Below are 57185 nucleotides of genomic sequence, written 5' to 3' on the forward strand. Positions count from 1 at the left end.
CCGCACCGGCGCCCTCGGCTGGGTCGCGCTGGTCGCCCTCCTCGCCCTGGCGGCCGTCGGCGCGCGCCCCTGGTGGCGGCGCACGCCGTCGCGCGACCGGCTCGCGCTGCTGGTCTGCTGGGCGGTCGGCTGGGGGCTCGCGGTGCTGACCTGGCTCGCGCCGGCCCTGGTCGGCTGGGCGTCGGAGCACGTGCCGGGCGCCGGCGTCGTCCGCGACGGTGCGCGCACGCTCGTGCTCTGCGCGCCGCTGCTGGTGGTGCTGGTCGCCGAGGGCGTGCGCGCGCTGGCCGGCCGGGTCCCGCGCGAACGGGTGGCCCGGGCCGCCCTGGCGATCGGCGCGGTCCTGCTGCCCGTCGCGCTGCTGCCCGACCTCGCGCTCGGCGTCGATCACCGGATCGCGCCCGCCGACTACCCCGCCGACTACGACCGCGCACGAGACGTGGTGGCCGAGCACGGACACGGCGACGTGCTGGTGCTGCCGCTGTCGAGCTATCGCGCGCCCACCTGGAACCACCGGCACCTGGTGCTCGACCCGATCGGCCGCTACCTGGCCCGCGACTACGTGGCGAGCGACGTGCTGGTCATCGACGGGGTGCCGCTGTCGGGGGAGGACCCGCGGGTCGGCGACGCCGCGCGGGCCCTGGCCGAGCCGACGCCGGGGGAGCGCGCCGCGGCGCTGGGCCGGATCGGCATCGGCGTCGTGGTCGTCGACCCGGACGCGCCTGGAACGGCGCCACCGGACGTCGCGGGCGATCGGCTCCTCGAGTCCGAGGTGCTGCAGGTCGTCGCGCTCGACGACGTGGACCGCCGCGACGTCCAGACCAGCTGGCAGGTCGCGATGGCCGCCGCGTGGCTCGCCTACACGGGGCTCCTGGCACTGTGGCCGCTGCTCGTCGTCCGCGCGCGGCGGGGCCGGGCCGCGAGGACGGCGCTACCGTCGCCGCGCCGAGTGACCGGCGAGTAGCAATCGCCATACCCCGTCGGGTAGGTTGTGCGCGGACTCAGGGAGGGGCCCGTCAGTGAAGATTTTGACCACGTTCGCCGCCATGGTCGTGGGTGGGGGGATCGCAGCAGGGTCGATGTACGGCCTGCTCGCGTCGCAGACCGCCGCGCCTGCCAACTCGCCGACCAACGTGAACGCGCCCGAGTTCGACTACGGCTCCAACAACTGAGTCGTCGCCGCCCCTGATCAGGGGCGGAGCGCTGGATCCTGTGCGTCCAGCCGGCGCCCCTCGAGGGCGGCCCGCACGACCGTGGCGAACGACTCCTGAGCATGCCCCCACGTGAACGCGTGACTGGTCACCCTGGCGCCCCTGCCGAGCCGCTCCCGGTCCTCGACGTCGTCGAGCAGCGCGCCGACCGCCGCGGTGAAGCCCGCCCGGTCCGACACGAGCACGCCGGAGAAGCCGTCGACCACCGACTCCTGGGTGCCGCCGGCGTCGCGGTAGGCGACCGTCGGCGTCCCGTGCATCCCGGCCTCGCCGACCACGAGCCCCCAGCCCTCCTTGAGCGAGGGCAGGGCCAGCAGCCAGGCGCGCTCGTAGATCTCGTGCTTGCGCTCCTCGTCGACGTGCCCCTCGAAGACCACGGTGTCGCCGGCCTGTCTGGCGCCCGCGTAGTCGCGCAGCCGGGCCTCCCACCAGCCGCCGCCGACCACGTGCAGCCGCAGCCCGGGATGGGTCGCGCGCAGCGTCACGGCAGCGTCGATGGCGTGCTCGACCTGCTTGTGCGGGACCAGCCGTCCCACGACCGCGACCATGGGCGTCGGCGACTTGCCGCCCGCGACGGGCACCACGGGGTCGGTGCCGTTGTGCACCACGGCGACCCGCGGGCCGCGCACCCCGAGCGCGCGGAGCTCGCTGCGGGTGGCCCGCGACACCGCGACGTACTGGCTGCGGCGGTAGAGCAGCGGAGCGAGGCGACGCTCGATGAACCAGCCGACGTGACCGGTCAGCCCGGGGTAGACGACCGGCCACTGCTCGCGGTGCACGTGGTGGACCAGCACCACGACCGGCTTGCGGGTGACCAGGCGGGAGAAGAACGGCAGCCCGTTCTGGACGTCGACCACCACGTCGGGGTCGCCCAGGTCGCCGCGGCGCAGCGCGCGCATGCCCTCGAGGTAGACCGACAGCTTGGTGCCCCGGCGCACGAAGCGGATGCCGTCGACGACCTCCTCGGGCGGGGCCGCGGCGTGGCCGGCGCAGAAGATCGTCACCTGCGCGCCGCGCTCGACGAGCCCCGCGGCCATCGACTCGAGGTAGCGCTCGGCGCCGCCACCCTCCGGGTTGCGGGTGTCGCGCCAGCTGAGGAACACGACCTGCTTGCCTCGCAGCGGGTCGGCCTCGGACACTCGACGAACAATAGGACGCAGGGCCCACCGTGGGACGATCGACGGGTGAGGAGCACCCCGTGGTGACCGACGGCGCGGTCCGCGCGTCGGCCGCCGGCGAGCCCGGCCTGGCCCGGGCGCTGGTGCGCGCCGCACGCCCTCGGCAGTGGGTCAAGAACCTCCTCGTGGTGGCCGCTCCGCTCGCCGCGGGCGAGGTCAGCGACGGCGATGTCGTCGCCTCGACGCTGCTGGCCCTGGTGACCTTCTGCCTCGCGGCGAGCGCGGTCTACCTCGTCAACGACGTCGCCGACCGCGACGCCGACCGGCTGCACCCCACCAAGCGGCTGCGGCCGATCGCCTCGGGCGCACTGCCGGTCCCGGTGGCCCTGGGCGCCGCAGGGGTCCTCGTCGTGGCCGCCGTCGTCGTGGGCTGGCTGACCGACCCGCAGCTCGCGGTGCTGGTGGCGGCGTACGTCGGCCTCCAGGTCGTCTACGCCGTCCGGCTCAAGCACGAGCCCGTCCTCGACATCTCGATCGTGGCGGCGGGCTTCCTCATGCGAGCCGTGGCCGGCGGCATCGCGGCCGACCTGCCGCTCTCGCAGTGGTTCCTGCTGGTGTCGGGGTTCGGGTCGCTGTTCATCGTGGCCGGCAAGCGCTACTCCGAGCTGCACACGCTCGGCAGCGAGGCCGGGACCCGCCGCAGCCTGGTCCGCTACACCGACACCTACCTGCGCTTCGTCTGGAGCACCGCGGCCGGCGCCACCGTCATCTCCTACAGCCTGTGGGCCTTCGAGGAGGCGCCCGGCGACGGCGTCCCGTGGCACACGATCTCGATCGCGCCGTTCCTGATGGGGCTGCTGCGCTACGCCGTCGATGTCGACGCCGGCACCGCCGCCGAGCCCGAGGACATCGTGTTCCGCGACCGCGTCCTCCAGCTCATCGGCGCGGCCTGGCTCGTGACCGTGTGCTTGGGGGTGCTGGCCGCATGACCTCCCTGCTGTCGGGCTGGGGCCGCACCGCCCCCACCGCGGCCACGCTCGTCGAGGCGGGCGCGTCCGACGTCCCGGCCCTCCTGCGGCAGGCCATCGCGCGCGGCGTGATCGCCCGCGGCCTGGGCCGCTCCTACGGCGACGCCGCCCAGAACGCCGGCGGCACCGTGCTGGCGCCGCTGACAGGGCCGACCACGGTGGCGCGGGCCGCCGACGGCACGCCGCTCGTGACCGTGGCGGCGGGCACCAGCCTCCACGACCTGATGGCCACGCTGCTGGCGCAGCGGCTCTTCGTGCCGGTCACGCCCGGCACCCGCTACGTCACCGTCGGCGGCGCCATCGCGGCCGACATCCACGGCAAGAACAACCACCGCGATGGCAGTTTCGGCGACCAGCTCGTGTCGCTCGACCTGGTCACGGCCGACGGGCGGCTGCGCACGGTCGGGCCCGAGAGCGACCCGGCGCTGTTCTGGGCGACCGTCGGCGGGATGGGGCTCACCGGCGTCATCACCGCGGCCACCCTGCGTGCCCTGCCGGTCGAGTCGGCGTACGTCGCGGTGGACACCGAGCGGGTCCCGGGCATCAACGAGCTCGTCGACCGGATGCGGGCCGGCGACGACGCCTACCACTACTCGGTGGCCTGGATCGACACGCTGGCCCGGGGCCGGTCGCTCGGGCGTGCCGTGCTCACCCGCGCCGACCACGCCACGGCCGACCAGCTGAGGGGCCCAGCCGCCCGGGACCCGTGGGCCGCCCCCCGAGGGCCGAGGATCGCGGTGCCGTTCACGCCGCCGGGCCTCGTCACGCGACCGACGGTGCGCGCCTTCAACGAGGTGTGGTTCCGCAAGGCACCCCGGCACCGGGTCGGCGAGCTGCAGTCGATCGCGGCCTACTTCCACCCGCTCGACGCCGTCGACGACTGGAACCGCCTCTACGGCCGGCGGGGAATGGTGCAGTACCAGCTCGTCGTGCCCGACGACGCCGAGTCGGCGGTCACGGAGGCCCTCCGGGTGCTCGCGGACGCCGGCCGGCCGTCGTTCCTCGCGGTCCTCAAGCGCTTCGGCCCCGGCAACCCCGGCCTGCTGTCGTTCCCGATGCGCGGGTGGACGCTCGCCCTCGACCTCCCGGCGAGCCCGGCGCTCGGGCCGATGTTCCGCACCCTCGACGCGCTGGTGCTCGAGGCCGGCGGGCGCCTCTACCTGGCGAAGGACTCGCGGCTCTCGCCCGAGACCTTCGACGCGATGTACGAGCAGGCCGACGACTTCCGCAAGCTGCGGCGCGACCTCGACCCCGCCGGGGTCTTCCAGTCCGACCTCGGACGTCGCCTGCAGCTCTGACCGCACGCCCCGCAGGTCGCCGGCCGCCCCGCCGGCCCGGACCTGCCCCGGACCCCACCCCACCCCAGGATCGAGGAGACCATGCTCAACGCGCTCGGCGAGCCACAGTCGCTGCTGCTGCTCGGCGGCACCAGCGACATCGCCCTGGCCGTCGCGGCGAGGTACGCCGAGAGCGGACCCCTCCGGGTGGTGCTCGCGGCACGCCCCGGTCCGCGACGCACCGAGGCGGTGACCCGGCTCTCCGCGCTCGGCGCGGTCGTCGAGGCGCTCGACTTCGAGGCCACCGACACCGCCAGCCACCCCGCGCTCGTCGAGCAGGCCGCCTCGGGCGGCGACCTCGACGTCGTCCTCGTGGCCTTCGGCGTCCTCGGTGACGAGGAACAAGCCTGGCAGGACCACGATGCCGCCGTCCGGCTCGCCCAGGTCAACTACGTCGGCCCGGTCAGCGTCGGCACCGCGCTCGCCGCACAGGTACGTCGCCAGGGCCACGGCGTCATCGTGTTCCTCTCCTCGGTCGCCGGCGAGCGGGTCCGGCGCTCCAACTTCGCCTACGGCGCGAGCAAGGCCGGCGCGGACGGGTTCTACCTCGGCCTGGGCGAGGCGCTGCGCGAGCACGGCGGCCACGTGCTCGTCGTCCGCCCCGGGTTCGTGCACACGAAGATGACCGAGGGCCGCGACGCGGCACCGCTCTCCGTCGGGCCCGACGAGGTCGCCGAGGCCGTGGTCGCCGGCGTCGCCGATCGCAAGGAGCTCGTCTGGGTGCCGGCCGCGCTGCGCGTCGTGATGTCGGGACTCCGGCACGTGCCGCGCCCGCTCTTCCGGCGCCTGCCGCTCTGATCCCGTCACTGTCCGTCGCCGTCCGTCACCACCGCCATCGTTAGGGTCTCCGCCATGTCCGGTCGCAGTGCTCCACCGCGCTCGGACACGCCCTGGCGGGCCGACCTGCGGCGCTCGCGACAGCTGTTCGCCGACTTCCGGGTCGAGCAGACCGACCCCGCCCGCTTCTACGGTGCTCTGGCCCGCGACTCGGTCGGCCAGCTCTCGGGCTACCTCGACCTCCGGGGCGCGACCATGCTCGACGTCGGGGGCGGCCCTGGCTTCTTCCGCGACGCGTTCGAGGCCGCCGGAGCGACGTACTGGGCCCTCGACGCGGACGTCGGCGAGCTCTCAGGACAGGGCGCCATCGCCGCGGGCACCGTGATCGGTGACGGGATGCGGCTGCCTTTCCGCGACGACGCGGTCGACCTCTGCTACTCCTCCAACGTCCTCGAGCACGTGCCCGACCCGTGGCGGATGGCCGAGGAGATGCTCCGCGTGACGCGGCCCGGCGGCATCGCGTTCATCTCCTACACCTCGTGGTACGGCCCCTGGGGCGGGCACGAGACCGCACCCTGGCACTTCCTCGGCGGCGCGCGGGCACGCCGGCGCTACCTCGCGCGGCACGGGCACGAGCCGAAGAACAGGTACGGCGAGTCGCTGTTCGAGGTCACCGTGAAGCAGGGTCTCGACTGGGCGCGGACCCAGCGCCTCGGCGAGGTCGTCGACGTGATCCCTCGCTACAACCCCCGGTGGGCCTACGGCCTCACCCGGGTGCCGGGCCTGCGCGAGCTCGTGACGTGGAACCTCGTGATCGTGGTGCGCGCCCGGTGAGCGACCAGACCGCCCGCCCGGAGAAGGCCACCGACCCGGTGCGGCCCCGCGCCGTCGCGACCTCGGCGCTGCGCCAGGTCGGCTACGCCGCGATCCTGACGGCCGTCGCGTTCTCCCAGTCGGCGGGCCAGGTGGTCGCGGACACGAAGTTCGACCTCGTCACCGGCCCGGCCCGGTTCCTCCGGACGGGCCTGCGGCTCTGGGACCCGTCCGCCGCGTTCGGCCAGCTCCAGAACCAGGCCTACGGCTACGCCTGGCCGATGGGCCCGTTCTTCCTGCTCGGCGACCTCGTGCAGCTGCCGCCCTGGGTGGTCCAGCGCCTGTGGTGGGCGCTGCTGCTGTGCGCGGCGTTCTTCGGGGTCCTGCGCCTGGCCCGCACCCTCGGCCTCGGCACGCCCGGCACCCAGGTGCTCGCGGCCTTCGCCTTCGTGCTGACACCCCGGATCACGACGCTGCTCGGCGGGGTCTCGGTCGAGCTGTGGCCGATGGCGCTCGCGCCGTGGGTCCTGGTCCCCCTGGTCCGCGCGAGCGAGCGCGGCTCCCTTCGCCGGGCCGCCGCGGTGAGCGCGCTCGTCATCGCCACCTGTGGCGGCGTCAACGCGATCGCGGTCGCCGCCGTGCTGCCCCTCGGGGTGGTCTTCATCCTCACCCGCGGCCGCGGTCCGCGTCGCTGGCGGTTGCTGGGCTGGTGGACGCTGTTCACCGGTCTCGCCACCGCCTGGTGGTGGCTCCCGCTGGTGCTGCTGGGCCGCTACAGCGTGCCGTTCCTCGACTACATCGAGAACGCCACCATCACGACCGTCCCCACCGACCTCACCCGGACGCTCGTGGGGGAGTCCGACTGGGTCGCGTACTTCGCGGGCATCGACTTCCAGGCGGGGCAGAAGCTGGTCACGACGCCGTTCCTCATGCTCGATGCGGCCGCCGTGGTCGCGCTCGGCCTGGTCGGGATCGCGCTGCGCGACAACCCGCACCGCCGGTTCCTGAGCCTCGGCCTGCTGACGGGGGTGGTGCTGGTCGGGTTCGGCTACGCCGGCGACCTGTCCGGGTTCTTCGCCGCCGACCGGACCGCGGCCCTCGACGGCGTCCTCGCGCCGCTGCGCAACCTGCACAAGTTCGACGTGGTGCTGCGCCTCCCGCTGGTGCTGGGCCTCGCGCACGCGATGGCCGCGCTCCCGAGGCTGCTGCGCACCCCGGACTCGCCGGGTGCGTCGCGGGGGGCCGTGTTCGCGGTCCGCGCGATGGCGGTCCTCGTGCTCGCCGGCCTGGCGCTGCCGTGGCTCCAGGACCGGATCGCCCCTCGCCAGGGCGTCGACGAGGTGCCGGCGTACTGGTACCAGGCGGCCGACTACCTCGCCGACCACGACGACGGCTCGGTGGCGCTCGAGCTCCCGGCGACGTCGTTCGGCGTCTACACCTGGGGCAACACCCACGACGACGTGCTGCAAGGCCTCGCCGAGAGCCCCTGGGCCGTGCGCAACGTCATCCCGCTGGCCCAGCCCGGCAACGTCGTCTTCCTCGACGCGGTGACCAGGGCCGTCGAGTCGGGGACGCCGAGCCCGACCCTGGCGCCGTACCTCTCGGCCAACGGCGTCGGCAGGCTCGTGGTCCGCAACGACCTCGACCGCTTCCAGACCGGGGCGCCAGACCCGGCCGTGGTCAGGGCCGTGCTGGAGGCCTCGCCCGGCATCACCCTGGCGCGCTCGTTCGGCCCCACGGTCGGTGCCCCGGCATCGACCAGGAACGCCACCGACGACGGCGACGTCCGCGTCGTCGCGTCCAGCGGGCTCTCGCTCGAGACCGGCTCGATCGACGTCTACGAGGTGGCGACCTCCACGCGCGGCGGCTCCGGCTCGGCGGGTGACGGCCTGGTCACCACCGCGCCGAAGATCGTGGTGGGCGACCCGTCGGCCGGTCTTCGCCGCAACCTGCAGGGGCTGGGCGCCGGCACCGGCGTCGTCGCCGAGGACGCCGAGGGCTACGAGGGCGGCCAGGTGCTCACCGACACCACGCAGCGCCGCGAGTCCAACTTCGCGGTCGTCCGGCGCAACGTGTCCGCGACCATGGGCGCCGCGGCCGGCTACCGGCTGCCCGGCCCCGAGCACACCCGCCGCTTCCTCGACGACGAGGACCGCTGGCAGACCACCGAGGCGTGGGCCGGGCAGGTCGGCGACGTGCTCGCCAGCTCGAGCCAGGCGTACGCCGACGGCCGGGTGCCCCTCGAGATCGGCTCGCACCCCGCGGCGGCCCTCGACGGCGACGACCACACCGCCTGGCGGTCCTCGGCGCAGCTCGACCCCACCGGCCAGTTCTGGCAGGTCAGCTTCGTCGGGGCGCAGCAGGTGCCGTCGGTCACCGTCCGGATGGCGAGCGACTCGGCGGAGGTGCCCGAGCTGGCGCTGCTCACCGGCGCAGGCCCGGCGACGCTCGTCGCCGCGCCGGAGCCAGGGGAGAGCCGGACCTACGCGCTCGGTGGCGAGCCCACGGACTTCCTGCGCATCACGGCGGCGGGCCGCGACCTCGAGTTGCCCGGCTCCTTCGGCCTGGCGGAGGTGCGGGTCGGCGAGGTCGCCGCGCAGCGGCTGCTCCAGCTCCCCGAGCCAGACGACCGCTACCCGGTCGACCTCATCAGCCTCGCCCGCGACCCCGACCTCGCCGCGTGTCTGCCGGTGGGCCGCTCGCTCGCCTGCGACGACGCGCTCGGCGCCCCGGGGGAGGACGGCGACACCCTGGCGCGACGCCTGCGGCTCGCCAACCCCGACACCTACCGCCTGACGGGCACCGTCTCGCTGCGCCGGCACCTCGCGGGCCGGTCGCTGACGCCCGACGGCCCGGCGGCGGCCTCGGGGGTCGACGACGCCACGCAGGACGTCGGCCGGAGCCCGTCGGCCGCCATCGACGGCGACCGCCGCACGACCTGGGTGTCGGCCTCCGACGACGCCCAGATCACGGTCACCCTGCCCGAGCAGCAGACCGTGCACCGGCTGCGGCTGCAGCTCGACCCCGCCGCGCCCGCCTCGCGGCCCACCGAGGTGCTCGTCAGCTCCGGCGACCTCGAGGCGACCGTGAGCCTCGACGCCCAGGGCCGTGGCGACCTGCCGAGCTGGGACGTCCGCACGCTCACGGTCCGCATCACCGAGGTCGAGACGGCGGCCAACCTCATCGGAGGCGACTTCTCGCCCGCGCGGTCGGGGATCAGCGAGCTGACGATCAACGGCCACCGCCTCCTCCGGCTGCCGGGCGCGCCGGTGGCCTACCCGTGCGGCAGCGGCCCGACGATCGCCGTCGGCGACCGGGTGATCGCGACCGCGCTGCGCGCGTCGGTCAGCGACCTGGTGCGCGGCACCGCCGTGCCGTTCGAGCCGTGCACCCGCGGCGAGCTGCCGCTCGAGGCCGGCGTCACCGACGTGATCGCGCTGCCCTCGGGACTGTTCCGCGTCGACACGATCTCCCTGGCCCGCACAGGGGCCGCTTCGGCCAGCGCCGAGCCCTTCCAGGTCCACCGCGACGCCGACGGCCTCCCGCGCTCCGCGAGCCTGCCCGCGCGGTCCGACTGGTCGGTGGTCTCGCTGCCGCAGAACTTCAACGACGGCTGGGAGGCCCGGGCCGGCGACGTCACGCTCGAGCCGCAGCGCGTCGACGGCTGGAAGCAGGGCTGGGTCCTCGGCCCGGGCGGGCCCGCCGAGGTGACCTTCACCTACCAGCCCACGACGCTGTTCACGGGCTCCCTGATGGCCGGCGGTGTCGGGGTGCTGATCTGCCTGCTCTGCGCGCTGCTGCCCGGCCGCCGGCGCCATGAGCTGCCGGCGCTCGCCGAGGGCCGGGTCGGGCTGCTCGACCTCGCGGTCGTGCTCGTCGCGGGCGGCCTCCTGGCCGGGGTGTGGGGCCTCGCCGGGTTCGGGGCAGCCGTCGCCGTCGGCCTGCTGACGCGCCGACGTACGGTCGAGTGGGGCACCGCCGCGGCGCTCGCGATGGTGCTCGCCGGGCTGGGTCTCAGCTGGGACCGGATCAACGAGGCCGACTGGGCCAACGACTGGCGGCAGGGCTGGAGTCTCGCCGCGATCGCCTTCGTGGTCGCCGCGCTGGCCGCCAGGTGGGCCGGGCGCCGGCAGCGACCGCGGCGCAGGGCGGCCGAAGGCCCTCCCGAGACGCAGGCACGCGAGCCCCGACGGGTCAGCGGCTGACCGTGGTGCCCTGCGCCCGGCGGGGCGCCGACTCCATGCGCGCGAAGAAGCCGATGTTCTTCAGCCTCAGCACCCGCTTCTCGAACAGGTAGTACGACGCCGTCGCGAGCGCGATCGTCACGCCGAGCGTGAGCACGGAGACGGTGAGGAACCGGCCGGTGAAGACGTCGAGGTCGAGCGCCCGGAAGACGAGGTTCAGCACCAGCATGTGGATCGCGAAGATCCCGTAGGAGACCTCGCCGAGCCAGGTCGGCACCGGCCCGCTGAGCTGCTCGCGGACCCAGCCCTCCCGCTCCGGGCCGAAGACCAGCGGCAGCAGGTAGAACGCCCCGGCCACCGTGTAGAGCACGACCTTCGAGCCCGCCTCCCACGCGCCCGGGACCAGCAGCAGCCGAGGGCCGGCCAGCGGGGTGCAGGCGATCGCGAAGACGGCGGTCGCGAGGATCCAGCAGCCCGGGAGGTCGCGCGCGAGCCGCTCGACGACGTGCTCGCGCGGCCGCACCGCCAGGCTCGCCGAGAGCGCGGCGAACACCATGCCCACGGCGAACCACGGGAGGAAGCCGGGCAGCCACTGGGCGTAGTGCCCGCGGTAGCCCGGGATCTGTGCGACCACCACCTGCCACACGAGTCCGGCCACCGACAGCGCGGCGAGGCGGACGGACACGGTCACGAGGCGCAACCCGGGGGCGCGGCCGATCACGGCGAGGCAGATGAGCGGCATCAGCAGGTAGAACGCGACCTCGGTGCACAGGCTCCACATGTGGGTCAGCGAGCTCGACAGCAGACCGTCGCGGTAGAGCTGGGTCAGCGTCAGGTCGCCCAGCCAGTCGCGCCAGTCGGCGCCGCGGTTCTCCGGGTCGATGAGGAGGGCCGCCACGACGACCACCCAGTAGAGCGGCAGGATGCGCAGCGCCCGCTTCCAGAGGTAGTGGCGCACCGACGGGGCGGAGGTCCCGAGCGCCCGCGCCAGGAACCACGGCCGGCTCAGGAGGAAGCCCGAGAGGACGAAGAAGATCGTGACGCCGAAGTCGAAGCGCGCCAGCATCGCGCCGGTCCAGCCGTCGTTGATGCGGCCGGTGTTGAACGCCGCGTGCGTGAGCACGACCATGACGGCCCCGATCGCGCGCACCGCCGTGAGGGTCGGGAACGTGCGGTCGCGGAAGGTGGCAGCGTCCGCGGTCGCGGTGGCCGGCGTCGGTCCGGTGGTGGTCACTACTGGTTCTCCAGGTCGATCGGGTCGCGCTTGATCTTGTCGGCCTCGCCCGACTCGCCCTTCGGCACGAGCGGGGCGATGCGGCCGACGGTGACGTCGTCGGTGCACAGCGTGACACCGCTGCCCAGCGCCGAGATCGTCACCGAGTCGAAGTCGAGACCCGCCAGCACGTACATCGCGTGCAGCCCCGGCTGGACCGTGGTGGCGTGGCTCATCCCTCCGGCGGTGATCTTGACCGGGCTCGGCCCCGAGCTCAGGTAGCCGATCCGTACCCACCAGCCGCCGCCCAGCAGGGGGCCGTCCAGCGGGATCGCCACCGGGGACTGCCGGACGGTGTAGCCGCAGCCGGGGTCCGGGCCGGGCTCGTTCGCGCGGACTCCCTCGACCACCGCCTCCCTCAGCTGGCCGCGGTCGTCGAACATGGAGAGGTCGTCGGTCGCGACCTCGGTCCAGTCCGCGTGGGGGTAGCCCACCAGGATGCGGCTCTGCAGGTCCTCGGGGTAGCGGTAGCTGTTGGTGACGAAGTACGGCACGACGGTGTCGACGAGCGCGATGTCCTGCTTCGACGACGTGAGCGCCCCGGTCGCGTTCTGGATCCAGGTCCGTCCCCGGTGGTCGCTGTTCCAGGTGACGACGTAGCGGATCGAGGAGTAGGTCCCGAGCAGGGCGACCACGAGCACGAGTGCGGTGACCCGCCTCGGGCGGTCGAGGAGCTCGCTCGTGCCTCGCGGCTCGACCGTCTCCGTGGCCCCCGCGACAGGCACCGTGGCGAGGAACAGCGTCAGCCCGGTGATCAGGGCCATCTCGCCCTCGTAGCGCGTGGCGAGCCCGATCACGGCGCCGGCCGTGTTGGCGCGGGTGAGCAGGACCAGCACGACGTTGACCGTCAGGAACACCACCGGCAGCCACAGCGCCCGGGCGGCGCGCCGGCGGTGACGCAGGATCTCGGCCACGATCAGCCCGAGGGCGACGGCCGAGGCCACCATGAGCCCGTCGCCGGGGTTGACGATGCTCCACGGCTCGTCGAAGGGCCGGAGCCACCGGAACGGCCCGCCCACGGTGCCGGGCACGTAGACGTGCAGCACCATGTTCTTCGCCAGCTGGAAGCCCGGGTGGCCGGGGTGCTCCTGGCCCTGGTCGAAGTTCCCGCCGATGACCAGGTAGCTCGCGATGTAGAGGAGCCCGGTGCCGACGTAGATGGCCAGGGCCGCCCACCGGCCGCGGATGGCCGAGGCCAGCCGGGTCAGGCCGCGTCCGTGGGCGAAATAGCAGAGCGTGACCAGCGCGACCAGCACGTAGATCAGCGCCGACTTCTCGAAGAACAACAACCCGAAGGCGATCCAGAGGTCGGCGACGACGGCGTGCTGGAGCCGCCCGGTGCGCAGGTAGGTGACGTGTGCGGTGAGCGCGAAGGTGAGGGCGATCTGGAACGGCAGCAGGTTGATCGCCGCCGACCACCAGGTCATGGACTCGGCCGGGAACGAGGTGAAGAGGAAGATCGCGAGGGGCGGGAGGATCCCCGGCCGGGGGCCGCCCGCGAGCGTCAGGAGCAGCCGCAGGAACCCGAGCACGCCGACCGCCTGCATGAGCAGCAGCTCGGTGGCGGGCAGCGGCCAGTTGTAGTGGACGAGCCGGTGGTTGAGGTAACCGAGGTAGTTGCCCCCCGGCATGATGTGGCCGAAGTACGTCGCGGTGGCCGTCACCGGCGTGGCGTCACCGTGGTACATCAGCGAGACGAGGTTGTAGTCGTCGATCTGGTACCACGAGCCGTAGATGGCCCAGGCCCGGAAGGCCAGGTGGACGACGATCATCGCCGCCGCCACGAGCAGCACCCGGCGCGGGTGCCAGCGGCCGGCCTCGCGCCCCGACGGCTCGGCGCGGGTGGCGAGCGCGGTCACGACGCGGCCCGTTCGGGCTCGGGCAGCCCGAGGGTCAGCGACGTCACGCACGCGCCGGCCCCGGCGTCGTACCCGCTGAGCCGGACGGCGTCGAACTCGCCCCGGGCGGTCACGAACGCGCGGTGGGTCCCGGCGGGCAGGGCGAGGTCGTGGACCTCGTCGCCGGCGACGATCCGCACCTGCGTGTCCCTCGTCGCCTCGTAGTCGAGCTCGATCCACCAGCCGTCGCCGAACACCGGCCCGTTGAGCGGCACCTCGGTGGCGTCGCCGTCCAGCGCGTAGCCGCAGCCACCGGTCTCCTCGTTGCTCCGCGTCGGCGGGACGCCGACCCCGACCAGCCTCCCCGCGTCGTCGAACATGAAGAGGTCGTCGACCGCCTCCGTGGGGAAGGACGTGCGGTCGTCGAGGTTGCGGAACACGTGGCTGTAGTAGTTCTCCGGGTGCCGGTAGGCCCACAGCAGCGTCTGCGGGATGCCGGTGTCGACGAGCGGCACCGGCTGCGTCGGCGCGGAGCGGACCTGCTTCTCGACCTCCTCGACGTAGGCCCGTGAGGAGTTGCGGTCCTGCCAGAGGTCGACGTACCTCACGCTGGAGTAGGTCGCAGCCACGCAGATCACCGCCGTCACCGCGGCGACCAGACGCGCGTCGTCGAAGGTCCGGACGGCGCCCTCGCGGTGCGCCACCGTCTCCGTGGCGCCGACCACCGGCAGGAAGGCGAGCCCGACGCCGAGCACGAACATCGCGGCCGACTCGGTCTGGTAGCGGTACTCGCGGGCGATGTCCGGGCCGACGATGTTGGCGCGCGCCGAGGCGAGGAGGACGAGGTTGCAGAAGAGCGTGTACCCCAGGAGGCTCCAGGCGCGCTTGGTGCGGGTGCGCGTCAGGTAGGCGTAGGCGCCGAGGCCGAGCACCAGCACCCACGACACGAGGATCGTGACCTGGGCCGGGTCGGCGAAGGAGCCGACGGCGATGGGCTGCCACTGGAACGGGCCGCCGACCAGGGCCGGCGCGAGGGCGACGCCCAGCAGGTTGTAGGCGAGCGGGCTCCACGGCACGGCGTTGGTGCTGCCGGGGGAGAAGTCGAGGCCCCAGTGGACGTACGCCGCCAGGTAGACCGCCCCGACCGCGGCGTGGGCCAGCACGGCGGGCCGGTAGGTGTCCCAGACGTGCCGGAGGCGGTCGGGCGTCCGCCCGCGGCTGAACCAGCCCAGCGTCACCAGGGCGTAGACCCCGAAGACGAGCAGGGTCTTCTCGTAGAAGAGGAGGCCCAGCACCGTCCAGAGCAGGCAGACGACGAGGGAGCGGACCCTGCGGTGCCGCAGGTGGTCGACGTGCGCGTGCAGCCCGAACACCAGCGCCACCTGCATCGGGAGCTGGTTGATGCCGGCGGCGAACCAGATCCCGGCGGAGAGCGTGAAGACGTAGGCGAGGTAGGCGGCCAGGAGGGCGAGCACCATTGGGCGCCTGCCGAACAGCGAGACCAGCAGGCGCAGCATCCCGAGCCCGGCCAGTGCCTGGAGCGCCAGCAGCACGACCGCCCACGGCGCCCAGGAGTAGACCGCCACCTCGGTCAGCACCCGGACGGTGAGGAAGGCACCCGGCATGAGGTGGCCGCCGTACGACTCGAGGAGGTACGACGCGTCGAGGGGCTCGTTCATCGCGCGCGACATGAACGCCAGGTCGTCGAAGTAGAACCACGAGCCGGAGAGCGCCCAGCCCCGGAACACGAGCTGGAGCACGACCAGTGCGACGCCGTACGGAACGAGGTGCCGGGTCACCCGCTCGGGCCACTCGGACCCGGCGCGCCGGGTCGCGGGTGGGTGGAGCGGCGCGGGAGCGTCGGGCGCCCGCTGCTCCAGCTCGGGCTGCGACACGCCGTGGATTCTCGCACGTGAGCTGGTGCCCCACCGCCGCGCCGGGAGGCCCGAAAGCGGTGAGCGGCGACCAAGGTGACTCTGCGGTAGGTTGTGCCCGGATCTTTCTGGGAGGGGAGAGCAATGAAGGTACTGGCGCGGGTGCTCCTGGGGCTGGGGGGCTTCCTGCTGATCGCGGGGATCCTCGCTGTCAGCTACGCACCGGGGGTCGTCAAGAAGACGCCGCTCGACGTCGACACGACCACCATCTACGAGGGCCAGGCCGCCAAGCTCGACCCGCTGACCGGTGACTTCGAGACCCGGCCGGCGTACGCGATCCGGCACACGATGGCCGACTCCAAGAAGTCGGGCGACGACCACGTGATCATGGTGGAGACGGCCTGCGCGGTGTTCGACACCGGCGGCGCGCAGGAGTGCGTCAACGGCAACGACCCCGACCTGATCACGGCAAGCATCGACACCTTCGCCGAGGACCGCGTCTCCGCCGAGGCGGTCGACGACAAGAACCTCCCGGCCGACGCCGTGGCCCACAAGGGGCTGATCAACAAGTTCCCCTTCGACGTGGCCAAGAAGACCTACTGCTTCTGGGACGGCGACGTGGGCGACTGCGTCGACATCGACTACCAGGGCACCGAGACCCTGTTCGGCCTGAAGACCTACAAGTTCTCCTACACGGTCAAGGACGTCCCGATCCAGATCGGCGAGGGCATCACCGGCACCTACGACAACGTCGTGACGGTCTACGTCGACCCCAAGACGGGCTCGATCGTCAAGAGCGGCCAGGACCAGCAGCAGTTCCTCGACGACGGCACCCCGGTCGCCGACGTCGTGCTGACCCAGACCGACGACTCGGTCAAGGACGCCGTCGACGAGGCCAAGACCGCCGGCACGATGCTGACGATCCTGCTCACCGTCCTGCCGATCGTCGGGTTCGCCGGCGGCATCCTGTGCCTGCTCGGCGGCATCGCACTGGTCATGCGCGAGCGCAACGACGAGAGCGGCACGCGCGTGAAGGAGACGGAGACGGTCTCGCTCTCCAAGTAGCCCCGGCGAGGCCCGTCAGCGGGGTTGCGGCCGGGGCTGCCAGTCCGCGCCGAACAGCGCGGTGCCGGGCGTGAGCCTGCCCCGGGTCTGCGACCACCCGCCCCAGACCCGGTCGTGGCCCTCGGGCCACTCGGGCTCGAGCAGGTCGGTGATCCGGAAGCCGTGCCCCGCGAGGAGCGCGACCCAGTCGCCGAGCGTGCGGTGGTGCTCGACGTAGGCCACCGCGCCGGTCCGGTCCTCCACCTCGACGTACGGCGTGCGGTCCCAGTAGGACTGCGACGCCGTGAGCCCGTCGGGGCCGGGGTCGTCGGGGAACATCCACCGCGTCGGGTGGGTGACCGAGAACGCGAACCGGCCTCCCGGCCGCAGCACCCGTGCCGTCTCGGCCACCGCGTCGCCGATGTCGGCGACGAACTGCAGCGCCCCGAACGAGCAGAACACCACGTCGAAGGTGTCGGCCGCGAAGGGCAGCGCGGTCGCGGTGCCGAGCACGGAGGGCACGGCGATCCCGGTCTCGTCGTCGATGCGCCGCGAGTGCTGGAGCTGCCGCATCGACAGGTCGACGCCGATGCCGCGGCCGCCGTGGTTGCGCACCCACCGCGAGCACTGCCCGGCCCCGGAGCCGACCTCGAGCACGTCCTTGCCGTTGACGTTGCCGAGGATCCCTGCCTCGTCCTCGGTGAGCCCCTCGGGCCCCCACAGGAACCCGGCGTCGCCGAGGTAGCTGCCGTGCGTGGCCTGGTACTCGTCGGCGTAGCGATCCCAGTCGGGCCCGTTGGCCGCCCGCGACTCCCGCTCGCCGACGGCCCGGCGCTCCACCCGCACCGGCCGGTCGTACGGCGTGCCCATGGAGGGATGGTCCCAGACGTGGCCGAACCCCGAGCGCCCGACTCGGCGACCGAGCCGACCCACCGTGGCTGAGGTGCGACGAGCCCTGGCGACGAGCCCCGATGCGTCTGCAGGGAAGGCATCCGCGCATCCACCCGCTGATCGAGCCTGTCAAGATCGCCGCCGCGAAGGCACCCGAGCCGAGCAGGTCCCAGCGCAGGCTGCGGAGGCTTCGAGGCTCAGGCGCAGAACGCCTTCGCACCTCAGCCACCGTCGGGGCGTTGTCGTACGGCGACCTGGGCCGACCCACGGTGGCTGAGGTGCGACGAGCCCAGGCTCAGGCGCGCAGCACGCCTTTGCACCTCAGCCACCGTCGGGGGGGTTGTCGTACGGCGACCTGGGCCGACCCACGGTGGCTGAGGTGCGAGGACCCCTGGCGACGAGCCTCGAAGCCTCCGCAGGGAAGGCACCCGCGCAACCACCCGCTGATCGAGCCTGTCGAGATCACCGCAGCCCACGCTGGGGGCTACCGATCGCTTGGGAGACTGAGACGTGGACTTCTCCTCGTTGACGCCGCTCGAAGGGGGCTGGTCCGGGCAGACGTTCGTCGCCGAGACGGCGGGGGAGCGGAGCGTGGTCCGCATCTACCCTCCCGGCGCACGGCCGGAATCCGCGGCAGAGGTCGACGCGGCAGTGCTGCGGCTGGTCCGCGGGCTGCTGCCCGTGCCGGAGGTGCTGGAGGTCAGGCCGGGCCGGCCCGAGCTCGACCGGCCGGGGCTGCTCGTCACCTCGTTCCTCCCCGGCGTCCGTGGCGACGAGCTGCTGCCGACCCTCGACGACGCCGGCCTGGCTGCGGTCGGGGCCACGCTGGGCGCGTGCGCCGCGGACCTCGGCGGGATGCCGATGCTGCGGACCGGCCCGTTCGTCGACGCGCAGCTCGCGATCGGCGACTTCGGCGTGGACGGCCTCGCGGAGTACGTCGAGCTCCGGCTCCCCGAGCTGGCGCACCTCTCGCCGGACGAGATCGACGGGCTGCGCGAGGTCGCGGTGACGGCACAGGTCCTGCTCGACTCGGTCACCCGGTCCTGCCTGGTGCACAGCGACCTCAACCCGAAGAACGTGCTCATCGACCCCGGGACGCTGGAGCTCACCGGCGTCCTCGACTGGGAGTACGCGCACGCCGGGCACCCGTTCACCGACCTCGGCAACCTCCTGCGCTTCGACCGCGCCCCAGCGTTCGAGCGCGCCGTGCTCGCGGCGTACGAGGAGCGTCGCGGCACGCCGCCGCAGGAGGCCCTGCCCCTGGCCCGCGCCGCCGACCTCTGGGCGCTCGTCGACCTGGCCACCCGGCGTGCGGCGAACCCGGTCGCGGCCCGGGCGGACGGGTTGCTGCGCGCGATCGCCCGGCAACGGGACACCTCGGCCCCGGAGCCCGCACGGACCGACCGAACCGATCGACCGACGGTGGCGTCAGACAGCACATGAAGACCCTCCTCGTCTGCGCTCTCCTGACGGCCCTCCCGCTCGTGCCCGGCTCCGCCGCCGAGGCCGCGCCCAGCTGCCAGGGGGAGGCGGCCACGCTCGTGGGCAGGCCGGGGAGCACGGTGCACGGCACGATGGGCGCCGACGTCGTCGTCACCAACGGCGCCTCGCGGGTCGTCACGCTGGACGGCGACGACCTGGTCTGCGTCACCGGCGCCACCCGAGACGGCAAGCGGATGAGGATGGACACCGGGCCGGGCAACGACCGGGTGGCGGTGACCGGCCGCAACGCGGTCAAGGTGTTCCTGGGCGACGGTGACGACGCGTTCGACGGCGGGCGGGAGAACGACGTGGTCTTCGCCGGCTACCCCGACAGCTACGACTACTCACCGATCGACACCGGGACGGACATCATCCGCACCGGCGGCGGCGACGACCTGGTGCGCTCCAACGGCGCCGCGGACTCGCTCAGCCTCGGCAAGGGCGCCGACACCGTGCTGTGGACCGCCACGACCGGCACGGTCGACGGCGGCCGCGGCCACAACCGGATGATCTTGCTGACCGGCAGCGCCGCGAACACGCCGCCGGTGTCCTGGGTCCTCGACAACGTCGCCGGGCGCCTGACCCGCGACCGGGTCGCGGCGTTCACCTGGGAGCGCTTCGACGAGTTCAAGCTCCTCTTCCTGAACCGCGCGGACGAGCCACTGCTCGTGCTGGGAAGCGCGGCCGACGAGGTGTTCGACCTGTCCGCGGGCACCTCGCCCTTGGCCGGCGGAGTCACGATCCGCGCGCACGGTGGTGACGACACGATGCGCGGCACCGGGCAGGACGACGTGCTCGTCGGCGGGCCGGGGCACGACACCGCGGACGGCCGGGGCGGCGAGGACCGGTGCCTCACGGAGGTCAGGGACCGCTGCGAGGCCCGCTGAGCGTTTGGCCGCAGCGCCGGTGCGCGGCTAGGCTGTTCTATTGCGTAGAGGTCTGCCTGCGTCCCGGACGGAGCGGACTCCACGGCTCGCTATTGATGCCGGCGCCCACTCGGGTGCCAGTGCAGCAACCAGTCGGTAGTGAAACGGACTCCTGCGCGCGCCCGCTCGACATCTGCCCATCCAAGGACTCACCTACCTCATGACAGCCACGATCTCCATTCTTCCGGACTACGACGCGCCCCAGGTGGCCGTCAACGACATCGGGTCCGAAGAAGACTTCCTCGCCGCCATCGACGAGACCATCAAGTACTTCAACGACGGCGACATCGTGGAGGGCACGATCGTCAAGGTCGACCGCGACGAGGTCCTGCTCGACATCGGCTACAAGACCGAGGGCGTCATCCCCTCGCGCGAGCTGTCGATCAAGCACGACGTCGACCCCAACGAGGTGGTCGCGGTCGGCGACAAGGTCGAGGCACTGGTCCTCCAGAAGGAAGACAAAGAGGGTCGGCTGATCCTGTCCAAGAAGCGCGCCCAGTACGAGCGCGCCTGGGGCACGATCGAGCAGGTCAAGGAGGAGGACGGCGTCGTCGAGGGCACCGTCATCGAGGTCGTCAAGGGTGGTCTCATCCTCGACATCGGCCTGCGCGGCTTCCTGCCCGCCTCGCTGGTGGAGATGCGTCGCGTCCGCGACCTGCAGCCCTACGTCGGCCAGACGCTCGAGGCGAAGATCATCGAGCTCGACAAGAACCGCAACAACGTCGTCCTGTCGCGTCGCGCCTGGCTCGAGCAGACCCAGTCCGAGGTGCGCCACGGCTTCCTGACCCAGCTCCAGAAGGGCCAGATCCGCAAGGGCGTCGTCTCCTCGATCGTCAACTTCGGCGCGTTCGTGGACCTCGGCGGCGTCGACGGTCTGGTGCACGTCTCGGAGCTGTCCTGGAAGCACATCGACCACCCCTCGGAGGTCGTGACCGTCGGTGACGAGGTCACCGTCGAGGTGCTCGACGTCGACATGGACCGCGAGCGGGTCTCGCTGTCGCTCAAGGCGACGCAGGAGGACCCCTGGCAGCACTTCGCCCGCACCCACCAGATCGGCCAGATCGTGCCGGGCAAGGTCACCAAGCTGGTGCCGTTCGGCTCGTTCGTCCGGGTCGAGGAGGGCATCGAGGGCCTGGTCCACATCTCCGAGCTGGCCGAGCGCCACGTCGAGATCCCCGAGCAGGTCGTCCAGGTCAACGACGACGTCATGGTCAAGATCATCGACATCGACCTCGAGCGTCGCCGGATCTCGCTGTCCCTCAAGCAGGCCAACGAGACCGCCGCCGCGGCCGAGGTCGAGGACTTCGACCCGACGCTCTACGGCATGGCCGCGACCTACGACGACCAGGGCAACTACGTCTACCCCGAGGGCTTCGACCCCGAGACGGGCGAGTGGCTCGAGGGCTACGACGAGCAGCGCGCGATCTGGGAGGACCAGTACGCCAAGGCGCACGCCCGCTGGGAGGCGCACCTCAAGCAGCAGGAGGAGGCCGCCAAGGCCGAGGTCGAGGCCGGCGAGGCCACGTCCTACTCCAGCGGCTCCGAGTCCGAGTCCGACGAGACCGAGAGCGGCGGCTCGCTGGCCTCCGACGAGGCGCTCCAGGCCCTGCGCGAGAAGCTCACGGGCGGCGCCAGCTGACCCGCTGATCCTCAGCACCACCGAGTGCGGCCGTCCTCACGGACGGCCGCACTCGTGCGTCCTGGGCCGGACGGTGCGCGGGCGGACCGGCCGAGCCTGCTCGCACGCGCTCACGACGCACGAAGACCCGGCAGCTCACGCTGCCGGGTCTTCGTGGTCGGAGGGGGAGCCGGGCCTGCTCAACGCGTGGTCGGCGCGAGGAAGTCGGGGTCCTGGAAGTGGGAGACCGGGGGACGCTGAGGACCCCGGCCGTCGGTGAACACGCGGCGCACGGTGTCCGCGCTGAGGAGCACGGCGACCGCCAGAAGGAGGAGTAGGAAGGTCATGGCAGTAATCATGCTCTGATCGCATTCCTGCCACGAGTGGCAGGAATGCCACCCTGCGTTGATTTTCTGCCAACCGTGGTGCACGATGTCCGCATGAAGCCGGAGACCCTGCCGCCCGTGCACAAGGTGGCCGTGATCGTCCAGGACCACGCCGAGCCGTTCGGGCTCGGATCGCTGGTCGAGGTGTGGGGGGAGCCGGAGCACCCCGAGGACCGCACCCCGGTCTTCGACTTCCAGGTCTGCACGCCGCGCCCCGGCCGGGTGCGCGGCCGCTCCGACTACGACCTCTTCGTCGAGCGCGGCCTCGAGGCGACCCTCGACGCCGACCTGGTCTGCATCTCCCCCCACCACGACTACCTCCACCACGACCCCGCGGTGATCGAGGCGGTCCGCGCCGCGTCCGACCGCGGCGCGATCCTCTACGCGCACTGCTCGGGTGCCTTCGAGCTCGGCGCGGCCGGGCTCCTCGACGGCCGCGAGTGCACGACGCACTGGCGCTACACCCGCGAGCTGCAGGAGCTCTACCCCGAGGCCAAGGTCCAGCCCGACGTCCTCTACTGCCACGACGACAACGTGCTCACCGGGGCCGGGTCGGCCGCCGGCATCGACGCCTCGCTGCACCTCGTGCGGGACCTCTACGGCGCGCGGGTCGCCGCGACCATGGCGCGCCGGATCGTGGTGCCCCCGCACCGCGACGGCGGCCAGGCCCAGTTCATCGAGCGCGCCGTCCCCGACTGCGACAGCGAGACCTTCGGCCCGCTGCTCGAGTGGATCATCGGCCACCTCGACGAGGACCTCGACGTCGAGACCCTGGCCCGCAAGTCGCTGATGTCGCCGCGCACCTTCGCGCGCCGCTTCCGCGCCGAGACCGGTGCCACACCGCACTCGTGGGTCACGCAGCGCCGCGTCCTCCGCGCCGAGGAGCTGCTGGAGCAGACCGACCGCTCCGTGGAGTGGATCGCCTCCGAGGTCGGCTTCGGCAACGCCGCCACCCTGCGCCACCACTTCACCCGCTCGCGCGGCGTCAGCCCCCAGCAGTACCGCCGCACGTTCAGCCCCGGCGTCGCCTGAGCGACCTGTCGGCGCCACCGGCGGGTTGCTGATCGATCAGCAACCCCGGTGGGTGACTGATCGATCAGCAGGGCCCGTGGGTGACTGATCGATCAGCAGGGCCGGTGGGTGACTGATCGATCAGCAGGGCCGGTGGGTGACTGATCGATCAGCAACCCTCGGGCTAGGGTCTCCGCGTGGCCGGCACCTTCCTCCTCGGCGTCGGCTGCCAGAAGGGCGGCACGGCCTGGCTGCACCGCTACCTCGAGGGCTCGCCGCAGTGCGACCCGGGGTTCCGCAAGGAGTACCACGTCTGGGACGCGCTCGACCTCGCCGCGGGCCGGCTCGCCCGCGAGCGGATCGAGAAGCAGGGCGGGCAGCGCGCGGAGTTCCTGCGCGACCCCGACCGCTACTTCGACTACTTCAGCGGGCTGCTCGAGCCCGACGAGATCCGCCTGACGGCCGACATCACCCCCGGCTACGCCGGGCTGTCGACCGAGCGGCTGCGGATGATCCGCGACGGGTTCACGACGCGCGGGGTGCGTCCGGCGGCCGTCTACCTGCTGCGCGACCCGGTGGAGCGGATCTGGTCGGCGTCGCGGATGGATATGCGCCGGCGTGGCGACGAGGCGCCCGAGGACCCCGAGACCCGCGTCGGCCACATGTACAAGCACCCGATGTACGCCGACCGCACCCGCTACGACCTGACCATGGACGCCCTCGAGGCGGCGTTCCCGCCCGAGGACGTGTTCTACGGCTTCTACGAGCGGCTGTTCGGCGCCGAGACCCTGGCGCCGCTGTGCAGCTTCCTCGGCATCGACTTTCACGAGCCCGACACCGGCCGCCAGGTCAACGTCTCGCCGAAGTCCGAGGGCGCCGCGCTCCCGGAGGAGACGAGGCGCACCATCGCCCGCCACTTCAGCGGGGTCTACGACGCCGTGCAGCGCCGGTTCCCCGACCTCGACCTGGCCGAGCTGTGGCCGTCGATGCGGCTGCTCTGAGCGGTCACTCGAGGGGGAGCTCGGTCCGCAGCACCTTCCCGGTCAGCGTGCGCGGCAGGTCGGGCAGCGGGTGCCAGGTCTTGGGCCGCTTCGGCGGGGCGAGCCGCTCCCGGACCCACGCGTCGAGCTCGGCGGGCGTGGCGGCGCCGACGTACGCCGCGCACACCCGCTGACCCCACCGCTCGTCGGGGACGCCGTAGACGGCCGCGTCGTCGACGCCCGGGTGCTCGAGGAGCGCCTGCTCGACCTCGAGCGGGTAGACGTTGACGCCGCCGCTGATGACCAGGTCCTCGCGGCGGCCGTCCAGGAACAGGTAGCCGTCGTCGTCGAGCCGGCCGAGGTCGCCCACGGTGAACGCCGGCCCGTCCGGCGTCTCCCGCCAGGCGGCCGCGGTCTTGTCGGGGTCGCCGAAGTAGGAGAACCGGGCGAACGACGGCACCGCGCACCAGATCGTGCCGTCGGCGTCCGTCGTCAGCACCCGGCCGGGCCGGGCCCGCCCCACCGTGCCGGGCTGCTCCAGCCACTCCTCGGACCGGCAGGCGGTGAACTGTCCCTCGGTGGAGCCGTAGAACTCCCAGGTCGAGCCCTCCGGGAAGGTCTCGACGAGCCGCCGCTTCACGGCGTCGGGGCACGGTGCGCCCGCGTGGGCGACGAGCCGGAACGACGACAGGTCGGGCGTCCCGACCCGGTCCCAGTACGCGAACAGCCGCTGGAGGTGGGTCGGCACGCAGAACACCGACGTCGGCCGCTCGCGCTCGATCACCTCGGTGACCAGCGCCGGGTCGAAGGGGCCGGGCAGCACGATCCGGCCGCCCGCCAGCAGCGTCCCCATCGCGAACCGGAGCGGTGCCGAGTGGTAGAGCGGCGACACCACGAGGTTGACGTCGGTGTCCGCGAAGCCCCACAGCGACCGCTCCTCCGCCACCAGCGCCTCGGCGTCCGCCGCGGACAGCAGCCCGCTCCAGACGCCCTTCGGCGTCCCGGTGGTGCCGCTCGTGCAGTGCATCGGGCGCGCGCGGGGCAGGCCGCGGTGGTCGGCGTACGCCGCCCGCAGCCGCGCGAGCCCCTCGGCGGTCGTCACCTCGAGGGTGGGGGAGAGGCCGGCCAGGATTCGGCGGCGCTCGTGCTCGGTGAGCCGCGGGTCGAGCGGGATCGGGATCACGCCGGCCGCCAGCAGCCCGATCACCACGTCGACGTAGGCGGGCGACGGTGGCACGAGCAGCGCGACCCGGTCGCCCTCTCGCAGCGCGTCCTCCACGGACCCAACCTAGATCGGTGGGAACCCACCCCGACCCACCGGACATGTGAGGGTGTGAGGCAAGGAGGAGCAGTGGCGATGGCCGGCGACGAGCGCGAGCTCGTGGACGGGCTGCACCAGGACGACCCTGGTGCGCTCGCCGCGTTGTTCGACCGCTACGCCGACCGCATCTACAACCACTGCTTCCGCCACCTCGCCGACTGGGCCGAGGCCGAGGACGCCACCTCGTCGGTGTTCCTCGAGGTCTGGCGGCACCGGCAGCGCGTCCGGCTGCACGACGGCTCGGCGCTGCCGTGGCTCTACGGCGTCGCGACCAACGTGTGCCGCAACGCCGGCCGGTCGCGGCGCCGCTACCTCCGGGCGGTCACCGGCCTGCCCGCCGCGGCGCCCGAGCCCGACCACGCCGAGCAGGTGACCGACCGGCTCGGCTCCGAGGCCCGGATGCGCGACGTGCTCGCCCAGGTCGAGGCCCTCCCCGCCCGCGAGCGGGAGGTGCTCGGCCTCGTCGCCTGGTCCGGCCTCACCTACGAGCAGGCGGCCGCTGCCCTCGACGTACCGGTCGGGACCGTCCGGTCCCGGCTCTCCCGGGCCCGCGCCCGGCTCACCGAGCTCACGAAGGAGCACTCCGATGGCTGAACCCACCCCGCCGCCCGAGCGGCCGCTGCCCGACGACGCGCGCGCCCGGATCCGCGCCGACCTGCTCGCGCACGCCCACGAGCGCCGGTCGAGCGCCCCGCGGTGGCTGGCGCCCGTCGGCGCCGCCGCGGCGGTCGCGCTGGTCGCCGGGCTGGCGTACTGGGCGATCAGCCCCGGCGACTCCGAGCAAGAGGGGTTGCCGGTGACCGGGCGCGGCTCGACCACCGCGACGCCGACCCCCGCCCCAGAGCCGTCCGCGGCGACCGCGACCCCGAAGCCCGACGGCACCGGCACCCCCACGCCGGCCGCTCCCGAGACGCTCGCCGAGACCGCGGGCACCGCCCCGGCGCCCGACGACGCCGTCCAGGCCGGTGGGGGGTCGTGCGAGGACGAGCTGGAGTTCGTGCTCGGCGGCGCGTCCCTCGCGCTGCGCGTCGACGCCACCGCGTCGTTCTGGGTCAAGGGTGAGAAGTTCGTGCTCTGCGACGAGCTCCACGGCCGCACGACCGTGCACCGCGCGCTGCCGCTGACGGCCCGCGACGACGTCTCGACGTACGCCGTGAGCAGCGACTTCCTCGACGGCATGACCACCCGGTCGGCCGGCGGGCTGGTGCCGCAGGGTGCCGAGGACGTCTTCGACGTGGCCTACACCTTCCCGGACGGTCACACCGAGCACGCCACGACGGCGGTCGACGACCAAGGCCGCACGTGGTGGCGGATGACCTACACCTACGACGACGGCGGCGGCAACGAGCTGAAGAAGCCGCCGATCGAGGTCACGGTGTCGCTGTCGGGCGTGCAGAAGCGCTACACCCTGCGGTGGGGCCTCGACACCTGCGCCCAGGCCAACCACGGCTGCTGACCGGCGCTCAGAGCCCCAGGTCGTCGGCCAGCTGCTCGACCAGCGTGGCGTAGTGCGCCTCGTAGTCGAGCACCCCGCGGTACATGTGCCCGAACAGCTCCAGCGACACGTTGCCGAACAGGGTGGCCCACGCCATCAGCCCGCGCACGGTGTACGCCTCGTCGAGCTCGTCGACGACGAACGACCGGACGGGTGCGATCGAGGCCAGCTCGGCCTCGGTCGCCGGCCGCGTGGCCACGGGGGAGCGGCCGGCCGCGTGCGCGTCGGCCACCAGCGTCAGCAGGGCGGTCGACACCCGGGCGGCGGAGGCGATCGTGTCCTGCGGTGCCGCATAGCCCGGCACCGGGGAGCCGTAGGTGAGGGCGTACTCGTGGGGGTGCGCCACCGCCCACCCGCGCAGGCCCCGGGCAAGGCCGGTCCAGCGGCCGCGGAGGTCGGCACGCTCCGCGGTCGCGTCGCCGGCCTCGACCGCCTCGCCGAGGTCGTCGTAGGCCTCGATGATGAGGGCGGTCAGCAACGCGTCGCGGCTGGGGAAGTAGCGGTAGACCGCGGACGACGCCATCTCGAGGTCGCGCGCGATCTGGCGCACGGACAGCGCGGCCGGCCCGACCTCGGCGAGCTGGGCCTTCGCGCGGTCGAGGATCGCGCGGGTCAGCTCAGCGCGGGCGACGGCGCGAGCGGTGCGGGGCGCGGGGACCATGACGTCATTCTGGCACGAAACGAGAGCGGTGCACACAAATGTGAGCAATGCTCTTGATTCGGGGGTGAGAGTGCCCTAGCGTCGAGAACAGAGAGCGGTGCTCTCTATTCGGACGAGCTGAGGAGAACGAGGATGAACGAGCGACACGTGGTGGTCGGAGCTGGACCGGTCGGGCTGGCGACGGCGGAGCTGCTGGCCGGGCAGGGCCGAGACGTGCTGCTGGTGAGCCGCTCCGGGGTCGGCCCGGAGATCGCTGGCCAGGGGGCCGGCACCGTACGCCGCGAGGCAGCCGACGTCGCCGACGCCACCCGCCTGGTCGCGCTGGCCGAGGGAGCGACGGCGGTCTACAACTGCGTGAACCCGCCGTCGTACACCGTGTGGCCGCAGTTCTGGCCGCCGGTCGCAGCGGCGTTCCTCGAGGCCGCCGAGGCGTCCGGCGCGGTGCTCGTCACCGCGGCGGCGCTCTACCCCTACGGGCCGGTCGACGGACCGATGGTGGAGACCCTGCCCGATGCCGCGACGACCACGAAGGCCCGGATCCGTGCCGGCATGTGGGCCGAGGCCAGGCGTCTGCACGACGCGGGCCGGCTCCGGGCGGTCGAGGTGCGCGGCTCGGACTACATGGGGCCGCGGGTCTCGACGGCGACCGGGCACGTCGCCCGGGTGGCCCCGGCGGCGCTGCAGGGGAGGACCGTGCGGGTCTTCGGCCGCCCCGACCAGCCGCACTCGTTCACCGACGTCCGTGACATGGCCCGAGCGCTGGTCCGGGTCGCCGGCGAGCCGTCGGCGTGGGGCCGGGTCTGGCACGCGCCGACCAACCCCGCCAAGACCCAGACCGAGGTGCTCCAGGACGTCGCGGCGTCGGTGGGCCGCAGCGTCGGGAAGGTCAAGCCGATGCCGCGCGCCGTGCTGTCGGTCGGCGGCGCGGTCGTGCCGCTGCTCCGGGAGCTGCGCGAGACGGAGTACCAGTTCACCGCGCCCTACGTCCTCGACTCCTCCGCCATCGAGCAGGCCTTCGGGCTCACGCCCACGCCCTGGAGCGAGGTCTGCCGCGCCACCGCCGAGAACGCGCTGCGCGCGTCCTGACTACGCGCCCTCGACGTCGGCGACGGAGTGGGGGAAGCGGGTCGGCGTGAAGTGCACCGCGCCGGCCGGCACCTGCCAGGGCACCACGACGACGTCGAACCTGCCCGCCTGCACGACGGGGTCCGCCTCCTTGAGCGCGCGTGCCTCGTCGGGCGGGACCCGCAGGATCGAGAGCCCGCGGATCTTGTCGTGGCCGAGAGGGCCGGCAGCGACGAGGTGGCCCTGCTCGTGCAGGGTGGCGAGGTGGTCGAGGTGCGCGTCCTGCATCGCGCTCGCGGTCTCGTCGTCCCAGTCCGGCGCATCGTCGCGCAGGACCAGCAGGGACACGGTGAACGAGTCGAACTCCACCCTGTGACACTAGGCCCGTGCGCGTCGGTCTGACAGGGGGCATCGCCTCGGGCAAGAGCACGGTGGCCGAGCTCCTGGTCGGGCTCGGCGCGGTGCTCATCGACGGCGACGCGCTGGCCCGCGAGGTCGTCGCGCGCGGGACGCCGGGGCTGGCGCAGGTCGTCGAGGAGTTCGGCGAGGACCTCCTGACGCCCGAGGGCGACCTCGACCGGTCGGCGCTGGGCCGGATCGTGTTCGCCGACGAGGCGGCGCGCCGTCGGCTCGAGGCGATCACCCATCCGCTGATCTTCGAGAGGTACGCCGAGCTCGAGGCCGCCGCGCCGCCGGACGCGGTCGTCGTCCACGACATCCCGCTGCTCGCGGAGGCCGGCGCCGAGCGGGCCGCCACCTTCGACGCCGTGATCGTGGTCGACGTGCCGGAGGAGCTCCAGGTCGAGCGGATGGTGCGCGACCGCGGCTGGACGCGGGAGGACGCCGAGGCCCGCATCGCCGCCCAGGCCTCGCGCGAGGACCGGCTGGCCATCGCGACCCACGTCATCGACAACAGCGGCACCCTCGACGAGCTCCGGGCCCGGGTCGACGCGGTGTTCGCCGACCTGACGCAGCGTTGACCCGGCTCGAACCGCGCCGGGTCAACTTTCTCCAGGTTGACCCGGCGCGAAGTCCGAGCCGGGTCAACGAAGACGAGAGCCCCCGCCAGCTCGTGGCGGAGGCCCTCGTCCCTCGTGGAACCGCTGAGTCTCGGGTCTCAGCAGCCCTGCTCGGTGGCCGTCGGGCGTGAACCCGTCAGGCGGCGAGGTCGGGGTCGGCGATGCGCCGCAGCTTCTGCAGCGCCTCCCGCTCGAGCTGGCGCACCCGCTCGGCGGAGATGCCGTGCTTGGCACCGATGTCGGCCAGCTTGTGCTGGCGGCCGTCGGTCAGGCCGTAGCGCGAGCGGATGATGTCGGCCGCCCGGTCGTCGAGGTGCTTGACCAGCGTGTTGAGCCGGTCGCGGGACTCGACGTCGAGCACGGTCAGGTCGGGACCGGGCGCGGTCTCCTGGGCCATCAGGTCGCCCAGCGAGGTGTCGCCGTCCTCGTCGACGGGGGAGTCGAGGCTGACGTGCTCACGTCCCCAGGCCATCAGGTCGAGGACCCGGTCGAGCTCCATCCCGAGCTCGACCGCGATCTCGGCGGGCTCGGGGTCGCGGCCCAGCTGGCGCTCCAGGGTGCGGCGGGCGCCGCCGACCTGGTTGAGCTCCTCGACCACGTGCACCGGGAGGCGTACGACGCGCGCCTGCTGCGCGATGCCGCGCGTGATGGCCTGCCGGACCCACCACGTGGCGTAGGTCGAGAACTTGTAGCCCTTGGTGTAGTCGAACTTCTCGACCGCCCGGATCAGGCCGGTGTTGCCCTCCTGGATCAGGTCGAGCATCGGCATCTGGGCCCGGCCGTACTTGCGGGCGATCGAGACGACCAGGCGCAGGTTGGCGGTGATGAACGTGTCGACGGCCTTCCGGCCCTCCTCGGCGAGCCACTCGAGCTCCTCCTGCGAGGCGTTCATGGGCGCGCCGCCCTTCTTGCGGCCCACCCGACCCTCCCGGAGCAGGTGCTCGGCCATCAGGCCGGCCTCGATGGTCTTGCTCAGCTCGACCTCGGCCGCGGCGTCGAGGAGGGCGTTGCGGGCGATCTCGTCGAGGTAGAGGCCGACGCTGTCGCGTCCCTCGATCTCGCGCGTGGCACCCGTGGTGCGAGTCGCCATGGGATCCCTCCTTCGGTTCGTGGGACGTCGCAGTCGTCCCACGTAGATCACAACGCCCACGGTGACCGGGGGATTCCCTGTCAAACGTGGACCCTTCGCCCTGACAGACGGACGAGCACCCCCGGTAGTTGCAGCGTGAGAGAACTCTCAGGGACTTCTCAGGGCCTGCCGCTCTGCTGCGGGTGTCGTCCCGGTCAGGGGTTCGGTGCGGCCGGGCCGCCGGATGGGGTCGGCGCGACGGCCGCGAGACCCATCCGGTCGAGCACCCACGCGAGTGTGAAGGCCCGCTCGTGCCAGGACTTGTACCTCCCCGAGACCCCGCCGTGCCCCGCCGACATCTCGGTGCGCAGGAGCACGTCGGCGCCGTTGACCGCGGTCGCGCGGAGCTTCGCGACCCACTTCGCGGGCTCGACGTAGAGCACCCGGGTGTCGTTGAGCGAGGTCTCAGCCAGGATCGGCGGGTAGGTGGTGGCGGTGACGTTGTCGTAGGGGGCGTAGGCCGCCATGTAGTCGTAGATCTCGGGGTCCGCCGCCGGGTCGCCCCACTCGTCGTACTCGGTCACCGTCAGCGGCAGCGAGGCGTCGAGCATCGTCGTGAGGTTGTCGACGAACGGCACCCCGGCCGCGATCCCGGCGAAGAGCTCGGGAGCCTGGTTGGCCACCGCCCCCACCAGCAGCCCGCCCGCACTGGCGCCCTCGGCGACCAGGGTCTCCGGCCTCGCCCAGCCAGTGTCGACCAGGTGCCGGGCGCAGGCGATGAAGTCGGAGAACGAGTGCTGCTTGCGCAGGAGCTTGCCGTCGTCGTACCACCGCCGGCCCATCTCGCCGCCGCCGCGCACGTGCGCGATCGCGAACGCCGCACCGCGGTCGAGCAGCGAGAGGCGGGCCACGGAGAAGTAGGGGTCCATCGAGAGCTCGTAGGCGCCGTAGCCGTAGAGCAGCGTCGGCACCGGACGCGTGCCGCCGCCGGAGTCCTCGCGGGCGCCGATGCGGACCACGATCGAGATCGGCACCCGCTCGCCGTCGTCCGCGGTGGCCCAGAGCCGGTGCTCCTCGTAGTCGGCGGGGTCGTAGCCCCCGAGCACCGGCGCCCGCCGCAGCAGGGTCAGCTCGCGGGTGCGGACGTCGTAGTCGTAGACCGACGACGGCACCGCCATGGTGGTGTAGCCGAGCCGCACCGTCGGCTGGTGGAAGCCCGGGTTGGAGCCCGACCCGACGCTGTAGACCTCATGGTCGAACCCGACGAGGTAGTCGTCCGAGACCGCCGGCGCGTCCGGCCCGGAGCCGAGCTCGAGGATGCGGAGCTGGGTCAGGCCCTGGCTGCGCTGGTGGACCACGAGGTGGCCGGCGAAGGCGTCGACGTCCTCCAGGCGTACGGCGGGGTCGTGCGGCAGCAGCGCGGCCCACTCCTCCGGCGGCGTCGGGGCGATCGGCGCGGTGCCGAGCTCGAAGTCGGGGCCGGTGTGGTTGTGCAGCACGAGGAAGACGTCCTGGCCGCCGACCACGGCGTGGTCGAGGGAGTACTCCAGGCCCTCGCGCCGCGGGCTGAAGACCTGGAAGCCGGCCTCGGGGTCCTGGCTGTCGAGGAAGCGGTACTCCGAGGTCACCTTCGAGCCCGCCGCGACGACGACGAACCGGTCGCTGCGACTGCGGCCCACGCCGACGAAGAACCGGCCGTCCTCCTCGTGGTGGACGAGCTCGTCGTCGGCCTGGGCGGTGCCGAGCGTGTGCCGCCAGACCTTGTCGGAGCGCCACGACTCGTCGACGGTCGTGTAGTAGAGGTGCTCGCCCGACGGGTCCCACGTCGCGCCTCCGATGACCCCGACGATCTCGTCGGGTCGGTGCTCGCGGGTGGCGAGGTCGAGCACGCGGATCGTGTAGCGCTCGTCGCCGACCACGTCGGTCGAGTAGGCGAGCAGGGTGCTGTCGGGGCTGATGCTCGACCCGCCGAGGGAGAAGAAGTCGTGGCCCTCCGCCAGCGCGTCGAGGTCGAGCAGCAGCTCCTCGCCCGGCAGCGCCGGCTGGTCGGGGGCGCAGTCCTCCGCGGGCCGGGGCGGTGACCAGTCGTCGGGGTCGGTCACCGGCACGCGGCAGCTGGCGCCGTACTCCCTGCCCTCGAAGGAGCGGCCGTAGTACCAGTGCCCTCGGTTGCGGGTGGGCACCGAGAGGTCGGTCTCGCGGGTGCGTGCCTTGATCTCGTCGAAGATCGCCGCGCGCAGGTCGGCCAGGTGGGCGGTCTGCTTCTGGGTGTAGGCGTTCTCCGCCTCGAGGTACGCCGTGACCTCGGCCGACCCCTTGTCGCGCAGCCACTCGTAGTCGTCGACCCGGGTGCGGTCATGGTGCTCGGAGGTGACCGGATGCCGTTCGGCGACCGGCGGCGTCGCCATCGCTCCCTGGGGCTCGGCGGTGGTCTCGTCGGCGGTCACGTCGGGGGTCTGCTGCACACCTCGGAACCTACTGCGCGCCCCCTTCCGGTCGCCTCGTCGGGGAGCCGAACTCGTCCACAACCGGTGGAATCTCCATGTGGAGAAGCAGGCAAATCTGTGGAGGTGACCCCCCGTCCTGTGGAGCAATCTGTGGGACCAGAAGAATGTCGAAGTTTCTTCGGAGAACCCCTTGCGCAGCTCTTCGGGCAGGGCATAGAACTCTCCCACCGATCCACCAGCGGGGAAGCCGCAAGGCAGAACCACCAGGTGATCGGGGATCAGGCAGAAGCGAAGATCCGCACCACGAGGCAACTCGCGGCGTCGGCCCGGTGACGGGGACGGCGGGGTCGGAGCGGCTGCCAGGTCGAGGGGGGCGTCACCCAGCCTCCTCGCTCGAGGGCCTCTTGGTGCTCATACCATCGAGAGGCCCTCACCCCTACTTCCGCCTCGATGCCGGCCCTGCCGGCGCCGGGGCGGGGACCGAGTCCCAGCCGGCTTGCCGGAGGGGGCGCGGGTCCCGAGTCGCCGACGGTTTCCGTGGGGGAGTCGGGAGCTCGTGACGCGGCCGGTTCTGCCGGACGCCGATCGAGACCCAGGCTGCAGCCGGTTCGCCGGAGGTGGCGTGGGGCTCCGGATCATCGAAGGCTTCGGCTGGAGGTGACCCGGTTCCGGACCACCACCGGCTTGCCGGCGGCTGGCTCGGAGACCCGGACAGCGACGAACGCTCCACACCGCGAGGCAACTCGCGGCGCCGGCCCGATGACGGGGCGGGCGGGAGCCAGAGGAGCTGACCGGACGAGGTGGGCGTCATCACCATCTCGACCCGAAGGCCTCTTGGTGCTCATACCACCAGGTGACCTTCACACCTCTGGTCGACCACCGGCTCTGCCGGTGGGCGACTGGGGCCGGACACGAGCGAAGACCCACACCGCGAGGCAACTCGCGGCGTCGGCCCGGTGACGGGGACGGCGGGGTCGGAGACCCGGTCCGGTCGAGGTGGGCGTCACCACTTCCGCCTCAAAGCCGAGGGCCCTCTTTGATGCTCATACCATCAAAGAGGGCCCTCACCTTTGGTGCGCCCGCACGTGTGCGAGCCATCGGTCGCGGCTCGCGCCGCGGTCCGGCGACCACTGTGGCGACCTGGCCGCGGGCGAAGCAAACCGAGACCCCCGGTTGTGGCCCATCTCTCGGCGAGCCCGGCGGTCCCGCCATCGGGCCCTTGCCCGCCACACTGGGTGCGTGGACGTCCTCGACCTGCGCGCCTTCGGGCCGGCCGCGGTCCTCGCGGAGGTCGCCGACAGCGCCGCGGCGCGCTCGCTCGCGGCGTACGCGCGTGCCGCCCGGGTCGACGCCGAGGAGGTCGTGCCGGGCGCCCGGACCGTCCTCTTCGACGGCGTGCGCGACGTCGACGGGCTCGCCCGCCGGCTGGCGGACTGGACGCCGGACGGCGGACCCGAGCGGGGGCCCTTGGTGGAGGTGCCGGTGGTCTACGACGGCGCGGACCTGCACGACGTCGCCGCACGGTGGGGGACCGACGTCGACGGCGTGGTCGCGCGGCACGGCGAGATCGAGTTCGTCTCGGCGTTCTGCGGCTTCGCACCGGGGTTCGCCTACCTGGCCGGACTGCCGGAGGAGCACGCCGTGCCCCGGCTGGACACCCCGCGCGGGCGCGTCCCGGCCGGCTCGGTCGGCCTGGCGGGGTCGTGGTGCGGCGTCTACCCGACCGCCTCGCCGGGTGGCTGGCGGCTGCTGGGCCGCACCGAGCTGACCCTCTGGGACCCCGCACGCTACGACCCGGCCCTCCTCGCACCCGGCACGCGCGTGAGGTTCGTGCCGGTGTGAGCGGTCTGCTCGCCGTCGAGAGCGCGGGCGCGCTGACCACGGTCCAGGACCGCGGGCGCGCGGGACTGGCGCACCTCGGCGTCCCCCGCGCGGGCCCGCTGGACCGGCCCGCCGCGACGCTCGCCAACCGGCTGGTGGGCAACGACCCGGCCGCCGCGCTCCTCGAGGTCACCTGGGGAGGCCTCGCGCTCACCTCCGACACCGGCGTCTGGATCGCCGTGACGGGCGCGCCGACTCCGGTCGAGGTGGCCGGTGCCGGCCGCGGGTCGGGTCGGGCCGAGTGGCTGCCCGCCGGCGGTCGCCTGCGACTCGGGACGCCGGTCACCGGCGTGCGCTCCTACGTCGCGGTCGCGGGCGGGATCGACGTCGAGCCGGTGCTCGGGTCACGGTCGACCGACACGCTCGCGTGGGTGGGCCCGCCCCGCGTCCAGGACGGCGCCCTGCTCCCCGTCGGCGCACCGCACGCGCCGCCCGCGCCGCTCGACACGCCCAGGCCGCCGCGGCCAGGCGCCCTGCGGGTCGTGCCCGGCCCGCGGGCGGACTGGTTCGCCGACGGGGCGCTCGACCGCCTGTGCGCCGCGTCGTACGTCGTGGGGGAGGAGTCGAACCGGGTCGGCCTCCGGCTCGACGGCGATCCGCCCGAGCGGGTGCGGGCCGAGGAGCTGCCGAGCGAGGGGATGGTCCTCGGCGCCGTGCAGGTGCCGCCGGGCGGGCAGCCGGTGGTGCTCCTCGCCGACCATCCGCCGACCGGCGGCTACCCGGTGCTCGCCGTCGTCCACCAGGACGACCTGTGGCAGTGCGCGCAGCTGCGGCCCGGGGACCCGGTGGGCTTCGCCCGGCTCAGAGGCGCTTGACGAACTCCGTCGAGACCTCGACCGGCTCGAACCCCATCTTCTCGTTGATGGAGACCATGTAGCCGTTGGTCTCGGCGTTCTGGGTCGTGACCAGCCGGAGGCCCGGGCGCGACGCTTGGGCGGCCCGCAGGTTGACCGCCTTGGTGGCGAGCCCGAGCGCGTGGCCCCGGTGCTCGCGGTGCACGAAGGTGCCCCACTGGAAGACGGTGGTGCTGTCGGAGTGCACGGGCACGGCGAGCGTCGACTGGGCCACGACCAGCCGCTCGGGCGTGAGCGCCAGCGTCTCGTAGCGCGCCCGGCCCATCGCCTTGATGGTGGCGACGTTCTCGGCGAAGCGCTCGGGGGTCATCGCCTCCTCCTCGAAGTCGACGGCGCCGGTGGGCGCGTCGACCGCGAGCTGGCCGAGGAGCACGCAGAGCGACTCCACGAGGTCCTCGGGCACGTCGTCGACGTACGTCTCGATCGTGTAGCCCTCGTGACGGGGTGCGGCCTCGTCGATCCAGCCCTGGATCCGGTCGTCGGGCACCGGCAGCTGCAGGTGGCGCACCACCTCGTAGTTCGACAGCTCGAAGCCGCACACCTCCGCGAACCTGCGGTAGCCGTGGGTCTCCCGCTCGTCGAAGGGCAGCTTGGTGTCGGTGAGCATCAGGGCGCGGCCGTCGGCCTTGACGACCTGCTCGATGCGCTCGAGCAGCGCGCGCCCCACACCCCGCCGGCGCTCGGGCACGTCGACGTCGACACCGAACCACGCCTTGTCGGTGTTGTCGAGCAGGAACGACCAGAGCATGGCGCAGCCCACCATCCGGTCGCCGTCGTAGGCCGCGAACAGCTGCTGGCGCTCGCCGCTGTCCTTGGACCGGAACGCGCCGATGAGCTCCTCGAAGGTCCAGAACGGCGCGTCCTCCCGCCCGAGCAGCTCGGCGCGGCGCGAGATGTCGTAGAGCTCGCGCATCACCGCGTCGTCCGCGAGGGCGGCGGCGTCCAGCTCGACAATGTCCACGAGCAACGACGGTAGGCCGTGGCGTGCCCCGCGTGCGACGGATTTACTGGTGATCGGGGCCGCACGACAACCGATCCGACGAACGCTCCGTACAGGTGTCATGACAGGTGGCATGAGAGACGGCGACGGCAACCTCCAGCTCGCGCAGCTGCTCGACAACAGCTTCGGGGCCGGCCCCGACAGCCTCCCCAGCCCCGCCGAGCGGCTCAGCGAGGGGCGCGCGGCGCTGCGCCGACGTCAGCGCGCGGGCCTGGTGGGCACGACCGTGGCGGTCGTCGCCGTCGTCGGCCTGGGCGCCGCGCTCTCCGGGGCGGTCGGTGGGCATGCGGACGTGGACGGCCAACCGCTGCCGCTCCTGACGAGCAGCCCGTCGGCGGCACTCTCCGGCACGCCGTCCGCCGAGCCCTCCGAGGGAGCCACGCTCACGACGTCGGAGCTGCAGGCCGCGCTGGAGCGGCTGAGCCAGAAGGCAGAACGCCAGGCGCACCGTGCCGAGCAGGCGTTCGTGTCCGAGGAGTTTCCCGCGTCGTTCTACATCGACGGCCGGGTCGTCGTGAAGGACGGCTGGCGGATCACGCGGCGGGTCGAGGAGCCGATGGGTTTCCGGCCACCCGAGGCGTCGCTCGGCGTGGTGGTCACCGACGGCGCGCGGACGCGCTGGATGCTGCTCACCCTCGAGAACCAGGTGGATGGCGACGGCAAGCCGAACGGCTCGCAGGGCCCGACCGCGGCCGCCGACGACCCGGGCAAGGGCTACAGCCGTTTCGAGGACTGGCTGGCCAGCATGGTCGAGCTCAACGGCGGTCCGCGCACCCCCGTCCTGCTCACGGTCGACGCCGCCGACGGGCTGCAGGCCGGTCCTGGTGCGGTGCTGGTGGAGACCCGGGCCGCGCCTCTCATCGACGGCTACACGACCGCCGGCGACCGGATGGTCGAGGTCCAGCGCGAGGGCCGCACGTGGTTCGTGCTCGTCCGCGGTCACGGGCGTGACGCCGACCTGCTCCCGGTCGACGCGGAGGTGCTCCCGGAGCCCACGTTCGCGGCGTTCCTCGACCACGTGCGCAGCCGGCTCGCCTCGGGAGAGGGGCTGCGGTGAGCCGAGGGCCGGACGAGCGGGACGCGGCGTACGTCGACTACGTCGCCGCCCGCCAGGCCCACCTGCGCCGGATCGCCTACGCGGTCTGCGGCGACTGGCACCGCGCCGACGACCTCCTCCAGACCGCGCTGACCAAGCTCTACCTGGCCTGGCCCCGGCTGCGCGCCGACGTCGAGCCCGATGCCTACGTGCGCCGCATCATCGTGCGCGCCCATATCGACGAGGGGCGGCGTCCATGGCGCCGCGAGCGGTCCGGCCTCGACGGGCACGACCGGGCCGTTTCCGGCGGCCTGCCCCTCGAGGAGCGCTCCGCCCTCTTCGGGGCGCTCCAGGGGCTGCCGGAGATGCAGCGCAAGACCGTGGTGCTGCGGCACTGGCTGGGCCTCAGCGTCGAGGAGACCGCGGCCGACCTGGGGATCACGGCCGGGACGGTCAAGAGCCACAGCTCGCGAGGACTCAGCTCTCTCCAGCAGGCGCTGGGGGAGACCACGGCCGCAGGGCGGGGTCGTCGACGGCGTAGGACCTGACCGGGCCGGGCGGCGTCTCCGCGGTCTCGAAGCGGACCGTCACCACGCCGCGGCCCGAGCCCCAGACCCAGCCCCTGCCCATCTCGTCGTGGACGACGTCCGTGCCGGGCGACCAGCCGGGGCGGTCGCGCGCCCGGGTGATCTCCGGCTCGGGGAGGTCGAGCTCGGGCTCCTCCTCGCTCTCGCCGAACAGGTCCTCCTGGATCCAGTCCGCCAGCCCGGAGACCCCGACGCCCAGGAGGCGCACCCCGCCGGAGGTGTCGAGGTCGGCGAGCAGACCGCGGGCGAGCCGCGCGACCGTGGCGCCGTTGTCGGTCGGCGACGCGAGCGTGGTGGAGCGGTTGAGCGTGGTGAAGTCGTGCAGGCGCACCTTGATCGTCACGGTGCGCCCCGAGAGGCCGTGCTTGCGCAGCCGGGCCGCCACGTCGTTGGCCTGCCGGGTCAGCAGGTGCTCCATCAGCGAGCGGTCGGTGAGGTCGGTGTCGTAGGTGCCCTCCGAGCTCACCGACTTGGTCTCCCGGTCGGGCTCGACGGGCCGGTCGTCGTCGGCCCGCGCCAGCGCGTGGAGGCCGGCGCCGTGCGCCTTGCCGACGAGCGAGACGAGCTCCTCGAGGCTGACCGACTCGAGGTCGGCGACGGTGTGGATGCCGACCCGGCGCAGCCGCTCCGCGGTCGCGGGGCCTACGCCCGGGATGACCGTGACGCTCATGGGGCGCAGCAGCTCCTGCTCCGTGCCGGGAGCCACGACGACCAGGCCGTCGGGCTTGTCGAGGTCGCTGGCCACCTTCGCGATGAACTTCGAGCTCCCGATCCCGACCGACGCGGTGAGCCCTTCGGTCGCCTCGGCGACCCGGGACCGCAGGTCCTCGGCGAACGCCGTCACGGTCGGGACCTCGAGGTCGTCGAGCCCCGCGGCAGCGAGGTCGACGAAGGCCTCGTCGAGGCTCAGCGGCTCGACGAGCGGCGACGCCGCCCGCAGCAGGCCCATCACGATCGCGCTGGCGTCGCGGTAGGCGTCGAACCGGCCGGACAGGAACGCCGCGTGCGGGCACCTCGACCGCGCCTCGCGCGTCGACATGGCGGAGCGGACGCCGTACTTGCGCGCCTCGTAGGACGCCGTCGCGACCACGCCACGCCCGCCCACGCCCCCGACGACGACGGGTTTGCCGCGCAGCGAGGGCTTGTCGCGCTGCTCCACGGCGGCGAAGAACGCGTCCAGATCCAGGTGGAGGACCGAGGCGTGGGCGCGCACGGCGGCAAGGTACCTCCCGGCGCGGACGTCACCACGCGGGTGAGCGGCCGCTGGTCCCGGAGACGTCCACCTCGCGTGCACAGCTCGCCCTCGCGAGAGGGTTGTCCCCAACCCGGCACGATCACTCGCCGGATCGTCGCCGCCGGCGGGCAGCGTCGTCGGCATGACAACTCCCGCGAGCCCGGCGCCCCGCGCCCCCACCTTCACCGCACGCACGCCCGAGGACGTCCTGGCCGTGGTGCCGGTCGTGCTTGGCTTCGAACCGCACGAGTCGGTGGTGATGCTCACCTTCGGCGGCGACGAGACCTTCCACGCCCGCGTCGACCTCCCTCCGCCCGAGCACGCCCACGAGGCCGTCGAGCAGCTCCTCGAGCCCGCCCTGCACCACCACGTCGCCCAGGTGGTCCTCGTGGTCTACGCCCGCCACGGGCCCTCCGCCCGCGCGGTGGTGCGGTGCCTGCGCGCCGCGTTCCGCGGGGCCGGCATCGAGGTGGTCGAGGTGCTGCGCGCTCATGGGGGCCGGTGGTTCGCGCCGGGCCGTCCCGGGGCGCCGGCGACAGGGGTTCCCTACGACGTCCGCGACCACCTCTTCCGCGCCCAGGCGGTCGCCGAGGGCATCGTCGTCCACGCGTCGCGCGCCGACCTCGAGGCCGGGCTGCGGTCCAGCCCCGAGGCCGCGGCCGAGGTGGCCCGGCTGGTCCGCCGGGCTCTCCCCAGCCCGCCCGGCGAGATCGCCGACCTCGTCGACACGCGGCTCGACGACGGCCGGTTCCGCGACGTCGAGCTGGCGCGGGTGCTGCTCGGCATGCTCGACGTCGGCGGCCGCGACGCGGCGTGGGCCGCCATCACGCGCGACGTCGCCACCGCGCACGTCCGGCTCTGGACCGACGCGGTCCAGCGCGCTCCCGACGACCTGGTCGCGGCGCCTGCCGCGGTGCTCGCCCTGGCCGCCTGGCTGGCCGGCCACGGCGCGCTGGCCTGGTGTGCCGTCGACCGCTGCCGGGCCGCCGACCCCGACAACACGCTGGCCGGCCTGGTGGCCGACGTGCTCATCCGCGCGGTCCCGCCGTCCGCGTGGTCCGGGGTCGCGTCGTGACGACCCGGCCGCCCCGCATGAGCGTGGGTACCACCCGCCCATGGACACCCGGACCCTCGGCGTCGAGGAGGAGCTGCTGGTCGTCGACCCGGAGACGCGGGCCGTGACCTCACGCGCGCCCGAGGTGCTCCGTGCCTACACCGACGCCCAGGCGCACCCCGACCCCGTCCCGCTGCTCGACCAGGAGCTGTTCCGCCACCAGCTCGAGACCCGCACCGACCCGGCGCGGGAGGTCGACGACGTGGTGGCGCAGGTCCTCGAGGGCCGACGGCGCGCCATCGGGGCCGCCGCCGCCCGTGACCTGGCCGTGGCCGCGTGCGCCACGATCCCGATGGGGCTCGATGACCCCGAGGTGACGGCCGACGACCGCTACCGCGACATGGTGCAGACCTACGGTGCCGTGGCCCGGCTCGGCACCACCTGCGGGATGCACGTGCACGTGGCCATCGAGTCCGACGAGGAGGGCGTGGCGTGCCTCGACCGCATCGCGCCCTGGCTGCCGGTGCTGCTCGCGGTGAGCACCAACTCGCCGTTCGCCGACGGCGCCGACACGGGCTACGCCTCGTGGCGGTCGCAGCAGTGGGCGACCTGGCCCAGCGCCGGGCCGACCGAGGCGTTCGGGTCCGTGGCCGGCTACCGCCGCGCCTGCGAGCGGATGCTGGCCAGTGGCGCGGCGCGTGACACCGGGATGCTCTACTTCGACGCCCGGCTCTCCGAGGGGCAGCCCACCCTCGAGGTGCGGGTCCTCGACGTGGTCACCGACCTGCACGACGTGGGGCTGCTGGCCGCGCTGGTGCGCGGCCTGGTCGAGACGGCGGCGCTCCAGGCGGCCGCCGGTGAGCCGCTGCCCGACTGGCGGTCGGAGGAGCTGCGCGCGGCGCGCTGGCGGGCGGCCCGCTACGGCCTCGCCGACGACCTGCTCGACCCGGCCGACCGCGAGCTGCGGCCGGCCCGCGACGTGCTGGGCTCGCTCGTCGACCTGGTCGGCGACCGGCTCGAGGCGGCCGGCGACCTCGGGCGGGTGACGCGGGGCGTGGAGCGCGTCCTCGGTGGCACCGGCGCGACCCGCCAGCGCGCTGCCCATGAGCGCACCGGCTCGATCGAGGGGGTGGTGGACGACGTGCTGGCCCGCACCAAGGAGGCGCCGACGACGTCGGACGCCCTCCCCACGGAGGCGACCGAGCCCCTAAGGTCCCGTCATGGGTGAAGAGGTGGAGGCGCAGGAGTTCTCCCGGGCCGACCGGACGCGCTACCGCGAGAAGGTCAGACGCTGCCTCGACGTGTTCGCACGCATGCTGCGCGAGGCGCGGTTCGACACCGACGACCCCATGACCGGCCTCGAGGTCGAGCTCAACCTGGTCGACGAGCGGGGCGACCCGGCCCTGAAGAACACCGAGGCGCTCGCGGCGATCGCCGACCCGGCGTTCCAGACCGAGCTCGGCCTGTTCAACATCGAGATCAACGTGCCGCCGGTCAAGCTGCGCGAGGGCGGGCTGGAGACCTTCGAGGAGCTCCTGCGCCGCGACCTCAACGGCGCCGAGGAGAAGTCCGCGCAGGTCGGCGCCCACATGGTGATGATCGGCATCCTCCCGACGCTCGGCCCCGACCACATGACCGCGGCGAGCATCAGCCCCAACCCGCGCTACAAGCTGCTCGGCGAGCAGATCCTCAACGCCCGGGGCGAGGACATCTCGATCCAGATCGCCGGCATCGGCAACGTCGACCGGCTCGAGACGACGACCGACTCGATCGTGCCGGAGGCGGCGTGCACCAGCACGCAGTTCCACGTGCAGACCTCGCCCGACAGCTTCGCCGAGTACTGGAACGCCTCCCAGGCGATGTGCGCCATCCAGCTGGCAGTGGGCGCGAACTCGCCGTACCTCCTCGGCCACGAGCTGTGGCGCGAGACCCGCATCCCGCTGTTCGAGCAGTCCACCGACACCCGGGCCGAGGAGCTCAAGGCGCAGGGCGTGCGGCCGAGGGTGTGGTTCGGCGAGCGCTGGGTCACGTCCGTGTTCGACCTGTTCGAGGAGAACGTCCGCTACTTCCCGGCCCTGCTGCCGATCACCGACGACGAGGACCCGCTCGCGGTGCTCGAGGAGGGCGGGGTGCCGCAGCTCTCCGAGCTCCGGCTGCACAACGGGACGATCTACCGCTGGAACCGCCCGGTCTACGACATCGCCGGGGGAGTGCCGCACCTGCGGGTCGAGAACCGCGTGCTCGCGGCCGGCCCCACGATCGTCGACACGGTCGCCAACGCCGCGTTCTACTTCGGGCTGGTGCGGTCGCTGGCCGAGAGCGAGCGGCCCCTGTGGTCGCAGATGTCGTTCAGCGCGGCGGAGGAGAACTTCCACGTCGCCGCCCAGCACGGCATCGAGGCCCAGGTCTACTGGCCCGGCATCGGCCAGGTGTCTGCCACCGAGCTGACCCTGCGCCGGCTCCTGCCGATGGCGCGCGAGGGCCTGGCGGAGTGGGGCGTCGACAGCGCCACCAGCGAGCGGCTGCTCGGCATCATCGAGCAGCGCTGCCTGCTCGGCACCAACGGCGCCGAGTGGTTCGTCCGGCGGATGGGGCAGCGCTCCGACATGGAGCGCTTCGACGCCCTGCGCGCGACGCTGCTGGAGTACCGCGAGCGGATGCACACCAACGAGCCGGTCCACACCTGGGACTGACCCGCCTAGCGGCTCCGGGGCCGCACCCGCGCCCAGGTGCGGGCCAGCCCGCTGCGCGGGTCGCGCCAGCCGTGCCGGTCGACGACCACGAACGTCAACGCCGCGCCGGCCTCGTCGTATGCCGCGCGGGCGGCCGCGAGCCAGCGGACGTCGACGTCCTGCAGGTCCGGCCCGCCGCAGCGGGTGAGCCAGACGAGGTCGTCGTGCGCGCCGGCGCGCGCCCGGAGCGCGGCCACGAGGTCGGTGCGCAGGCTGTGGTCGGCGGGCTCGCACGACGCCGCGTCCAGCGACGCGACGCCTCCGCCCGGGGTGCCGACGTGCAGCACGGGTGGGAACACCCGGCGCCTCTCCCGCGTGACGTGGTCGACGACCGCGCACCTCAGGAGCGCGTCGGTGCGCGCCGGCAGCGGTGCGCTCAGGCCCTCCATCCCTGAGACCTCCCCGCAACTCCCGCGACCGACGCAGGCTCTCCACAGGCCGCTCGGGCGGGCACCCGGTAGCGTGCCAGGGGTTGCTCGTGGGTACCCGGACGCGCAGGAGGAAGTTGCCATGCCGACTGTCGTACTGGGGTACGTGCCCAAGCCCGAGGGCGAGGCAGCGCTCGCCGCCTCGATCTCCGAGGCCACGCTGCGTGGCGCCGACCTGGTCGTCGTCAACGCCCACCGAGCCCACCATGGGGAATCCGAGGACGGTGCCGCGGCGGAGCTCGACGGGGTCCGGTCCCGCGTCGAGTCGGCGGGCGTCACGGTCGACGTGCGCCAGCCCGAGACCGGCCTGGAGGCGTCCGAGAACCTCCTCGCCATCGCCGAGGAGGTCGGCGCCGAGCTGATCGTCATCGGCCTGCGGCGGCGTACACCGGTCGGCAAGCTGATCCTCGGCAGCAACGCCCAGCGCATCCTGCTCGACGCGTCCTGCCCCGTCCTCGCGGTCAAGTCGGACTGAGGGCTCGACCGGCCGATGAGTCGGCGACCCCCGATGGGTCAAGATGGCCACCATGGCCATCCACATCACCGGCGACGCCGAGGCGGACCGCGTCCTCGACGACAGCCCGTTCGCGCTGCTGGTCGGGATGATGCTCGACCAGCAGTACCCGATGGAGCACGCGTTCCGGGGACCGCACAAGGTGCTCACCCGCTTCGGCTCCATCGAGCCGGGCGCGATCGCGGCGGCCGACCCCGACGAGTTCGCGACGCTGTGCACGACGCCGCCGGCGATCCACCGCTACGGCGGGTCGATGGCGGCGCGGCTCCAGGCGCTGGCGGCCCTGGTCGAGAGCGACTACGGCGGCGACGCCGCGCGCATCTGGACCGAGGCCACCAGCGGACAGGACCTGATGGAGCGCGTGCAGGCGCTGCCGGGCTTCGGCAAGCAGAAGGCGCAGATCTTCGTGGCGCTGCTGGCCAAGCAGCTCGGCGTGCGCCCCGAGGGCTGGGAGGCGGCGGTCGGCGCGTACGCCGAGGACGGATACCGCTCGGTGGCCGACGTGACCGACCCCGAGTCGCTGCAGAAGGTCCGCGACTTCAAGAAGGCCGCGAAGGCCGAGGCCAAGGCGCAGGCGGGCTGACGTGCGCGCCACCCTGCTCCTCGCCGACTACGCCGTGGTCGCCGACGGCAAGCTCTACGTCAGCGGCGGCGGCTGGAGCGTCACGAGCGCCGGTGCGCCCTCGGCGATCGCGATCAAGCTCGACGTCCCGTGGGACCGCGCCAACGCCAAGCTGCACCTGCGGCTGCGTCTGATCGGGCAGGACGGCGAGCCGGTCGTCGTGCCGGGAGCCGACGGACCGCAGCCGGTCGAGATCAACGGCGACGTCGAGGTGGGCCGGCCGACCGGCGTGGTGCCGGGCGCCGACCTCGACTTCCCGCTGGCCTTCCAGATCGGGCCGCTCCCGCTCCAGCCGGGGCAGCGCTACGAGTGGGTGCTCGACATCGACGGCGACACCCAGCGCGACTGGCACCTCACCTTCAGCACCCGTGCGGCACCGCCGGCGACCACGACGTACGTCGTCGATCCCTGACGGATCACGGGCCGCGGCGACACGCTCGTCCGCGTGCGGTGCCGATGCGGGAACCCCTTGGCCCGCGTGGCAGAATGAACAACGCGGCTCTTGACGACAGCGGGTCGTGCCGCGCCCAAAGCCCGATCCTCGGCCCCGCCCAGCGTGTGCCACCAGTCACCGATTGAAGAGGTGTTCGTGTCTTCCTCGAACGCGCGCAAGGTCCCTGAGCACGTGCTCACCCACCCCGCCATCGTCGAGCTGGTCGGCAAGGGTGCCGGGGGGAGCATCAGCCCCGAGGACGTACGCCGGGCCAGCGAGGACGCCCAAGTCGAGCCCCGCCACCTCAAGGGGCTGCTCGAGCACCTGAGCGCGCTCGGTGTCTCGGTCCACATCGACGTGACCGGCGCCCGCGTGGCTGCAGCGACGACGACGAAGAAGACCGCCACCGCGGCCACGAAGAAGGCCGCCGCCAAGGCCCCGGCCACCAAGCAGGCGGCGCCCAACGGCGCCAAGAGCACCGCCGCGAAGAAGGCCGCTCCCGCCAAGAAGGCGGCCCCGGCCAAGAAGGCGGCCGGCAAGGATGAGGAGGCCGCCGACGGCGCGGTCGTCGAGCCCGCGGCCGAGGTCGTGATCGGTCCCGACGGCAAGAAGGTCCTGCCCGACCTCCCCGACGAGCAGTTCGAGAAGGACGTCAAGGCCGACCCCTCCATCGAGGAGGACGAGAAGGAGGCCTCGGCGACGTTCGTCGTCTCCGACGCCGACGACACCGGCGAGCCCGAGCAGCAGGTCATGGTCGCCGGCGCGACCGCCGACCCGGTCAAGGACTACCTCAAGCAGATCGGCAAGGTGCCCCTCCTCAACGCCGAGATGGAGGTCGAGCTCGCCAAGCGGATCGAGGCCGGCCTGTTCTCGGAGGAGAAGCTGGCCAAGGGCGGCAAGATCGCGGCCAAGCTGCTCGAGGAGCTCGAGTGGATCGCCGAGGACGGGCGCCGCGCCAAGAACCACCTGCTCGAGGCCAACCTGCGCCTCGTCGTCTCGCTGGCCAAGCGCTACACCGGTCGCGGCATGCTCTTCCTCGACCTGATCCAGGAGGGCAACCTCGGTCTGATCCGCGCGGTCGAGAAGTTCGACTACACCAAGGGCTACAAGTTCTCGACCTACGCCACCTGGTGGATCCGTCAGGCGATCACCCGCGCCATGGCCGACCAGGCCCGCACCATCCGCATCCCGGTGCACATGGTCGAGGTCATCAACAAGCTCGCCCGGGTCCAGCGCCAGATGCTCCAGGACCTCGGCCGCGAGCCGACCCCGGAGGAGCTCGCCAAGGAGCTCGACATGACCCCCGAGAAGGTCATCGAGGTCCAGAAGTACGGCCGCGAGCCCATCTCGCTGCACACCCCGCTCGGCGAGGACGGCGACTCCGAGTTCGGCGACCTGATCGAGGACTCCGAGGCGATCGTCCCGGCCGACGCCGTCAGCTTCACGCTCCTCCAGGAGCAGCTCCACGCCGTGCTCGACACGCTCTCCGAGCGCGAGGCCGGCGTCGTCAGCATGCGCTTCGGCCTCACCGACGGCCAGCCCAAGACCCTCGACGAGATCGGCAAGGTCTACGGCGTGACCCGCGAGCGGATCCGCCAGATCGAGTCGAAGACGATGTCCAAGCTGCGCCACCCGAGCCGCTCGCAGGTCCTGCGCGATTACCTCGACTGAGACACCCGACTGAGCGGACCGCGCCGGGCGACCGGGGCGGCCCGCTTCGTCGTCTGGCGTCACCCGGACCAGTTGGTGGGACGGCGTGTTCCTGCGGTCGAGCGCACGACGTCTCCGCTTAGCATGTCGTCCCACACGGCCGCGGAGGGCGGCCTCGGGGGATCTGAGAAGCGGGGAACAGGCGTGAAGACACGTGTCGTGCAGCTGGTGGCGGTGCTGGTGGCGGTCCTGATGGTGCTGCTGGGGGCGGCCGCGGTGCCGGCCGGGGCCGCTGACCGGGCCCCGACCCAGAAGAAGGCCGGCAAGGTCAAGCTCCAGCTGGTCGGCGCCCCCGGCGTCGTCAGCGGCACGACGCTCACCTTCGTCGGCTCCGCGTCGAAGAAGACCAAGCGCAAGACGGCCACGCTCCTGCGCCGGGTCAACGACGGCGCCTGGGTCGGCGTCGGACGGGCCAAGGTCGGCGGCGACGGGACCTTCGCGATCTCGGGCATCGCCACCGCGAACGGCGCCAACACCTGGCGGGTCACGATCAAGACCAAGAAGAGGAAGTACGTCTCGAACGTCGTCAAGTCCGACGTCTACCAGTGGTACGAGCTGAACGACGACAACGACGTGGATGAGACGTCGTACGTCTACTCCGGCCGGGCCGACATCGGCTCGCAGACGTTCCCTTCCGCGATGTACGCCGACGACATGGACACCGGCGACTCCGAGCGCTGGACCGAGTGGAACCTCAGCTACAAGTGCGTCACCGTGAGCTTCTACTACGGCATGGACAACGGCTCCAGCTCCGGGACGGTGGGCCGGTTCAGCTATGCCCTCGACGGCACCCGGACGGCCATCGGCGACAGGGGGCTCGGCGAGGCGGCGCCGTACCAGATCCCGGTCTCCGGGCGGCTGCGGATCCGGCTGAACTTCCTGCTGATCGCCGGCGCCGGCTACGGCTCGCCCACCTACGCCCAGCCCCAGGCGCTCTGCCTCTCCAGCCCCTTCTGAGGGCAAGGAGCAGCGGGGCGGGGTAGCGATCCTCTGGCCGCACTGGTCCAGAGGGGTACGAGGAGCCGTAACGCTGGGGACGGCCGGTGACAGGAAGGGAGCGCACCCCCGCCACCGGACCAAGGAGCTCGCATGAGGTTCACCCGTACGTTCGCAGCCGCCGCCGTCACGACAGCACTCGTGGTGGGAGGCGCACCGGTTGCCCACGCCGACAAGCCCGGCGCGGAGCCCTGCGCCAAGGAGCAGGCGCAGGTGACCCGCGCCGAGCAGGCGCTGGCCCACGTCACGGCCGTCTTCGAGCACCAGAAGACCAAGGTCGAGCGGCTGCAGGAGGCGCTGGCCGCGGCCACCACCCCCGAGGAGCAGGCCCGCCTCCAGGCCAGGCTCGACAAGGCGCTCGCGAAGAAGCAGCACGAGAAGAAGGCGAAGAAGGCGCAGCTCCAGCGCCTCGCCAAGGCCCAGGCCCGCCTGGCCGACTGCCAGGCGGCGCCGGCCGCCTGACCACGACCGGGCGCCCTCCACTGCCCCGGGGGGCGCCCGCGTCGTCGTTCCCTGGACGCAACCGACAGGTTGCATCTGTCCGTCGGATATGCAACTCTGGCATTGCACATCGACCAGAGGAGCGGAGCATGACCCAGACCGACGGGCAGACCGACGGGCAGACCGACGGGCAGCTCGACGCGGAGCTCGACCGCATCGAGCGGAGCATCGACATCGACGCCAGCGCCGAGAAGGTCTGGTCGCTGATCACCCGGCCCGGCTGGTGGATCAACGACGGTGACATCGAGCCCGACACCGAGACGCGCCGGGAGGGCGACTACGACGTCGTCGTGCACCCCAAGCACGGCACGTTCAGGTTCGCGACGCTCGAGCGCGACGAGCCCCGCCACCTCACCTACCACTGGGTCGACAACGTCGCGCCCGAGGCCGGTACGACGGTGGCGTTCTGGATCGAGGACCGCCCGGGCGGGGTGACGCTGCGCGTCGTCGAGAGCGGCTTCAGCACGCTGAAGAAGGACCGCGCCGCGATCGACAACCAGATCAAGGAGAACACCCACGGCTGGCAGGTCGAGCTCGAGGCGGCGAGGCGCTTCGTGCAGGGAGACGGGGGAGCCTGACGTGCCGGCCGCAACCCTGACCCCGGTGTTCGCCGCGCTCGGCGACGACACCCGCTGGGCGATCCTGGCCCGGCTGGGTGAGGCGCCGGCCTCCGCCTCGGCGCTGGCCCGTGAGTTCCCGATCAGCAGGCAGGCCATCGTCAAGCACCTCGACCTGTTGAGCTCGGCCGGCCTGGTCGAGTCCGAGCGGGTCGGGCGCGAGCTGGTCCATCGTGCGCTGGGCGGCCGCCTCAGCGACGTCGCGCGCGAGCTCGAGCGGATCGGCAGGCAGTGGGACAGCAGGCTGGCGCGGATCAAGCGCCTGGCCGAGGAGTTCTGAAGCCCCGGGCCGGGCCGCTAGACGCCGGGCTCGGCCAGGGCCTCGAGCAGCCGCAGCTCGTCGCGCAGCCGGTAGGGGACCGGTGCACCGTCGGCCCGGAGCGCGTGCTCGTAGGCGCGCAGTGCCTGCGCCAGGCGATCCTGGGCGGCGCCGAGGTCGAGGCGTACGACGGGCATCCGCCGCCGCTGCCGGTGCAGCGCGCCGCGGGCGGCCACGACCTCGGTGAGCAGGTGCCGCAACGAGCCGGCCGTGGTCTCCATGCTCGACGCCCTTCTGCCCACGCGCGGGCCGGGTGGCCGACGGTGTCCGGGCACCTTACCCCAGCCCGACGGCGCCGGACCGGGCCGAACCCGCCTCAGCCGGCGGCCACGAGCGCGACCGCGACGGCGCACAGCACGAGGCCGACGCCCTGCGTTCGTTGCACCCGCTCGCGGAGGACGAGGGCGGCGAGCATCACGGTGAACGCGGGGTAGAGCGAGACGACCACCGACGCCACGGTGAGGTTCCCGCCCCGGGTCGCGACCATGAACAGCCACGTGGCGAGGGCCGCCAGCGCGCCGCTCACCAGGCCCAGCGAGGCGCGGGGGTCACGGGGCAGCCACGCCTGCCGCAGCACGAGGGCCACCGCCACGATGACCACGCCGCCCGCGGCCTGGTTGAGCGCGAGCGGCAGCAGTCCGGCGTCCTCGGAGACCCGCGAGAGCGCCACGAAGAGCGTGCCGAACCCCAGGCCGGCTAGCACGCCGTCGACCACGCCCGCCGACCCGGCCGCGGCCGCGGACGACTCGCGGGCGACGAACCAGATCGCCGGGAACGCCAGCGCGATCCCGATCCAGACGACCGGCCCCGGTCGCTCGCCGATCAGGACCCCGGTCACCACGGGCAGCAGCGCGGCGCCCACCCCGGAGACCGGCGCCACCACGCCCATGCGCCCGGTGGACAGGCCGCGGTAGAGGAACGCCGTCCCGAACCCGTTGCCGACGCCGGCCAGCAGCGCCCACGCCAGGTCCGCCCCGGACGGGCGCGCGTCGGAGGGGAGGGCGATCGCCAGCGTGGCGACCACCCCGCCGAGCTGGGCCGCCAGGGCCACCGTCCAGGCGCTCACCCGCTTCGACACCCAGCCGCCGTTGAAGTCCGACAGGCCGTACGACGCGGCGGCCAGCAGCGACAGCAGCACCGTCATGTCAGCACCGTCATGTCAGCACCGTCATGTCAGCACCACCCCGGCCACCCAGACCGCCGTCGCGAGCACGCCGGCGACGAGCTCGATGAGGATGCTGAGGCCGACGGCCCTCAGCGCGTGCTTGGTCGAGGGCCAGGCCGCCGCCGCGCCGAGCCGGTGGTGCTCCGCGAGGTAGACGCCGAGCACGAAGCCGATGAACAGGCCGATCACCGGGACGACGAAGAACCCGACGACCCCGAGCGCGGCGCCGATCCACTGGGTCGAGGCAGGGATGCCGGCGTCCTTGAGCCGCCGGTTGGGGACGAGGACCTTGATGATCCCGCCCGCGACCAGCACCGTTGCGGCGACCCCGAAGACCACCCAGGCGGTCGTGCCACCGACGTCCCAGGCCCAGACCAGCACCGCTGCCAGGACCAGCACCGAGCCGGGGAGGATCGGGACCAGGATCCCGACCAGGCCGACCGCGATGGCCAGCGCCACGAGCACCTCGACGCCGGACACGGGACGACCCTTTCACACAGCAGAAGGCCCCGGATCCGTGGGATCCGGGGCCTTCGAAGTCGGTGTTCGGCGGAGTCAGCCCTGGCCGTCGGCCCCGGAGCCGGCGGTGGTGGGGTTGCGGTCGGTCAGCCTGTCGGTCTCGTCGACGACGGTGGCGGCGATCTGCTTGAGCTTGTCACCGTGCTCGCGGGCGTGGTGGGCGCAGAACAGGAGCTCACCGCCCGACTGGAGCTCCACACGGAGGTAGGCCTGGGCCCCGCACCGGTCGCAGCGGTCTGCTGCGGTGAGTCGCGAGCTTGGTGCGACTGCAGTGTTCACGACGGCCTCATTTCTTCATCTGGTGTCGTGGGTGCAACGTAGACGGGGTCCCCAAAGATTCCCCGGCGGTGCCTCCCCTGACATCCCAATCCAACCACGGACGGTGTTCCCACCCACGCGGCGTCCCACTCCTGGACCAGTGTGTGGCCTCGGTGACACTCGTGTGGTGTGAACGGTGAAGCCGGTGCATCTGTGACGGCTTTCCAACGGTGGTGCGGTGTTGCGGGTGGTGCGTCCCTCATCACGCTAGACCCGAGCAGATGGCAGGCGTGCCTCCGTGGAGCCTCGGCGTGTCGTGGGTAGATTCGTCACCGACAGGTACCCCGGATGGGGCGCCGACACCGCACGACCGAGGAGCACCCGATCGACACTGCCTACAACGCCGCGCACCTCCTGGTTCTCGAGGGCCTGGAGGCCGTCCGCAAGCGGCCCGGCATGTACATCGGCTCCACCGACACCCGCGGCCTCATGCACTGCCTCTGGGAGATCATCGACAACGGCGTCGACGAGGCGCTCGCCGGCGCCGCCCGCCACGTCGAGGTGACCCTCCATCCCGACGACTCCGTCGAGGTCCACGACGACGGCCGCGGCATCCCCACCGACAAGGAACCCCGCACCGGCCTGCCCGGCGTCGAGGTGGTCGCCACCAAGCTCCACGCGGGCGGCAAGTTCGGCGGCGGCTCCTACGTCGCCACGGGCGGTCTCCACGGCGTCGGCCTGTCGGTCGTCAACGCGCTCTCGGCCCGGATGGACATCGACGTCGAGCGCCCGCCGTCGCAGCAGGGCCTCTCGTTCAAGCACGGCGTCCCCGGCATCTTCGACGGCGAGGGCCCCCGCGCGGCGTTCAGCCCGAAGTCGGGGCTGACCCGCAAGGGCGGTCGCGTCGCCAAGAACCGCTCCGGCACCCGCATCCGCTTCTGGCCCGACCGGCAGATCTTCACCAAGGACGCCACCTTCGAGTTCGACGGGCTGCTCGGGCGCGCCCAGCAGACGGCGTTCATCGTGCCGGGCCTCGAGCTCGTCATCCGCGACCTGCGCGGGCCGGACATGCGCGAGGAGAAGTTCCGCCACGAGGGCGGCATCGCGGAGTTCGCCGACTTCCTCGCCCACGACGAGCCCGTCACCGACATCCTGCGGCTGCAGGGCAAGGACACCTTCACCGAGACCGTCCCGGTGCTCGACGAGAAGGGCCACATGACGCCGCAGGAGGTCGAGCGCGAGCTCGACGTCGACATCGCGGTGCGCTGGGGCACCGGCTACGACGCCGAGCTGCGGTCCTTCGTCAACGTCATCGCCACGCCCAAGGGCGGCACCCACGTCAACGGCTTCGAGCGCGGCGTGACCGACACGTTCAACGACGCGATGCGCGGCGCGCGCGTGCTGAAGGCCAACGACGACAAGGTGATCAAGGACGACGTCCTCGAGGGCCTGACCGCCGTCGTGACCGTCCGGCTGGCCGAGCCCCAGTTCGAGGGCCAGACCAAGGAGATCCTCGGCACCCCCCAGGTGCAGGCCGCGGTCAAGAAGGTCGTCTCGCGCGAGCTCAAGAAGTTCCTCACCTCGACCAAGCGCGCCGAGAAGGCGCAGGCCAAGCTGGTCATGGAGAAGGTCGCCGGCGCGGCCAAGACCCGCGTCGCGGCCCGCCAGCACCGCGAGACCCAGCGGCGCAAGAACGCCCTCGAGTCCTCGGCGCTGCCGGCCAAGCTCGCCGACTGCCGCGCGACCGACGAGCGCAGCGAGCTGTTCATCGTCGAGGGTGACTCGGCGCTCGGCACCGCCAAGCTGGCGCGCAACTCCGAGTTCCAGGCGCTGCTGCCGATCCGCGGCAAGATCCTCAACGTCCAGAAGGCGTCGGTCGGCGACATGCTCAAGAACGCCGAGTGCGGCTCGATCATCCAGGTGGTCGGCGCGGGCTCGGGTCGCACCTTCGACCTCGAGTCGGCTCGCTACCAGAAGATCATCTTCATGGCCGACGCCGACTCCGACGGCGCGCACATCCGCTGCCTGCTGGCCACGCTGTTCTTCAAGTACATGCCCGAGCTCGTCCAGGAGGGCCGGGTCTTCACCGCCGTGCCGCCGCTGCACCGCATCGAGATCTCCAACTCCAAGAAGGGGATGGACAAGTACGTCTACACCTACTCCGACGACGAGCTGCAACGGAAGCTCGCCGAGCTGTCCAAGAAGGGCGTCTCGTGGAAGGAGCCGGTGCAGCGCTACAAGGGCCTCGGCGAGATGGACGCCGACCAGCTGGCCGAGACGACCATGGACCCCCGCCGCCGCACCCTGCGCCGTCTCACCGTCGACGACGCGGAGGCCTCGGCCCAGGTCTTCGAGCTGCTGATGGGCTCCGACGTCGCCCCGCGCAAGGAGTTCCTCGTGCAGGGCGCCTACGAGATCGACGCGGCGACGCTCGACGCCTGACCGCCTCGCGGCTCGCTCGAATATCCCCCGTGTGGGTCATCGCGGTCAGGACGGTCCGGACGTAGGTTCATCGCGTGAATCGTCGCCTCGTCGTTCCGATCGCCCTCGTCACCACCGCACTCCTCGCGTTCGGGCTCCAGCCGGCGAGCGCCGCCGGGCCGTCCCAGCCCGGACGTCCCGTGGTCGCCAAGCTCGACGGCTCGCTGCAGATCCTCGCCGATGCCGCCGCCGCGGGGCGGCCGGTCACCCAGCACACCGCCGGTGACCTCGGCAACGGCGTACGCCAGCTCACCGGAGCGCGCGTCGACGACGGCGACGTGCTCGTCAACGTCTACGTCGACGGCTCGCTGGGCGCGGCCGACGCGGCGCTGCGCGACCTCGGCATGCGGGTCACGGCCACCAACGACAGGGCACCTCAGCGCATCGTCGCCGGCTGGCTGCCCGCCACGAGGCTGTACGACGCCACCGCGCTCAGCGCCACCAAGGCGATCACCGTCGTGCGCGCCGGGAAGGACTCCGCCGACGGCTCCGACACCGGCGGCGACACCGGCAGCGTGACCTCGCAGGGCGACGCCGCCCACCACGGCCCGCAGGCGCGGGCCCTCGGGACCACGGGTGCGGGCGTCAAGGTCGGCATCATCTCCGACACGATCAACAAGGTCGGCACGGGCGTGGCCGGCAGCCAGGCGACGGGCAACCTGCCGGCCAACGTGACGGTGCTGCTCGACGACCCCGGCCCGGGGACGATCGACGAGGGCCGGGCGATGGCCGAGATCATCTACGACGAGGCGCCGGGCGTCACCGACATGTACTTCTCGAGCGGGACGGTCAGCGCGTCGGGCAAGGCGACCAGCATCAACAACCTGGTCGCCGCCGGCGTCAAGATCATCGCCGACGACATCTTCTACCTCGACGAGCCGATGTTCCAGGACGGCCAGGTGGCACAGGCCGTCGACGCGGCCAAGGCGGCGGGCGTCAGCTACTTCGCCTCGGCCGGCAACCGGGCGAAGCAGAGCTGGGAAGGCACCATGGGCGCCGGCGCCGACAACGACTTCGACCCCAGCGCCGCGATCGACACGGTGCAGACCCTCGGCACGTTCGTCGGCTCCTCGCCCTACGTCTCGCTGCAGTGGGCCGAGCCGTGGGGAGCCGCCACCACCAACCTCTCGCTCGACTGGTACGTCGACGGCAGCCTCGTCGCGTCCGGTGACGACAACAACATCGTCACCGGCCTCCCCAACGAGGTCGAGCAGATCTCGCTGCCCGGCGGCTCGCACACGGTCGGGATCGGCATCCACCGCGTGGCCGGGTCCGGCACCCCCAAGCTCAAGTGGATCGCCGGAGGGGCGACGGTGAGCAACATCGAGCACGGGACCAGCTCCAACGCCATCAACCCCGACGCCGCCTCCGCGGCCGGTTCGCTGGCCGTGGCGGCGAGCAACTGGAGCACGCCCACCACGCCGGAGTCGTTCAGCTCCCGCGGCCCGAGCATCACGCGCTACTTCGACAAGCTCGGGGTGCCCCTCGGCGTCCCCGTCGTCCGGCCCAAGCCCGCCCTGGCGGCGGCAGACGGGGTGTCGACGACGGTGCCCGCCCTGCTGACGTTCTTCGGCACCAGCGCCGCGACGCCGAGCGCGGCCGGCATCGCCACCCTGATCCGGTCGGGCGCGCCGGCCCTGACCGTCGACGAGGTCGCGACGATCATGACCACCCCTGCCAACGCCCGGGCGTGCGAGACCGCTGCCCCCGCGACGGACTGCGGGTCGGGCTTCATCATGGCCGACCGGGCCGTCGCGGACGCGCTGAACATCCCGCAGACCGCCGCGCCCACCGTGACCGGCGCCAACCCGTCCGGTCCGGCGACTTCGACCACGCCGGCGATCACCGGCACGGCCGAGGCCGGGTCGACGGTGACGCTCTACGGCAACAGCGCCTGCACCGGCACCCCGCTCGGCAGCGGCACGGCGGCGGCCTTCCAGAGCACCGGCGTCACCGCCACCGTGCCGGCGAACACGACGACGACGATCTTCGCCGCCGCGACGAAGCCCGGTCAGCTCGACTCCGACTGCTCGACCAGCTCGGTGTCCTACGTCAACGACAGCATCGCGCCCGACACGACGATCACCACGGCGTTCCCGGGCGGGGTCGCCAAGGCCTTGACCGTCCCGATCGGGTTCACGGCCTCCGAGGCGGGCTCGGCGTTCGCCTGCTCCCTCGACGCCGCGCCGTTCTCGGCGTGCACCAGCCCGGCGTCGCTGAGCGTCACTGCCGGGCAGCACACCTTCCAGGTGCGGGCGACCGACGTCGTCGGCAACGCCGACGCCAGCCCGGCCTCGGTGACCTTCACCGCCTACGACTGCTCGACGCTGACGGCCGCGGCCAACGCCGCGGCCGCGGCGCTGACGAAGGCCCAGACCAAGGTGGCCAAGGCGAAGAAGGCGCTCAAGACCGCCAAGAAGTCGGGCAAGGCGAGCAAGATCAAGAAGGCGAAGAAGAAGCTGAAGACGGCCAAGGCGGCCCTGAAGTCGGCGCAGGCCGCGAGCGCGGCCGCCTCGCAGGCGTCGGCACCCTGCCGGGCTTAGTCCGGTCCTGGCCGTCCGGAGGCCGCGCACTCACCGCTGTGGGTGCGTGGCCAACCAGCGCTCGACCGGCACCGGTCGGGCGCGGTCGTAGCCGACCGGCAGGCGGACGTCGCCACGCGTGGTCAGGTAGTAGACGTCCCAGTGGTAGTAGCCGTAGAAGGCTCGGGGCCGGCGTTCCATGACCTGCGCGAGCAGGGTGACCCCGCGGACGTAGTGGTCGCTGTTGTTGTAGCGGAACAGCGCCTGGGGGAGCCGGCCGCGGGCGCCGCCGTCGTGGGCGAGGTAGCGGGCGGCGGCCATGATCGAGTCGGCCGGGTCCTCGATGTCGCCGCGGCCCCACCGCTCCCACGTCCGCGGGAGGAACTGCATCGGGCCCTGCGCGCCGGCGACCGACGTGCCGCGGATCCGGCCCATCGCGGTCTCCACGAGGTTGATCGCGGCGAGGTACTCCCAGCCGATGCCGTGGGCCCGCTCCGCGCGCCGATAGAGGCGTAGCAGCTCGTCGGCCCGCGCCGGGGCGACGATCCGCCAGGCGGGCAGCTCGTCGGAGAGCACCGAGTGCATCGCCCGGAACTCCCGTCGCGACGCGACGTTGTCGCCGACGACGCCGCGCAGCGACCGGGGCAGACCGGCGCGGACCGTGGCGTCCCACGCCGGGTGGGCGCCCAGGGCGCGGTAGGCGAGCTGCTGGGCGCGGGCGGCACGGACGAGCGCGCGCGGCCTGGTGGCCGGGTCGGCGATCGCACGCTCGGAGGCCACCAGCGTGGCGAGCGCCTGCTTGGCGGTGCGGGGGCGGCGTACGGCGGGCTCGTGCGCCTGCTCGGGCTCCTCGC

Annotated in this window: 53 protein-coding genes (2 of these 53 only partly in view); 34 read left to right on the plus strand and 19 right to left on the minus strand. The window is 72.9% G+C overall.

All coding sequences use genetic code 11. The features are described from left to right. Positions 1–964, plus strand: the 3' portion of a protein-coding gene (locus tag G514_RS24710; RefSeq protein WP_157544581.1) for an MmpA family trehalose lipid delivery protein. It extends 776 nt beyond the left edge of the window; only the last 964 of its 1740 coding nucleotides appear in the window; the start codon falls outside the window, past its left edge; its stop codon occupies positions 962–964. A 55-nt stretch (positions 965–1019) separates the two neighbouring features. Continuing rightward, a complete protein-coding gene (locus G514_RS30105; protein ID WP_157544582.1) occupies positions 1020–1172 on the plus strand; it encodes a hypothetical protein in 153 nt (50 codons plus the stop codon). Between the two features lie 17 nt (positions 1173–1189). Here G514_RS30105 and G514_RS0103750 read toward each other — a convergent pair whose 3' ends face one another. After that, complete coding sequence (locus tag G514_RS0103750) at positions 1190–2350, minus strand: glycosyltransferase family 4 protein (RefSeq protein ID WP_157544583.1); 1161 nt, start codon at positions 2348–2350, stop codon at positions 1190–1192. A 59-nt stretch (positions 2351–2409) separates the two neighbouring features. On the opposite strand from G514_RS0103750, the gene G514_RS0103755 reads away from it, so the two are divergent. The 5 genes from G514_RS0103755 to G514_RS0103775 all read left to right on the plus strand — a co-directional run bounded on the left by G514_RS0103755 (position 2410) and on the right by G514_RS0103775 (position 10489). Then, on the plus strand, positions 2410–3318 hold the full coding sequence (locus G514_RS0103755) for a decaprenyl-phosphate phosphoribosyltransferase (RefSeq protein WP_028650666.1): 909 nt from the start codon (positions 2410–2412) through the stop codon (positions 3316–3318). Beyond that, complete coding sequence (gene dprE1 / locus G514_RS0103760; protein WP_036563471.1) at positions 3315–4655, plus strand: FAD-binding protein; 1341 nt, start codon at positions 3315–3317, stop codon at positions 4653–4655. Before G514_RS0103755 ends, dprE1 begins: the two co-directional genes overlap by 4 nt. A gap of 81 nt (positions 4656–4736) precedes the next feature. After that, positions 4737–5492: a decaprenylphospho-beta-D-erythro-pentofuranosid-2-ulose 2-reductase gene (gene dprE2, locus G514_RS0103765; protein ID WP_028650668.1), complete on the plus strand. Its 756-nt coding sequence runs from the start codon at positions 4737–4739 to the stop codon at positions 5490–5492. Positions 5493–5546: 54 nt separating this feature from the next. Further along, entirely contained in the window at positions 5547–6305 is a 759-nt protein-coding gene (locus G514_RS0103770; RefSeq protein ID WP_036563473.1) for a class I SAM-dependent methyltransferase, read from the plus strand. Continuing rightward, positions 6302–10489, plus strand: a complete 4188-nt coding sequence (locus tag G514_RS0103775; protein ID WP_028650670.1) for an alpha-(1->3)-arabinofuranosyltransferase domain-containing protein — start codon at positions 6302–6304, stop codon at positions 10487–10489. The genes G514_RS0103770 and G514_RS0103775 overlap by 4 nt, the downstream gene beginning before the upstream one ends. Here the strand turns inward: G514_RS0103775 and G514_RS24715 are convergent. Genes G514_RS24715 through G514_RS0103790 form a run of 3 tightly spaced genes read right to left on the minus strand, consistent with a single transcriptional unit; the run spans position 10479 to position 15474 of the window. After that, the gene (locus tag G514_RS24715) at positions 10479–11702 is read right to left on the minus strand and encodes an acyltransferase family protein (RefSeq protein ID WP_051246666.1); all 1224 of its coding nucleotides are present in this window, start codon (positions 11700–11702) and stop codon (positions 10479–10481) included. The genes G514_RS0103775 and G514_RS24715 overlap by 11 nt on opposite strands. Further along, entirely contained in the window at positions 11702–13600 is a 1899-nt protein-coding gene (locus tag G514_RS0103785; protein ID WP_028650671.1) for a hypothetical protein, read from the minus strand. The genes G514_RS24715 and G514_RS0103785 overlap by 1 nt, the downstream gene beginning before the upstream one ends. Then, entirely contained in the window at positions 13597–15474 is a 1878-nt protein-coding gene (locus G514_RS0103790; RefSeq protein ID WP_028650672.1) for a hypothetical protein, read from the minus strand. The genes G514_RS0103785 and G514_RS0103790 overlap by 4 nt, the downstream gene beginning before the upstream one ends. Positions 15475–15597: 123 nt before the next feature. Between G514_RS0103790 and G514_RS0103795 the strand changes: the two genes are divergently transcribed. Then, positions 15598–16518 carry a PorA family protein gene (locus G514_RS0103795; protein WP_028650673.1) on the plus strand — a complete coding sequence of 307 codons (921 nt, stop codon included), beginning with the start codon at positions 15598–15600 and terminating at the stop codon, positions 16516–16518. A gap of 15 nt (positions 16519–16533) precedes the next feature. On the opposite strand, the gene G514_RS0103800 is transcribed toward G514_RS0103795, so the two are convergent. Then, positions 16534–17367 (minus strand): class I SAM-dependent methyltransferase, encoded by an 834-nt coding sequence (locus G514_RS0103800; protein ID WP_036563475.1) that lies wholly within the window; start codon positions 17365–17367, stop codon positions 16534–16536. Between the two features lie 531 nt (positions 17368–17898). On the opposite strand from G514_RS0103800, the gene G514_RS24720 reads away from it, so the two are divergent. The 3 genes from G514_RS24720 (at position 17899) to rpsA (ending at position 21435) form a co-directional block, all read left to right on the plus strand. Further along, a complete protein-coding gene (locus G514_RS24720) occupies positions 17899–18831 on the plus strand; it encodes a phosphotransferase family protein (protein WP_051246668.1) in 933 nt (310 codons plus the stop codon). Further along, positions 18828–19757 (plus strand): hypothetical protein, encoded by a 930-nt coding sequence (locus G514_RS0103810; protein WP_028650675.1) that lies wholly within the window; start codon positions 18828–18830, stop codon positions 19755–19757. Before G514_RS24720 ends, G514_RS0103810 begins: the two co-directional genes overlap by 4 nt. A gap of 199 nt (positions 19758–19956) precedes the next feature. After that, complete coding sequence (rpsA, locus tag G514_RS0103815; RefSeq protein WP_028650676.1) at positions 19957–21435, plus strand: 30S ribosomal protein S1; 1479 nt, start codon at positions 19957–19959, stop codon at positions 21433–21435. Between the two features lie 179 nt (positions 21436–21614). Here the strand turns inward: rpsA and G514_RS30110 are convergent, their stop codons facing one another. Further along, positions 21615–21761 carry a hypothetical protein gene (locus tag G514_RS30110; protein ID WP_157544585.1) on the minus strand — a complete coding sequence of 49 codons (147 nt, stop codon included), beginning with the start codon at positions 21759–21761 and terminating at the stop codon, positions 21615–21617. A gap of 93 nt (positions 21762–21854) precedes the next feature. On the opposite strand from G514_RS30110, the gene G514_RS0103825 reads away from it, so the two are divergent. Next, on the plus strand, positions 21855–22832 hold the full coding sequence (locus G514_RS0103825) for a GlxA family transcriptional regulator (protein WP_036563477.1): 978 nt from the start codon (positions 21855–21857) through the stop codon (positions 22830–22832). Between the two features lie 176 nt (positions 22833–23008). Then, a complete protein-coding gene (locus G514_RS24725) occupies positions 23009–23812 on the plus strand; it encodes a sulfotransferase family protein (protein ID WP_036563478.1) in 804 nt (267 codons plus the stop codon). Positions 23813–23816: 4 nt separating this feature from the next. Here the strand turns inward: G514_RS24725 and G514_RS24730 are convergent, their stop codons facing one another. Then, entirely contained in the window at positions 23817–25070 is a 1254-nt protein-coding gene (locus G514_RS24730) for a class I adenylate-forming enzyme family protein (protein ID WP_036563480.1), read from the minus strand. Positions 25071–25148: 78 nt separating this feature from the next. Here G514_RS24730 and G514_RS24735 point away from each other — a divergent pair, with 78 nt between their 5' ends. Both G514_RS24735 and G514_RS24740 read left to right on the plus strand, forming a co-directional pair. Then, a complete protein-coding gene (locus G514_RS24735; protein WP_036563580.1) occupies positions 25149–25706 on the plus strand; it encodes an RNA polymerase sigma factor in 558 nt (185 codons plus the stop codon). Then, positions 25699–26568: a hypothetical protein gene (locus G514_RS24740; protein WP_036563481.1), complete on the plus strand. Its 870-nt coding sequence runs from the start codon at positions 25699–25701 to the stop codon at positions 26566–26568. Before G514_RS24735 ends, G514_RS24740 begins: the two co-directional genes overlap by 8 nt. 7 nt (positions 26569–26575) lie before the next feature. Here G514_RS24740 and G514_RS0103850 read toward each other — a convergent pair whose 3' ends face one another. Then, on the minus strand, positions 26576–27268 hold the full coding sequence (locus tag G514_RS0103850) for a TetR/AcrR family transcriptional regulator (protein WP_028650679.1): 693 nt from the start codon (positions 27266–27268) through the stop codon (positions 26576–26578). A 132-nt stretch (positions 27269–27400) separates the two neighbouring features. Between G514_RS0103850 and G514_RS0103855 the strand changes: the two genes are divergently transcribed. Next, on the plus strand, positions 27401–28354 hold the full coding sequence (locus G514_RS0103855; RefSeq protein WP_028650680.1) for an NAD-dependent epimerase/dehydratase family protein: 954 nt from the start codon (positions 27401–27403) through the stop codon (positions 28352–28354). Here the strand turns inward: G514_RS0103855 and G514_RS0103860 are convergent, their stop codons facing one another. Then, positions 28355–28702 carry a YciI family protein gene (locus G514_RS0103860; protein WP_028650681.1) on the minus strand — a complete coding sequence of 116 codons (348 nt, stop codon included), beginning with the start codon at positions 28700–28702 and terminating at the stop codon, positions 28355–28357. Positions 28703–28719: 17 nt separating this feature from the next. On the opposite strand from G514_RS0103860, the gene coaE reads away from it, so the two are divergent. After that, complete coding sequence (gene coaE, locus G514_RS0103865; RefSeq protein ID WP_028650682.1) at positions 28720–29313, plus strand: dephospho-CoA kinase; 594 nt, start codon at positions 28720–28722, stop codon at positions 29311–29313. A gap of 175 nt (positions 29314–29488) precedes the next feature. On the opposite strand, the gene G514_RS0103870 is transcribed toward coaE, so the two are convergent. Both G514_RS0103870 and G514_RS0103875 read right to left on the minus strand, forming a co-directional pair. Continuing rightward, the gene (locus G514_RS0103870; RefSeq protein WP_028650683.1) at positions 29489–30442 is read right to left on the minus strand and encodes a sigma-70 family RNA polymerase sigma factor; all 954 of its coding nucleotides are present in this window, start codon (positions 30440–30442) and stop codon (positions 29489–29491) included. Between the two features lie 194 nt (positions 30443–30636). Next, the gene (locus G514_RS0103875) at positions 30637–32886 is read right to left on the minus strand and encodes a S9 family peptidase (protein WP_342662555.1); all 2250 of its coding nucleotides are present in this window, start codon (positions 32884–32886) and stop codon (positions 30637–30639) included. 1221 nt (positions 32887–34107) lie between these two features. Between G514_RS0103875 and G514_RS0103880 the strand changes: the two genes are divergently transcribed. Both G514_RS0103880 and G514_RS0103885 read left to right on the plus strand, forming a co-directional pair. Beyond that, positions 34108–34710 carry a 5-oxoprolinase subunit B family protein gene (locus tag G514_RS0103880; protein WP_211222025.1) on the plus strand — a complete coding sequence of 201 codons (603 nt, stop codon included), beginning with the start codon at positions 34108–34110 and terminating at the stop codon, positions 34708–34710. Then, positions 34707–35564: a 5-oxoprolinase subunit C family protein gene (locus G514_RS0103885; protein ID WP_211222026.1), complete on the plus strand. Its 858-nt coding sequence runs from the start codon at positions 34707–34709 to the stop codon at positions 35562–35564. Before G514_RS0103880 ends, G514_RS0103885 begins: the two co-directional genes overlap by 4 nt. Here G514_RS0103885 and G514_RS0103890 read toward each other — a convergent pair. Next, entirely contained in the window at positions 35551–36564 is a 1014-nt protein-coding gene (locus G514_RS0103890) for a GNAT family N-acetyltransferase (protein WP_028650687.1), read from the minus strand. The genes G514_RS0103885 and G514_RS0103890 overlap by 14 nt on opposite strands. Positions 36565–36676: 112 nt before the next feature. Between G514_RS0103890 and G514_RS0103895 the strand changes: the two genes are divergently transcribed. Continuing rightward, positions 36677–37660: a hypothetical protein gene (locus G514_RS0103895; protein ID WP_028650688.1), complete on the plus strand. Its 984-nt coding sequence runs from the start codon at positions 36677–36679 to the stop codon at positions 37658–37660. Next, a complete protein-coding gene (locus G514_RS24745; protein ID WP_036563482.1) occupies positions 37657–38187 on the plus strand; it encodes a SigE family RNA polymerase sigma factor in 531 nt (176 codons plus the stop codon). The genes G514_RS0103895 and G514_RS24745 overlap by 4 nt, the downstream gene beginning before the upstream one ends. Here G514_RS24745 and G514_RS24750 read toward each other — a convergent pair. Continuing rightward, complete coding sequence (locus tag G514_RS24750) at positions 38117–39439, minus strand: DNA polymerase IV (protein WP_036563484.1); 1323 nt, start codon at positions 39437–39439, stop codon at positions 38117–38119. The two genes, G514_RS24745 and G514_RS24750, sit on opposite strands and share 71 nt — an antisense overlap. Before the next feature lie 163 nt (positions 39440–39602). Between G514_RS24750 and G514_RS0103910 the strand changes: the two genes are divergently transcribed. The 3 genes from G514_RS0103910 to G514_RS0103920 are packed head-to-tail and all read left to right on the plus strand — an operon-like array spanning position 39603 to position 43207. Beyond that, positions 39603–40535, plus strand: a complete 933-nt coding sequence (locus tag G514_RS0103910; RefSeq protein ID WP_084151757.1) for a DUF4192 domain-containing protein — start codon at positions 39603–39605, stop codon at positions 40533–40535. Between the two features lie 40 nt (positions 40536–40575). Further along, a complete protein-coding gene (locus tag G514_RS24755; RefSeq protein ID WP_084151758.1) occupies positions 40576–41742 on the plus strand; it encodes a carboxylate-amine ligase in 1167 nt (388 codons plus the stop codon). Continuing rightward, positions 41735–43207: a glutamate-cysteine ligase family protein gene (locus G514_RS0103920; protein WP_028650690.1), complete on the plus strand. Its 1473-nt coding sequence runs from the start codon at positions 41735–41737 to the stop codon at positions 43205–43207. The genes G514_RS24755 and G514_RS0103920 overlap by 8 nt, the downstream gene beginning before the upstream one ends. 5 nt (positions 43208–43212) lie before the next feature. On the opposite strand, the gene G514_RS0103925 is transcribed toward G514_RS0103920, so the two are convergent. Then, on the minus strand, positions 43213–43635 hold the full coding sequence (locus tag G514_RS0103925; protein WP_028650691.1) for a hypothetical protein: 423 nt from the start codon (positions 43633–43635) through the stop codon (positions 43213–43215). 121 nt (positions 43636–43756) lie between these two features. Here G514_RS0103925 and G514_RS0103930 point away from each other — a divergent pair, with 121 nt between their 5' ends. From G514_RS0103930 to G514_RS0103965, 8 genes are all read left to right on the plus strand, one after another. Then, positions 43757–44149, plus strand: coding sequence for a universal stress protein (locus tag G514_RS0103930; protein WP_028650692.1), 393 nt, complete (start codon positions 43757–43759; stop codon positions 44147–44149). A 52-nt stretch (positions 44150–44201) separates the two neighbouring features. Next, positions 44202–44771: an HhH-GPD-type base excision DNA repair protein gene (locus G514_RS0103935; protein ID WP_028650693.1), complete on the plus strand. Its 570-nt coding sequence runs from the start codon at positions 44202–44204 to the stop codon at positions 44769–44771. A 1-nt stretch (position 44772) separates the two neighbouring features. Next, positions 44773–45222, plus strand: coding sequence for a DUF6941 family protein (locus tag G514_RS28940; protein WP_051246671.1), 450 nt, complete (start codon positions 44773–44775; stop codon positions 45220–45222). Between the two features lie 171 nt (positions 45223–45393). Then, a complete protein-coding gene (locus tag G514_RS0103945; protein WP_028650694.1) occupies positions 45394–46914 on the plus strand; it encodes an RNA polymerase sigma factor in 1521 nt (506 codons plus the stop codon). A 183-nt stretch (positions 46915–47097) separates the two neighbouring features. Then, a complete protein-coding gene (locus tag G514_RS0103950) occupies positions 47098–47910 on the plus strand; it encodes a hypothetical protein (protein ID WP_157544586.1) in 813 nt (270 codons plus the stop codon). Positions 47911–48042: 132 nt separating this feature from the next. After that, positions 48043–48411 (plus strand): hypothetical protein, encoded by a 369-nt coding sequence (locus tag G514_RS30115; protein ID WP_157544587.1) that lies wholly within the window; start codon positions 48043–48045, stop codon positions 48409–48411. A gap of 128 nt (positions 48412–48539) precedes the next feature. Next, positions 48540–49028 (plus strand): SRPBCC domain-containing protein, encoded by a 489-nt coding sequence (locus G514_RS0103960; protein WP_028650697.1) that lies wholly within the window; start codon positions 48540–48542, stop codon positions 49026–49028. 1 nt (position 49029) lies between these two features. Beyond that, the gene (locus tag G514_RS0103965; protein ID WP_028650698.1) at positions 49030–49347 is read left to right on the plus strand and encodes an ArsR/SmtB family transcription factor; all 318 of its coding nucleotides are present in this window, start codon (positions 49030–49032) and stop codon (positions 49345–49347) included. 17 nt (positions 49348–49364) lie between these two features. On the opposite strand, the gene G514_RS0103970 is transcribed toward G514_RS0103965, so the two are convergent. From G514_RS0103970 to G514_RS0103985, 4 genes are all read right to left on the minus strand, one after another. After that, positions 49365–49607: a hypothetical protein gene (locus tag G514_RS0103970; RefSeq protein WP_028650699.1), complete on the minus strand. Its 243-nt coding sequence runs from the start codon at positions 49605–49607 to the stop codon at positions 49365–49367. A 95-nt stretch (positions 49608–49702) separates the two neighbouring features. Next, complete coding sequence (locus G514_RS0103975; protein WP_028650700.1) at positions 49703–50530, minus strand: DMT family transporter; 828 nt, start codon at positions 50528–50530, stop codon at positions 49703–49705. A 24-nt stretch (positions 50531–50554) separates the two neighbouring features. Then, positions 50555–51031 (minus strand): DUF456 domain-containing protein, encoded by a 477-nt coding sequence (locus tag G514_RS0103980; protein ID WP_028650701.1) that lies wholly within the window; start codon positions 51029–51031, stop codon positions 50555–50557. A 75-nt stretch (positions 51032–51106) separates the two neighbouring features. Beyond that, positions 51107–51349 carry a DUF7455 domain-containing protein gene (locus tag G514_RS0103985; RefSeq protein ID WP_028650702.1) on the minus strand — a complete coding sequence of 81 codons (243 nt, stop codon included), beginning with the start codon at positions 51347–51349 and terminating at the stop codon, positions 51107–51109. A gap of 327 nt (positions 51350–51676) precedes the next feature. On the opposite strand from G514_RS0103985, the gene G514_RS0103990 reads away from it, so the two are divergent. Both G514_RS0103990 and G514_RS0103995 read left to right on the plus strand, forming a co-directional pair. Beyond that, positions 51677–53770 carry a DNA gyrase/topoisomerase IV subunit B gene (locus G514_RS0103990; RefSeq protein ID WP_028650703.1) on the plus strand — a complete coding sequence of 698 codons (2094 nt, stop codon included), beginning with the start codon at positions 51677–51679 and terminating at the stop codon, positions 53768–53770. Between the two features lie 74 nt (positions 53771–53844). Beyond that, entirely contained in the window at positions 53845–56352 is a 2508-nt protein-coding gene (locus G514_RS0103995; protein WP_028650704.1) for a S8 family serine peptidase, read from the plus strand. Positions 56353–56382: 30 nt separating this feature from the next. Here G514_RS0103995 and G514_RS0104000 read toward each other — a convergent pair whose 3' ends face one another. Beyond that, positions 56383–57185, minus strand: the 3' portion of a protein-coding gene (locus tag G514_RS0104000; RefSeq protein WP_028650705.1) for a lytic transglycosylase domain-containing protein. 142 nt of this gene lie beyond the right edge of the window; the window shows 803 of its 945 coding nt (coding positions 143–945); its start codon lies beyond the right edge, outside the window; its stop codon occupies positions 56383–56385.

Origin of the sequence: Nocardioides halotolerans DSM 19273 (genome assembly GCF_000422805.1) — a bacterium.
GTDB classification, from domain to species: domain Bacteria; phylum Actinomycetota; class Actinomycetes; order Propionibacteriales; family Nocardioidaceae; genus Nocardioides; species Nocardioides halotolerans.

Coding starts and splice junctions, on each gene's coding strand:
- dprE1 (WP_036563471.1), top strand. CDS start 3,315: ATGACCTCCCTGCTGTCGGGCTGGGGCCGCACCGCCCCCACCGCGGCC.
- dprE2 (WP_028650668.1), top strand. CDS start 4,737: ATGCTCAACGCGCTCGGCGAGCCACAGTCGCTGCTGCTGCTCGGCGGC.
- G514_RS0103770 (WP_036563473.1), top strand. CDS start 5,547: ATGTCCGGTCGCAGTGCTCCACCGCGCTCGGACACGCCCTGGCGGGCC.
- G514_RS0103795 (WP_028650673.1), top strand. CDS start 15,598: ATGAAGGTACTGGCGCGGGTGCTCCTGGGGCTGGGGGGCTTCCTGCTG.
- G514_RS0103800 (WP_036563475.1), bottom strand. CDS start 17,367: ATGGGCACGCCGTACGACCGGCCGGTGCGGGTGGAGCGCCGGGCCGTC.
- G514_RS0103810 (WP_028650675.1), top strand. CDS start 18,828: ATGAAGACCCTCCTCGTCTGCGCTCTCCTGACGGCCCTCCCGCTCGTG.
- rpsA (WP_028650676.1), top strand. CDS start 19,957: ATGACAGCCACGATCTCCATTCTTCCGGACTACGACGCGCCCCAGGTG.
- G514_RS30110 (WP_157544585.1), bottom strand. CDS start 21,761: ATGACCTTCCTACTCCTCCTTCTGGCGGTCGCCGTGCTCCTCAGCGCG.
- G514_RS0103825 (WP_036563477.1), top strand. CDS start 21,855: ATGAAGCCGGAGACCCTGCCGCCCGTGCACAAGGTGGCCGTGATCGTC.
- G514_RS24735 (WP_036563580.1), top strand. CDS start 25,149: ATGGCCGGCGACGAGCGCGAGCTCGTGGACGGGCTGCACCAGGACGAC.
- G514_RS24740 (WP_036563481.1), top strand. CDS start 25,699: ATGGCTGAACCCACCCCGCCGCCCGAGCGGCCGCTGCCCGACGACGCG.
- G514_RS0103850 (WP_028650679.1), bottom strand. CDS start 27,268: ATGGTCCCCGCGCCCCGCACCGCTCGCGCCGTCGCCCGCGCTGAGCTG.
- G514_RS0103855 (WP_028650680.1), top strand. CDS start 27,401: ATGAACGAGCGACACGTGGTGGTCGGAGCTGGACCGGTCGGGCTGGCG.
- G514_RS0103870 (WP_028650683.1), bottom strand. CDS start 30,442: ATGGCGACTCGCACCACGGGTGCCACGCGCGAGATCGAGGGACGCGAC.
- G514_RS0103895 (WP_028650688.1), top strand. CDS start 36,677: ATGAGAGACGGCGACGGCAACCTCCAGCTCGCGCAGCTGCTCGACAAC.
- G514_RS0103910 (WP_084151757.1), top strand. CDS start 39,603: ATGACAACTCCCGCGAGCCCGGCGCCCCGCGCCCCCACCTTCACCGCA.
- G514_RS24755 (WP_084151758.1), top strand. CDS start 40,576: ATGGACACCCGGACCCTCGGCGTCGAGGAGGAGCTGCTGGTCGTCGAC.
- G514_RS0103920 (WP_028650690.1), top strand. CDS start 41,735: ATGGGTGAAGAGGTGGAGGCGCAGGAGTTCTCCCGGGCCGACCGGACG.
- G514_RS0103925 (WP_028650691.1), bottom strand. CDS start 43,635: ATGGAGGGCCTGAGCGCACCGCTGCCGGCGCGCACCGACGCGCTCCTG.
- G514_RS0103930 (WP_028650692.1), top strand. CDS start 43,757: ATGCCGACTGTCGTACTGGGGTACGTGCCCAAGCCCGAGGGCGAGGCA.
- G514_RS0103935 (WP_028650693.1), top strand. CDS start 44,202: ATGGCCATCCACATCACCGGCGACGCCGAGGCGGACCGCGTCCTCGAC.
- G514_RS30115 (WP_157544587.1), top strand. CDS start 48,043: ATGAGGTTCACCCGTACGTTCGCAGCCGCCGCCGTCACGACAGCACTC.
- G514_RS0103960 (WP_028650697.1), top strand. CDS start 48,540: ATGACCCAGACCGACGGGCAGACCGACGGGCAGACCGACGGGCAGCTC.
- G514_RS0103970 (WP_028650699.1), bottom strand. CDS start 49,607: ATGGAGACCACGGCCGGCTCGTTGCGGCACCTGCTCACCGAGGTCGTG.
- G514_RS0103975 (WP_028650700.1), bottom strand. CDS start 50,530: ATGACGGTGCTGCTGTCGCTGCTGGCCGCCGCGTCGTACGGCCTGTCG.
- G514_RS0103990 (WP_028650703.1), top strand. CDS start 51,677: ATGGGGCGCCGACACCGCACGACCGAGGAGCACCCGATCGACACTGCC.